Origin of the sequence: Aeromonas sp. PI_26 (assembly GCF_027854445.1) — a bacterium.
Lineage (GTDB): Bacteria > Pseudomonadota > Gammaproteobacteria > Enterobacterales > Aeromonadaceae > Aeromonas > Aeromonas veronii.
Genome location: NZ_JAJNOE010000012.1, coordinates 1 through 55,726, shown reverse-complemented (window position 1 = coordinate 55,726; position 55,726 = coordinate 1). Strand labels below are relative to the sequence as shown.

At 57.7% G+C, this 55,726-nt stretch carries 57 protein-coding genes (1 of these 57 cut by a window edge); 32 read left to right on the top strand and 25 right to left on the bottom strand.

Translation table 11 applies throughout. The features are described from left to right. Both pyrG and eno read left to right on the top strand, forming a co-directional pair. Positions 1–750: the 3' end of a glutamine hydrolyzing CTP synthase gene (pyrG, locus tag LRL22_RS13655; protein ID WP_005335584.1), read on the top strand. It extends 888 nt beyond the left edge of the window; 750 of the gene's 1,638 nt are visible here — the last part of the coding sequence; the start codon falls outside the window, past its left edge; it ends in the stop codon at positions 748–750. Positions 751–839: 89 nt separating this feature from the next. Next, positions 840–2,141, top strand: a complete 1,302-nt coding sequence (eno, locus tag LRL22_RS13650; protein WP_005335583.1) for a phosphopyruvate hydratase — start codon at positions 840–842, stop codon at positions 2,139–2,141. A 124-nt stretch (positions 2,142–2,265) separates the two neighbouring features. On the opposite strand, the gene LRL22_RS13645 is transcribed toward eno, so the two are convergent. The 4 genes from LRL22_RS13645 to LRL22_RS13630 form a co-directional block, all read right to left on the bottom strand. Beyond that, the gene (locus LRL22_RS13645) at positions 2,266–2,751 is read right to left on the bottom strand and encodes a GNAT family N-acetyltransferase (RefSeq protein ID WP_216956269.1); all 486 of its coding nucleotides are present in this window, start codon (positions 2,749–2,751) and stop codon (positions 2,266–2,268) included. Positions 2,752–2,941: 190 nt separating this feature from the next. Then, entirely contained in the window at positions 2,942–3,697 is a 756-nt protein-coding gene (locus LRL22_RS13640) for a DUF3800 domain-containing protein (protein WP_216956266.1), read from the bottom strand. Between the two features lie 142 nt (positions 3,698–3,839). Next, the gene (locus LRL22_RS13635) at positions 3,840–4,601 is read right to left on the bottom strand and encodes a hypothetical protein (RefSeq protein ID WP_216956264.1); all 762 of its coding nucleotides are present in this window, start codon (positions 4,599–4,601) and stop codon (positions 3,840–3,842) included. 111 nt (positions 4,602–4,712) lie between these two features. Continuing rightward, complete coding sequence (locus LRL22_RS13630) at positions 4,713–5,198, bottom strand: hypothetical protein (protein WP_216956262.1); 486 nt, start codon at positions 5,196–5,198, stop codon at positions 4,713–4,715. 726 nt (positions 5,199–5,924) lie between these two features. On the opposite strand from LRL22_RS13630, the gene LRL22_RS13625 reads away from it, so the two are divergent. Beyond that, positions 5,925–7,100, top strand: a complete 1,176-nt coding sequence (locus LRL22_RS13625; protein ID WP_216956260.1) for a retropepsin-like aspartic protease — start codon at positions 5,925–5,927, stop codon at positions 7,098–7,100. 38 nt (positions 7,101–7,138) lie between these two features. Here the strand turns inward: LRL22_RS13625 and LRL22_RS13620 are convergent, their stop codons facing one another. Then, a complete protein-coding gene (locus LRL22_RS13620; RefSeq protein WP_270905589.1) occupies positions 7,139–7,735 on the bottom strand; it encodes an MliC family protein in 597 nt (198 codons plus the stop codon). A gap of 293 nt (positions 7,736–8,028) precedes the next feature. On the opposite strand from LRL22_RS13620, the gene LRL22_RS13615 reads away from it, so the two are divergent. Then, on the top strand, positions 8,029–8,409 hold the full coding sequence (locus tag LRL22_RS13615; protein WP_005335561.1) for a hypothetical protein: 381 nt from the start codon (positions 8,029–8,031) through the stop codon (positions 8,407–8,409). A gap of 131 nt (positions 8,410–8,540) precedes the next feature. Here the strand turns inward: LRL22_RS13615 and LRL22_RS13610 are convergent, their stop codons facing one another. The 7 genes from LRL22_RS13610 to LRL22_RS13580 all read right to left on the bottom strand — a co-directional run bounded on the left by LRL22_RS13610 (position 8,541) and on the right by LRL22_RS13580 (position 15,283). Next, positions 8,541–8,906 (bottom strand): DUF2061 domain-containing protein, encoded by a 366-nt coding sequence (locus LRL22_RS13610; protein ID WP_042084552.1) that lies wholly within the window; start codon positions 8,904–8,906, stop codon positions 8,541–8,543. Positions 8,907–9,177: 271 nt separating this feature from the next. Beyond that, positions 9,178–9,705: a hypothetical protein gene (locus LRL22_RS13605; protein ID WP_139406649.1), complete on the bottom strand. Its 528-nt coding sequence runs from the start codon at positions 9,703–9,705 to the stop codon at positions 9,178–9,180. 46 nt (positions 9,706–9,751) lie between these two features. Further along, the gene (locus tag LRL22_RS13600) at positions 9,752–10,183 is read right to left on the bottom strand and encodes a hypothetical protein (RefSeq protein WP_139406647.1); all 432 of its coding nucleotides are present in this window, start codon (positions 10,181–10,183) and stop codon (positions 9,752–9,754) included. Between the two features lie 76 nt (positions 10,184–10,259). After that, the gene (locus LRL22_RS13595; RefSeq protein WP_270905588.1) at positions 10,260–11,360 is read right to left on the bottom strand and encodes a YecA family protein; all 1,101 of its coding nucleotides are present in this window, start codon (positions 11,358–11,360) and stop codon (positions 10,260–10,262) included. Positions 11,361–12,070: 710 nt separating this feature from the next. Continuing rightward, positions 12,071–12,925, bottom strand: a complete 855-nt coding sequence (locus tag LRL22_RS13590) for a 23S rRNA (adenine(2030)-N(6))-methyltransferase RlmJ (RefSeq protein ID WP_139428650.1) — start codon at positions 12,923–12,925, stop codon at positions 12,071–12,073. Further along, positions 12,919–13,380, bottom strand: coding sequence for a DUF2390 domain-containing protein (locus tag LRL22_RS13585; RefSeq protein WP_005343337.1), 462 nt, complete (start codon positions 13,378–13,380; stop codon positions 12,919–12,921). The genes LRL22_RS13590 and LRL22_RS13585 overlap by 7 nt, the downstream gene beginning before the upstream one ends. Continuing rightward, on the bottom strand, positions 13,373–15,283 hold the full coding sequence (locus tag LRL22_RS13580) for an ABC transporter ATP-binding protein (RefSeq protein WP_270905587.1): 1,911 nt from the start codon (positions 15,281–15,283) through the stop codon (positions 13,373–13,375). The genes LRL22_RS13585 and LRL22_RS13580 overlap by 8 nt, the downstream gene beginning before the upstream one ends. A gap of 154 nt (positions 15,284–15,437) precedes the next feature. Here LRL22_RS13580 and LRL22_RS13575 point away from each other — a divergent pair, with 154 nt between their 5' ends. Continuing rightward, the gene (locus LRL22_RS13575; RefSeq protein WP_040068349.1) at positions 15,438–15,851 is read left to right on the top strand and encodes a CBS domain-containing protein; all 414 of its coding nucleotides are present in this window, start codon (positions 15,438–15,440) and stop codon (positions 15,849–15,851) included. 115 nt (positions 15,852–15,966) lie between these two features. On the opposite strand, the gene LRL22_RS13570 is transcribed toward LRL22_RS13575, so the two are convergent. The 3 genes from LRL22_RS13570 to LRL22_RS13560 form a co-directional block, all read right to left on the bottom strand. Continuing rightward, positions 15,967–17,628 carry a hypothetical protein gene (locus LRL22_RS13570; RefSeq protein WP_270905586.1) on the bottom strand — a complete coding sequence of 554 codons (1,662 nt, stop codon included), beginning with the start codon at positions 17,626–17,628 and terminating at the stop codon, positions 15,967–15,969. 168 nt (positions 17,629–17,796) lie between these two features. Beyond that, positions 17,797–18,264: a hypothetical protein gene (locus LRL22_RS13565; protein WP_139406641.1), complete on the bottom strand. Its 468-nt coding sequence runs from the start codon at positions 18,262–18,264 to the stop codon at positions 17,797–17,799. Positions 18,265–18,318: 54 nt separating this feature from the next. After that, a complete protein-coding gene (locus LRL22_RS13560) occupies positions 18,319–19,695 on the bottom strand; it encodes an aminotransferase-like domain-containing protein (RefSeq protein WP_270905585.1) in 1,377 nt (458 codons plus the stop codon). A gap of 116 nt (positions 19,696–19,811) precedes the next feature. Here LRL22_RS13560 and LRL22_RS13555 point away from each other — a divergent pair, with 116 nt between their 5' ends. The 8 genes from LRL22_RS13555 to LRL22_RS13520 all read left to right on the top strand — a co-directional run bounded on the left by LRL22_RS13555 (position 19,812) and on the right by LRL22_RS13520 (position 27,947). Beyond that, the gene (locus LRL22_RS13555; protein WP_040068356.1) at positions 19,812–20,408 is read left to right on the top strand and encodes a LysE family translocator; all 597 of its coding nucleotides are present in this window, start codon (positions 19,812–19,814) and stop codon (positions 20,406–20,408) included. Positions 20,409–20,533: 125 nt separating this feature from the next. Further along, the gene (locus LRL22_RS13550) at positions 20,534–21,124 is read left to right on the top strand and encodes a LysE family translocator (protein ID WP_005335534.1); all 591 of its coding nucleotides are present in this window, start codon (positions 20,534–20,536) and stop codon (positions 21,122–21,124) included. A gap of 126 nt (positions 21,125–21,250) precedes the next feature. Beyond that, positions 21,251–21,949 carry an aspartate/glutamate racemase family protein gene (locus tag LRL22_RS13545; protein ID WP_270905584.1) on the top strand — a complete coding sequence of 233 codons (699 nt, stop codon included), beginning with the start codon at positions 21,251–21,253 and terminating at the stop codon, positions 21,947–21,949. A 130-nt stretch (positions 21,950–22,079) separates the two neighbouring features. Then, positions 22,080–23,186 (top strand): 1-acyl-sn-glycerol-3-phosphate acyltransferase, encoded by a 1,107-nt coding sequence (locus tag LRL22_RS13540; protein ID WP_216979439.1) that lies wholly within the window; start codon positions 22,080–22,082, stop codon positions 23,184–23,186. A 317-nt stretch (positions 23,187–23,503) separates the two neighbouring features. Then, complete coding sequence (locus tag LRL22_RS13535; RefSeq protein WP_270905583.1) at positions 23,504–23,974, top strand: YhcH/YjgK/YiaL family protein; 471 nt, start codon at positions 23,504–23,506, stop codon at positions 23,972–23,974. 275 nt (positions 23,975–24,249) lie between these two features. Then, a complete protein-coding gene (locus LRL22_RS13530; protein ID WP_005354534.1) occupies positions 24,250–25,449 on the top strand; it encodes an acetate kinase in 1,200 nt (399 codons plus the stop codon). Positions 25,450–25,592: 143 nt separating this feature from the next. Further along, on the top strand, positions 25,593–26,834 hold the full coding sequence (locus LRL22_RS13525) for a mechanosensitive ion channel family protein (RefSeq protein ID WP_270905582.1): 1,242 nt from the start codon (positions 25,593–25,595) through the stop codon (positions 26,832–26,834). 186 nt (positions 26,835–27,020) lie between these two features. Beyond that, the gene (locus LRL22_RS13520) at positions 27,021–27,947 is read left to right on the top strand and encodes a L,D-transpeptidase family protein (RefSeq protein WP_270905581.1); all 927 of its coding nucleotides are present in this window, start codon (positions 27,021–27,023) and stop codon (positions 27,945–27,947) included. Between the two features lie 69 nt (positions 27,948–28,016). On the opposite strand, the gene LRL22_RS13515 is transcribed toward LRL22_RS13520, so the two are convergent. Next, positions 28,017–28,910, bottom strand: a complete 894-nt coding sequence (locus LRL22_RS13515) for a VirK/YbjX family protein (protein WP_270905580.1) — start codon at positions 28,908–28,910, stop codon at positions 28,017–28,019. Positions 28,911–29,232: 322 nt separating this feature from the next. On the opposite strand from LRL22_RS13515, the gene putP reads away from it, so the two are divergent. The 10 genes from putP (at position 29,233) to rpoS (ending at position 37,693) form a co-directional block, all read left to right on the top strand. Continuing rightward, the gene (putP, locus tag LRL22_RS13510; protein WP_270905579.1) at positions 29,233–30,750 is read left to right on the top strand and encodes a sodium/proline symporter PutP; all 1,518 of its coding nucleotides are present in this window, start codon (positions 29,233–29,235) and stop codon (positions 30,748–30,750) included. A gap of 208 nt (positions 30,751–30,958) precedes the next feature. After that, a complete protein-coding gene (ftsB, locus tag LRL22_RS13505; protein ID WP_005335520.1) occupies positions 30,959–31,276 on the top strand; it encodes a cell division protein FtsB in 318 nt (105 codons plus the stop codon). Next, entirely contained in the window at positions 31,269–31,961 is a 693-nt protein-coding gene (ispD, locus tag LRL22_RS13500) for a 2-C-methyl-D-erythritol 4-phosphate cytidylyltransferase (RefSeq protein WP_270905578.1), read from the top strand. The genes ftsB and ispD overlap by 8 nt, the downstream gene beginning before the upstream one ends. A gap of 146 nt (positions 31,962–32,107) precedes the next feature. Beyond that, the gene (gene ispF, locus LRL22_RS13495) at positions 32,108–32,584 is read left to right on the top strand and encodes a 2-C-methyl-D-erythritol 2,4-cyclodiphosphate synthase (protein ID WP_270905577.1); all 477 of its coding nucleotides are present in this window, start codon (positions 32,108–32,110) and stop codon (positions 32,582–32,584) included. After that, on the top strand, positions 32,584–33,642 hold the full coding sequence (truD, locus tag LRL22_RS13490) for a tRNA pseudouridine(13) synthase TruD (protein WP_270905576.1): 1,059 nt from the start codon (positions 32,584–32,586) through the stop codon (positions 33,640–33,642). The genes ispF and truD overlap by 1 nt, the downstream gene beginning before the upstream one ends. Then, entirely contained in the window at positions 33,623–34,384 is a 762-nt protein-coding gene (surE, locus tag LRL22_RS13485) for a 5'/3'-nucleotidase SurE (RefSeq protein WP_201934041.1), read from the top strand. The genes truD and surE overlap by 20 nt, the downstream gene beginning before the upstream one ends. Before the next feature lie 7 nt (positions 34,385–34,391). Further along, a complete protein-coding gene (locus LRL22_RS13480) occupies positions 34,392–35,009 on the top strand; it encodes a protein-L-isoaspartate(D-aspartate) O-methyltransferase (RefSeq protein ID WP_005335507.1) in 618 nt (205 codons plus the stop codon). Beyond that, complete coding sequence (locus LRL22_RS13475; RefSeq protein ID WP_216979432.1) at positions 35,006–35,587, top strand: YqaA family protein; 582 nt, start codon at positions 35,006–35,008, stop codon at positions 35,585–35,587. The genes LRL22_RS13480 and LRL22_RS13475 overlap by 4 nt, the downstream gene beginning before the upstream one ends. Positions 35,588–35,596: 9 nt before the next feature. Next, on the top strand, positions 35,597–36,664 hold the full coding sequence (locus tag LRL22_RS13470) for a LysM peptidoglycan-binding domain-containing protein (protein ID WP_005343369.1): 1,068 nt from the start codon (positions 35,597–35,599) through the stop codon (positions 36,662–36,664). A gap of 45 nt (positions 36,665–36,709) precedes the next feature. After that, positions 36,710–37,693: an RNA polymerase sigma factor RpoS gene (rpoS, locus tag LRL22_RS13465; protein WP_005335504.1), complete on the top strand. Its 984-nt coding sequence runs from the start codon at positions 36,710–36,712 to the stop codon at positions 37,691–37,693. Positions 37,694–37,790: 97 nt separating this feature from the next. On the opposite strand, the gene LRL22_RS13460 is transcribed toward rpoS, so the two are convergent. Beyond that, positions 37,791–38,828, bottom strand: coding sequence for an alkene reductase (locus LRL22_RS13460; protein WP_270905575.1), 1,038 nt, complete (start codon positions 38,826–38,828; stop codon positions 37,791–37,793). 199 nt (positions 38,829–39,027) lie between these two features. Between LRL22_RS13460 and LRL22_RS13455 the strand changes: the two genes are divergently transcribed. Next, positions 39,028–39,594, top strand: coding sequence for a TetR/AcrR family transcriptional regulator (locus LRL22_RS13455; protein WP_270905574.1), 567 nt, complete (start codon positions 39,028–39,030; stop codon positions 39,592–39,594). Between the two features lie 58 nt (positions 39,595–39,652). Here the strand turns inward: LRL22_RS13455 and LRL22_RS13450 are convergent, their stop codons facing one another. Continuing rightward, positions 39,653–40,606, bottom strand: a complete 954-nt coding sequence (locus LRL22_RS13450; RefSeq protein WP_270905573.1) for a LysR family transcriptional regulator — start codon at positions 40,604–40,606, stop codon at positions 39,653–39,655. Positions 40,607–40,762: 156 nt separating this feature from the next. Here LRL22_RS13450 and aguA point away from each other — a divergent pair, with 156 nt between their 5' ends. Both aguA and LRL22_RS13440 read left to right on the top strand, forming a co-directional pair. Next, positions 40,763–41,860, top strand: a complete 1,098-nt coding sequence (gene aguA / locus LRL22_RS13445; protein ID WP_270905572.1) for an agmatine deiminase — start codon at positions 40,763–40,765, stop codon at positions 41,858–41,860. Positions 41,861–42,116: 256 nt separating this feature from the next. Further along, the gene (locus LRL22_RS13440; RefSeq protein WP_270905571.1) at positions 42,117–43,820 is read left to right on the top strand and encodes an amidase; all 1,704 of its coding nucleotides are present in this window, start codon (positions 42,117–42,119) and stop codon (positions 43,818–43,820) included. 97 nt (positions 43,821–43,917) lie between these two features. Here the strand turns inward: LRL22_RS13440 and LRL22_RS13435 are convergent, their stop codons facing one another. Genes LRL22_RS13435 through LRL22_RS13425 form a run of 3 tightly spaced genes read right to left on the bottom strand, consistent with a single transcriptional unit; the run spans position 43,918 to position 45,166 of the window. Beyond that, entirely contained in the window at positions 43,918–44,364 is a 447-nt protein-coding gene (locus LRL22_RS13435) for a hypothetical protein (protein WP_139474427.1), read from the bottom strand. Further along, a complete protein-coding gene (locus LRL22_RS13430) occupies positions 44,361–44,678 on the bottom strand; it encodes a DUF4325 domain-containing protein (protein ID WP_139474426.1) in 318 nt (105 codons plus the stop codon). The genes LRL22_RS13435 and LRL22_RS13430 overlap by 4 nt, the downstream gene beginning before the upstream one ends. After that, positions 44,675–45,166: an ATP-binding protein gene (locus LRL22_RS13425; protein ID WP_139474425.1), complete on the bottom strand. Its 492-nt coding sequence runs from the start codon at positions 45,164–45,166 to the stop codon at positions 44,675–44,677. Before LRL22_RS13425 ends, LRL22_RS13430 begins: the two co-directional genes overlap by 4 nt. 549 nt (positions 45,167–45,715) lie before the next feature. Between LRL22_RS13425 and cphA the strand changes: the two genes are divergently transcribed. Together cphA and LRL22_RS13415 are read left to right on the top strand one after the other, a co-directional pair. Beyond that, complete coding sequence (gene cphA / locus LRL22_RS13420; RefSeq protein ID WP_270905570.1) at positions 45,716–46,480, top strand: CphA family subclass B2 metallo-beta-lactamase; 765 nt, start codon at positions 45,716–45,718, stop codon at positions 46,478–46,480. 227 nt (positions 46,481–46,707) lie between these two features. After that, on the top strand, positions 46,708–47,979 hold the full coding sequence (locus tag LRL22_RS13415; protein WP_270905569.1) for a hypothetical protein: 1,272 nt from the start codon (positions 46,708–46,710) through the stop codon (positions 47,977–47,979). An 84-nt stretch (positions 47,980–48,063) separates the two neighbouring features. On the opposite strand, the gene LRL22_RS13410 is transcribed toward LRL22_RS13415, so the two are convergent. The 3 genes from LRL22_RS13410 to LRL22_RS13400 form a co-directional block, all read right to left on the bottom strand. Continuing rightward, positions 48,064–49,311: a DEAD/DEAH box helicase gene (locus tag LRL22_RS13410; protein WP_270905568.1), complete on the bottom strand. Its 1,248-nt coding sequence runs from the start codon at positions 49,309–49,311 to the stop codon at positions 48,064–48,066. Between the two features lie 97 nt (positions 49,312–49,408). Beyond that, positions 49,409–50,908: a GGDEF domain-containing protein gene (locus LRL22_RS13405; RefSeq protein ID WP_270905567.1), complete on the bottom strand. Its 1,500-nt coding sequence runs from the start codon at positions 50,906–50,908 to the stop codon at positions 49,409–49,411. A 126-nt stretch (positions 50,909–51,034) separates the two neighbouring features. Next, the gene (locus LRL22_RS13400; RefSeq protein WP_216950211.1) at positions 51,035–51,499 is read right to left on the bottom strand and encodes a hypothetical protein; all 465 of its coding nucleotides are present in this window, start codon (positions 51,497–51,499) and stop codon (positions 51,035–51,037) included. 198 nt (positions 51,500–51,697) lie between these two features. On the opposite strand from LRL22_RS13400, the gene LRL22_RS13395 reads away from it, so the two are divergent. After that, entirely contained in the window at positions 51,698–52,606 is a 909-nt protein-coding gene (locus LRL22_RS13395) for an SAM hydrolase/SAM-dependent halogenase family protein (protein WP_270905566.1), read from the top strand. Positions 52,607–52,687: 81 nt separating this feature from the next. Here the strand turns inward: LRL22_RS13395 and LRL22_RS13390 are convergent, their stop codons facing one another. Beyond that, positions 52,688–53,248, bottom strand: a complete 561-nt coding sequence (locus LRL22_RS13390; RefSeq protein WP_005335471.1) for a gamma carbonic anhydrase family protein — start codon at positions 53,246–53,248, stop codon at positions 52,688–52,690. A gap of 197 nt (positions 53,249–53,445) precedes the next feature. Between LRL22_RS13390 and LRL22_RS13385 the strand changes: the two genes are divergently transcribed. The 3 genes from LRL22_RS13385 to LRL22_RS13375 all read left to right on the top strand — a co-directional run bounded on the left by LRL22_RS13385 (position 53,446) and on the right by LRL22_RS13375 (position 55,481). Continuing rightward, a complete protein-coding gene (locus tag LRL22_RS13385; protein ID WP_270905565.1) occupies positions 53,446–54,087 on the top strand; it encodes a ribonuclease T2 family protein in 642 nt (213 codons plus the stop codon). 72 nt (positions 54,088–54,159) lie between these two features. Further along, positions 54,160–54,438: a helix-hairpin-helix domain-containing protein gene (locus tag LRL22_RS13380; RefSeq protein ID WP_270905564.1), complete on the top strand. Its 279-nt coding sequence runs from the start codon at positions 54,160–54,162 to the stop codon at positions 54,436–54,438. Further along, a complete protein-coding gene (locus tag LRL22_RS13375; protein ID WP_270905563.1) occupies positions 54,435–55,481 on the top strand; it encodes an NAD(P)H-dependent flavin oxidoreductase in 1,047 nt (348 codons plus the stop codon). Before LRL22_RS13380 ends, LRL22_RS13375 begins: the two co-directional genes overlap by 4 nt. Positions 55,482–55,726: the final 245 nt, after the last annotated feature.

Sequence of the window (55,726 nt, the reverse complement as noted above, 5' to 3'; positions counted from 1 at the left end):
AAGTACGTCTCCCTGCCGGACGCCTACAAGTCCGTCAACGAGGCGCTCAAGCACGGTGGTCTCAAGACCCGTCACTCCGTCAACATCAAGTACATCGACTCTCAGGATATCGAGACTCGTGGCGCCGAGCTGCTGGAAGGTCTGGACGCGATCCTGGTGCCGGGTGGCTTCGGTGAGCGCGGTGTGGAAGGCAAGATTCTGGCTGCCCAGTATGCCCGCGAGAACAAGATCCCCTACCTGGGTATCTGCCTCGGCATGCAGGTTGCCATGATCGAATTCGCTCGCAACGTGGCGGGCATGGAAGGGGCTCACTCCTCCGAATTCAAGAAAGATTGCGCGTATCCGGTCGTCGGCCTCATCACCGAGTGGGTGGATGAAGAAGGTAACGTCGAGACCCGTACCGAGAAGTCTGATCTGGGCGGTACCATGCGTCTGGGTTCCCAGCTCTGCCACCTGGTCGAAGATTCCAAGGTGCGTCAGATGTACGGTAGCCCGACCATTTACGAGCGTCACCGCCACCGTTACGAAGTAAACAACAAGCTGCTGCCGCAGATTGAAGCGGCAGGTCTGAAAGTGACCGGTCTCTCCGCCGACAAGAAGTTGGTGGAAATCATCGAGATCCCGGATCACCCCTGGTTCGTGGCTGCGCAGTTCCACCCGGAGTTCACCTCTACTCCTCGTGATGGCCACGCTCTGTTCGCCGGTTTTGTGAAGGCGGCAGGCGAGTATCAGAAGCGTAATTTGAAGTAATTGAAAATAAATGCGGTTGGGGCACTGTGCCACAGCCGCTTTTTTTGGCATATTTTTGTTGTTTTTTTACGAAACCTGAGGAAATACACATGTCCAAGATCGTTAAAGTGATCGGTCGTGAAATCATCGACTCCCGTGGTAACCCGACCGTTGAGGCCGAAGTTCACCTGGAAGGTGGTTTTGTTGGTATGGCAGCCGCTCCGTCTGGCGCGTCCACCGGTTCCCGCGAAGCGCTGGAACTGCGTGACGGCGACAAGAGCCGTTTCCTGGGTAAAGGCGTGCTGAAAGCCATCGAAGCCGTAAACGGCCCGATCGCTCAAGCTCTGCTGGGTAAAGATGCCAAGGACCAGGCCACCGTTGACCAGATCATGATCGACCTCGACGGTACCGAGAACAAATCCAAGTTCGGCGCCAACGCCATCCTGGCTGTTTCCCTGGCTAACGCCAAAGCTGCCGCTGCTGCCAAAGGCATGCCGCTGTACGCCCACATCGCCGAGCTGAACGGCACCCCGGGTGTTTACTCCATGCCGCTGCCGATGATGAACATCATCAACGGTGGTGAGCACGCCGACAACAACGTCGACATCCAGGAGTTCATGATCCAGCCGGTTGGCGCCAAGACCCTGAAAGAAGCCGTTCGCATGGGCGCAGAAGTGTTCCACAACCTGGCCAAAGTGCTGAAGTCCAAGGGCTACAACACTGCAGTTGGTGACGAAGGTGGTTTCGCTCCGAACCTGAAATCCAACGCCGAAGCGCTGGAAGTTATCGCTGAAGCCGTTGCCGCTGCCGGTTACAAACTGGGCACCGACATCACCCTGGCTATGGACTGCGCTGCTTCCGAGTTCTACGACGCAGAGAAGAAAGAGTACAACCTGAAAGGCGAAGGTCGTGTCTTCACCTCCAACGGTTTCTCCGACTTCCTGGCTGACCTGACCACCAAGTTCCCGATCGTCTCCATCGAAGATGGCCTGGACGAATCTGACTGGGAAGGTTTCGCCTACCAGACTGCTGAACTGGGCAAGAAAATCCAGATCGTGGGTGACGACCTGTTCGTAACCAACACCAAGATCCTGAAGCGCGGTATCGACAACGGCATCGCTAACTCCATCCTGATCAAGTTCAACCAGATCGGTTCCCTGACCGAAACTCTGGCTGCCATCAAGATGGCCAAAGACGCTGGCTACACTGCCGTCATCTCCCACCGCTCCGGTGAGACCGAAGACGCGACCATCGCCGACCTGGCTGTTGGTACCGCTGCTGGCCAGATCAAGACCGGTTCCATGAGCCGTTCTGACCGTGTTGCCAAGTACAACCAGCTGATCCGTATCGAAGAAGCTCTGGGTGCCAAAGCTCCTTTCCGCGGTCTGAAAGAAGTTAAAAACCAGGCTTAATTTGCTGGTTTGCCAGCTTCGACTGGAATGAAAAAAACCGGAACCCCTGGGTTCCGGTTTTTTTATGCCTGAGCCTTGCCACAACGCCCTGAGAGGCGAGGGGGTTATGCCTCTTGTCTCGGGGTCAGACAAAGGGGAGCATGCGCTGATGGCGCCCTGCATGCGCCTTGAAACCCAGCTTTTCAAACAGGGCGATAGAGCGGACGTTATCTGCATCGATATCTGCGGTGAGGCAGGTGACCCCCAGTGTGGTGGCGTGGGTGAACAGCAACCCCAGCGCTTCCGACATAAACCCTCTGCGCCAATAGGCCGCATTGAGCAGGCAGCCCACCTCGCAGCTGTGGCCCGCCTCGCTGAAACTGTGCAGGCCGCAAGTGCCGATCACCTTATTGCCCTCCCGTTCGACAATCGCCCACTCCAGCGACTCACCGGTTTGCTCCAGCCGTACCACGCTCATCATCATCTGCGTCACCATGGCGGGGGAGGTAAAGCAGGGATCAGAGGCAAACTCCATGGTCAGCGGATTGCCATAAATCTCGAACAGATCGGCGGCATCCTGCGGGCCAATGGTACGCAGCACAATCCGTCTGCCGGTTAAGTCAGGCTTCATTTATCTCCTTGGGGAGTGTTACGCCAGCAAATATACAGATGAATAAAGAGACCGTATAAAAGTCGGTCTTTAAAGGCAACTGGTGCTATCACGAAATATTGTTATCGCGAACGTTCGATTACGCTTCGCTAATCGAACCTACGGGCTGTATGACCTCTATATTTTAATGCATCTAAAATTTGGTGGGTTATTATTCGACAGGTGAAACATATAAATTCATTATGATTTCTTTTGTGCCTGGAACAGATCTATTTTCACTAGGGAAGTGCCAAATATTGAAATCCTTGTTAGGAAAAGTATCGTAATGTAATTTGTCCCAACCCAACATCTCTGCCATTTTTACAAATGCAGCTTCCTTTGCTTGTGAAAAGGTCAAGCTAGGATTTAGAAACTTCATGTATCCAGAATTAACTGCCCCAGTTAAGATATCAACCACCTGTAGTCCACAATGCATCTTTGAATCATGCATTTCCACACTTTGAATAGTATGGTTAGAACCTATTTGAGACAGCATATTATTAGCAACAATACCTATAACCTCGTCGTGCTTTTTATATTTGTCACATTTTTGGTCAATCAATACAGTTAGTTCAGAACCAACGAGTTTTGCTGTATTCTTAAGTAAGTATGTATACGTTTGGTAAAAAGCTCGTTCACGGTCTATTTGCCAGTTATTATAAATGGCTTTTTCAACGATGATAGAATGAAAACAACATGAACTACGCAAAACCATCGAAAGTATATCAACACAAATATTTGCTTGCCCGGAGCTATTCTTGATTTTTGACCACTTAAGTTCACCGACAATGCCTCGCTTGGTTTTGAGGTTTAGTACATAGTCATTGAACTCGCTAATTTTATCTTTAGGAACACACAACAGACCGATGGAATAACAGCGATCACTACCTGTGGTGCCACTTTCATCTCCAAATACTAAAAAGTCCATCGAACCTCCTTAGATATATAACGCTCAATTAAGGTGCAAAGTACGCTACCACGACACTCAATTTTAACGCTGTAATCACCAAACTAGACCCAAACCCAAAATACCAAGCGTGCTGAATCACTCTTAAATTGTTTGTTGTAGCTCATTTTTCACGGCCTAGATACACTGCTAGTGACATGAGAACAAGGACTAAAGTAGTGAATACCTGTACAAATGCATAAACTTCATTTCCGGTTGGAGGATCAGTTACAAGTATTCCAACATTAGTCAACGAACCAACTGATAAAGTGTCGAAAACTGAACTTAACCAACTACCTGTAAATGGCTTATTTGTTAGATACATCGCTGCAGATAAAAAGTAAATTTCAAAATAGCTGGTTACCGCTAATTGGACTCTTTCATACTTGGTTAGAAATGTATTTCGCTTTTGAATAGATCTTTCCGGTTTACGGATCACATCATGGAAAAATGCTATTGAGATTTCACTACACCTTGAGAAGAAGCGAACATAAGACAACCAAAACAGAATGCTAAAAACATACGTATTATTAATTGCCATTAACATAATTATATAGCAAAAAATTGAGGCGTATATGTTTACCTTGTTCCATATCTTTACGTAAATCGTTTGATAATAATTCGCTAAAAACTTACGGCTGCCATAGCCTGAGAGTGACTTAAATATCGAGGCCGTATAGTAATCTGGTGAATAAATTCTTCCTAAGTTACCAACTATTCCTTTCCATAGTTCATTCAAAGGGATGTTCATGTAATAACTAAGGTGAGCCCAACGTATAATAAACAATACTGTTAGGTAGCTAAAATAAGCGACAAAAAACAACTTTAATTCATAAATATGGGGCACTATCCAAGACCCAATCGCTTCAAAATAACCACTTGCCACTTAAATCTTTCTCCAATTTCTGACTGTGAGCTATAACGTGAAGGTGACCGGCGCCGCGCGGCTTCATCGCGCAGCGTCCAGCGACCAAAGGGGTCGAGGTCGACCGCCGGGTTAGAGCAACTTTGGCAAACCATTGCGGCTACGGTATTCCCGGATTGCTTGGAAGATGAGGGACAGAAGGCGCACAGCCCTATAAGAAACCAATACGTTGAAGAGTCCGAGAATTGGAGTTAATACCTTCCAAATAAAGAACTTCCGGTCAATGTCTATCAAGTTACCCGACTGCTCAGGGGCTGTGGCAAGTAGCACTGGCGCAGAAAAATACATGATCGAACAAAGGGTAAACAGAATAATCGCCACTACTGCACGAAAAAGCGCTATCTGAAAATACATGTGATCTGTGAGGAGCGCCTCAATCACCATGTTTCGCTCGGCTTCCCTTTTGGCACGCCAAGACTGTAGGCTTGAAAAAGTATTGCTTAGCCACTTTTCGATTCGCTCTTTTAGGAAGCCGGCGATGACACTGGCAATGATGGCAATAAAAAATGCTGAAAACCACCAGCTCGGATCTTTAAGGTTGTTGGCGATAGCATCCATAAGTGTGTTGGCTCTAACAGTGATTAGATGGAAGGCGGCACTAATCCGTTAGCAGAGCATTCCATATAACCCCGTAACATTTTCACTGCTGCCAAGTAAGAATCATTATAAAATCAAAACATTACCAGCTTATTTTTTGTACCTAACGTATTTGATTGACTCCCTCTATTTTACGCCGTTGTTAATACTGTATAAAAAACAGCTCTCAGAGCCGTCTTGGAAAGTGTCGCCACAGTATGCCTGCGTGAACAGCCCAGAAATAAGCATAAGGCCGTTGCCATGTTGGGTGGGTCATTGTGGGCAAGGTTCGCTTATCCATTCCATCCGCCATGGCTACCGCCCCTGAATTTCAGCCTCCAGTCTGCTGCGGTTCACCAAGGGGATGGGGTTGGCATGGCTCATGGGAGACTCCGACGAGGCAAGTGTTGCCAAATGGCAATATTAACCATGGCGCTGTGGAGAGAAAGCTCAATATTGAGATTTTCTGTGCAAGATCAATAAATTAATCAAATGTCGCCTACGATTGATGACGCGCCGAGATAGCGTGAACAACCATTCTTGAACTATCTCCATAGAGTATTCATGGTCATATCCGGCTTGAACCAGCATAAAACTCTTTGTTATTGTCCGCCCCCCCCCCGTTGAAATAGCTTATTTATCTATAAATCAACAAGATAGCATTATGCGGTGGCGTAGCGGGGGCATCTGCTATCGGGAAGGAGAGTTATGAAGTCGCAGTTCAAAGTGGCGCTGGCCATGTTGGCCCTGTTCGTCGTCCAAGGCTGCACAGCCCCGGATTCATCCACCAAGCGCCATGCACCCGGCTCGGTGCTGACCGTGCATTACGAAAGTGCCCCCCTGATCCCCGTCACCATCGCAGGTGAGCAGTACCAGTTTTTGCTGGATACCGGGGCCAGTATCACCTTTATCGATCGTCGTCTGGCCAGCCGCTTCAAGGCGCTGACCTTAAGCGAGTTGCCCAGGGCCTATCAGGCTGATTTTGCCAGTGTAAGCAGCGTTTCGAGTCAACTGGGCAGCGAGCAGCTTGGCTTTGTTGAGCCGCAGCCCTTCTCGCTGGGGTCGGTCACCATTGATGACAGCGATCTGTGGGCAACCGTTGATTTCGATCTTTTCTCCCAGTCTCTCGGCAGCCGTATCGATGGCATCCTCGGGATCGACACCATCCGCCGTTTCAACTGGGTGTTTGATCGCGACAGGCATCAACTCACTGCTTCGCTGACGGCACCCTCGGCAGCCACGTTCGAGCGTTGCATCGGCTATGAAGATAGCTACAACCGCTCCCCGGCCGTGTATCTGACCCACGGCGAGAGCAGCGTGCGCATGTATCTGGATACCGGGGCCGATCAGAGCTATGCCGATCATGCCTTTATCGACTTTATGGCCAGTCAGAAGGCGATCTCTGGCGAAGATGCGATGCCACGCAAAGGGGTGGATGCCAGCGGTATGGTGGAGGGGCGTGAACATATCCTCACCGGCCTGCACTTTGATGAGCGCCAGCTCGGTGAGCTGCGCGTGTCGGAAAACAGCAATGAGCAGTATGGTCTGGGGCTGGATTTTGTTAACCGCTTCAATCGCTTTGCGATCATGCCCGGGCGGATGATGCTCTGCTACGACGCCGACAGCCTGGCGCGCAAATTGCCGCCAGTCCTGCGCAATATCGGGGTGCGTTTTGATGGCGAGCATCTGCAGGTCTACTACAGCGACGAACGGGATCTTGCCCCCTATGGTCTGGCCAACGGCGACATTCTGGAGCAGATCAACGGGGTGGCTTATCGCCCCCTCGAGATCGACAAGGTGCGTGAACTGCTCAGCACCAGCAAGCCGGGGTCGCTCAAGTTGCGGGTTGTGCGGGAAGGAAAACCGCTGGATATCGCCATCTAGTCAAGGTGGGGCGGCAAGACGAGCCGCCCCTATGAGCCTCAGCCCTTGGTCGGATTTTCCATGCAGGTGAGGGTTGGCTGGCCGTAACGCTCCAGCGTGGCTTCGTCCCCTTTGGTTAAGAAGGTGAGGTTTTGCCCTTCATAACGGGCGCCGCTGGCGCTGGGGGCTTCATAGGCGAGCACTTGTTGCTGTTTGTCGCCCTCGCTCAGGTTGATCACCGCGGCGGGCAGCTTGGCATCGTTATTGAAGTAGGTAGAGAGCATGACGCTCTTGCCGCACTTGTAGTTGACCGGTGCCGGCACCATCAGCTGGCCGCCGCTGATCTGCAGTTCGGTGATCCGCAGCAGGTAGTTATCCTCCACACACTGGCGCAGATCCTGCCCCTTCCAGCAGTCGTTGCGACCCTTGATCCAGCCGCGCTGCATGGCGCGTTCGGTCTTGAGCTGTTCGGGAGAGAGCGCCGCAATCGCCTTGGGGTAGAGGGCCGCCAGTTCGTTATCAAGGGCGGCCAGTCCGGCATCCTTGCAGATCAGGGTTTCGACCGACCCGGAGGCTTTGGTGCAGTCAAAGGAGGGAGTTGTGGCGCTGGCCAGCAGAGGGGCAAACAGCAGGGTGGCAAACAAGGTCTTGTTCATCGATAGGTTCCAGCAATGAGGAGGGCATATCTGCCTACTACAGCACACTCTACAGGGCAATGCAGCAGGGGAGCCGAGCGCATTTTGCTCTGCAGCATATGCTGGCGACCGGTTTTGCCGCGCTACTCCAGTGGGGAAGGGAACGGTTGCTGGATGCGGCCAACTTGTTTGAAAACTGGTCAGGAGTGGTCGCTATTTTGAGCATTCAGACAGGCCTGCAGCATTGTACTTTCACTCCTGTTCGAGAGGCGTGCTAGATTTGCGGCCTTTTCTTAATAACAAGAAGGTTAGCTATGTTCAGGTTGATGACGGGGGCCTTGCTGGCCATCATGCTGTCCGGTTGTGCGGCCATGTTTAACGGCACAAGTCAGCAGGTTTCCATTCGCAGTCAGGATCCCGATGCGGAGATCTACGTCAACGATATGCTGCTGGGCCACGGCAATGTGATCACCTCGTTCAAGAAGAAAGAGAATTACACCATCACGGTCAAGCGTGCGGATTGCTACTCGGTGACCGTGCCGGTTTCCAAGTCGTTCGATGCCACCACTCTGCTCGGGATCTTTGTCGATTTCGGCGTGGTCTCCATTCTGGTGGTCGATGGGGTCGGCACCGGCGCCTGGCAGAAGTTTGATCAGAATGCCTTTATCGTTGACCCCATCTGCAAGAAAGCCTGATCGTTATTGATGGGGCATCGGGTGATGCATCCAGATACAGATCTTTGCTGATGTGAAAAACCCGACACTCCTGGCCGGAATGTCGGGTTTTTTGTGGCCGCGATAAAGGGGGAGGCGGGTTGCCCGGTTGATCAGGCCAGCGCCAGTTGCTGACTGCGGGCGCGCCACAGCCGCTCGTGGAAGAAGAACACCACGGTGTTGATGGCCGGTTCGATCATCGCCATCACGCCGCCGGTGAGCAGCTCGCCGCTCAGCAGGAAGGCCACACCGAAGGCCACCGAGAAGTGGACCACCGCGAAGCTGCTGGTCTTGGCCTGCAGGCTGTGATTTGGCTTGAGCTTGTGCCAGCCAAGGTCATGAAAGTAGAAGGCGACCGTGTTGACGGCGGGCTCGATCAGGGCGATCAGGCTGGCGGTCAGCAGCTCACCGGTCAGCAGGTAAGCCACGGTAAAGGCGACACCGAAGTGCAGGATGGCAAAGCTGATGGTCTTTTTCATGATGGCGGCTCCCTCTGTTGATGATGAGAGTATCTGCCGAAATGAGATTAAATGAAAACTATTCTCATCTATTGCCGGGATAGAGAGAGCCTATCAACGGGCGAGTGGCCGGTGTGGTTCAGCGGTTGCCAATCGCAGCCAAGGCGATAAAGTACAGGTTCTTCACACTTGCCCATGAACAAGAAGACCTTGGACACCCATCCTTTGGGTTCTGGCTATGCTGCGCCTTGCTCAGAAAGGTGGGTGTCCCAGATTTGTGCCCGTTACTTTGTTACGGCCAATCGGGAACGTTTTTGTAAAGAGAGCTGGTGCCAAGCAGCCGCTTGGTACTGCTCACATCAGCCTCAACATAATTGGCAAAATTATTCATTGAATAGTCAGCAAGCTCTTGTGCACTTATCTGTAAACTCATGTCACTCGGTTCAACGACTTGCAGCCACGCTGTCCTGCCAGCCTCTACAGCGATAACGGCATAAAGATTGACCTGATCAGATCGGCAGACTAGCGCGACGCCATCGATAATCTGCGGTTTATTGCCGGTATTCAGGCAGTGGTCGAAGAAGTCAGCATAGATGCCCACAACACCAGGCAATTTGACCGTTAATTTTTCCTGGATAGCATAGGAGGAGCGGAAAAACTTACCTCTCGGAAAATCAAATGTGTCATCAACCGAAACCATGAGAACGCTGAATTTGTCATGTGCGAACTCAATTCCCGATGCAGGTGTGTTCTGGGAAGGGGTGGATTGGCAACCAGCTATCAAAAATGCACTGGCAACTACAGGTATCAGGTTCTTCATTTTTTCCTCGATTTCAGTACTTCATGCACATTTCAACGCATTTCGGTCATGAGGCTATTTGCTCTACTTTAACCGTACCTTTCATTCTTGATGCCACTTCGGTTGCTTGCTCATGGTCGAATCCTCGGGCCTCATGAATTTCTGATGATGCGCGAGGTTTGCCATCTTTACTCAGACTCGTAATGTAAAGTGGCCCCGTGGGAAGTCCGTGGTCTTCGATTTTAACGATCCAGCTCCCTGGAGGGGCCTTCATGGGAGGTGGAATTTGCTCATGCTCCAAATTGCCATTTTCATTACGATTGATTGCAACAGCAATAGCATATCCTGCGCCTCTACGTTTGGCTGATGCCCACGCTTTTGCAGCAGTTTCATAGATTATCGCAGCTGCTGGATCCCATAGATAATTACTCGGAGATGCGGTTACCAAGTAACCAGCCTCTATCTCGCTGTAAACTGCATAGCCTATTCGTTCTGACATCCTATTTTTCCTTTTCTGTTGATGCCTAACTTTGACTTAAATGGCGGCACGCAGTGCCGTCCAGTTTCAAGTTTTGTTATACAAAACCTCGCACAACTTCAATTACATTGCATTCAACAAAGTTGTAATGGTTATTAGATATTGGTTTGTAGTTATGTAGCGGTTGATTTATTTCTTCAAGGAATTTTTTGTCATTGTTGTCTAATGCATCCCACCAAGAAGGTTTCATGTATATATTTTCAAAGTGGCTGAACACATAGTTAATTATTTCATTTTTTAGTTGATGGTAATTCAAGGATAGTAATGTGCTCATGAATTCAATGCATGTTTTTCGGCTGTTCTTTAACCAAGATAAAATTACAATACTTTGTGTGTCATCATTAATTATAGATACACTCATATTGTCAAGAATGTTTTGGCTATCTAATCTCTGTAATGTTTTGCCTTGAAAATCTGTTGTTGGATAATGTGAACCACTACACTGAAATGGAAGGAGTCCATCGAACTTTATTAAACAATATTCAATTTGGTCATGATTTTTTTGAGATAATGCGTCATCAAACATTTTTTTGTGATGTTCAGAATCCCTAACACCAAGATTCAAACTATTATTATGTTCTTTTAGTAGTGATTGAAAAATCATTTGTTCAAATGAGTCATAGCCTGCATCACCATGTTCTAGTAGTGAGCTACTATCGCTATGGGCTATTTTGTTAAAGTGTTCTCTACTAATGGTTCTGTAAGTTAATAAAAATATTTGTTCAGATGTTGCTGTAAATGGTTGGTCTTCGAAAGCTGTAAATAGGGTTTTATCATGATATGCACAAAATCCTGTGAATGTTGAGGCTTTGTTGATACCAATTAGTTCATGCTTAAGAGAACCATTACTTTCGTGAATTTTCTTTATAGAAACTTTATGCCCATAGACGTGACCATTTTCAGATATTGCTTTTAGTGAAGCACCTTTAGAAACTGTGTGTGCATTTATTATCTTACCATCACAATCATTTCTCATATTATCTGGGCAAGAACAATATCTTTTATTGAATGATTTACGAAATTGCTCATCAATTTCCCACATTTCAGGTCGTTTTTCATTAATTCTATGTAGATGGCACTTTTTGAATTTTTTACCAGATCCACACCAGCACAGCTCATTTCTTCCTAATTTTCTCATAAATTCCTTTTTGTATAACAGTGATTAGATGGAAGGCGGCACTAATCCGTTAGCAGAGCATTCCATATAACTCCGTAACATTTTCACTACCGCCAAGTAAAAACAACCATTAAATCATAATGTTACCCGTTTGCTTCTTATGCTGAGCGTATTCGCTTGACTTCCTCTTTTTGCGCCACCGTTACTACAGTATGAAAAATCAGTGCTCAGCACACTCTTGGCAAGCGCCGCCAAAGCACGCCTGCGTGAGCGGGTCAGAAATCAGCATAAGGCTGTCACCATGTTGACTGGGCAGTCGTGGGCAACGTTCGCTTATCCATTCCATCCGGCATGGCTACCGCCCCTGAATTACAGCCTCCAGTCTGCTGCGTTTAACCAACTGGATGGGGTTGGCATGGCTCATGGGGTGACTCCTACGAGGCTTTGTTGCCAATCGGGTATATTAGCGGCGGGTAGACGGAGGGAAAGGACCAGATGGCCGATTTCTGATCTGGATCGGCTAATTAGTCAATAACGACTGATCTGGTGCGCAGATGGGGCGGGTGCTGCCATTGGTGAGGAAAACAGTTAGTGGGTAAAAGCGCTGGCAGGTAAAAAACAAGAAGCCCCTGAACGGGGCTTCTCTTTGCTGGCCATGCCGTCACTGTGAACGGTTTGGGTGAGCGACTTGCTGGCGCGTTGACCGGGCGCCAGAGCGGGCTGGTGCAGGTTTACTCTTCGACCTTGTTCAGCCACTCCACCTTGTACTGGGCGCCTGCGCCCTGCGCCAGCTTGGCACAGAGCGGTTTCAGGAAGGCTTCAATCTGCTCGTCCAGCATCCAGGGCGGGCTGATGATCAGCATGCCTGAGCCGTTCATGCCCCAGTCGGCAGTCTGACCGGCCACTTCCAGCTCGGCCACCAGGACGTTGCCGAAGTTCTCTCGCTTGATGGCGCGCAGCATGTCGCGGGATTTGTCTGCCTCTTGCCCGAGGATCGGATACCAGAGGGCGTAGATGCCGGTCGCCCAGCGCTTTTGCGCCTTTTTCAGGGTATCGACCACGGCGAAATAATCTTCTTTGAGCTCATAGGGCGGGTCGATCAGCACCAGCCCGCGGCGCGGGGTGGGCGGCAGCAGGGCGATCAGCCCCTCGAAGCCGTCACGGTGGTGTACGGCGACGCGAGGGTCATAACCCATGTTGGCGCGCAGATCTTCGACCTCGTTGTTGTGCAGCTCCATCAGCGCCAGCTTGTCCTGCTCGCGGGTGAGGCGACGGGAGAGCTCCGGCGAGCCGGGGTAGTAGTGCAGCTGGCCATCGCTGTTCATCTCTTCGATGACGCCGAGATAGGGAGCCATGGCAGACCACTGGGCCCGCTCGTCCCACAGGCGGCCGATGCCGTCGGCATACTCCGCCTTCTTCTGGGACCAGTCGCCGCGAAGGTCGTAGAGACCGCCACCGGCATGGGTGTCCAGCACGATGAAGGGTTTCTCCTTCTTCTTGAGGGACTCGATGATCAGGGCCTGAACGGCGTGTTTCAGCACGTCGGCATGGTTGCCGGCGTGAAAGGCGTGGCGGTAGCTCAGCATATTAGATCTCTGAGGGGGCCCTGCTGGGCACCCAGTAACGATAGATAGTTCAACAAATTGCGGCTGTTGCCGCGAAACAGGGAGAGGCTGCGCAGGGTCTGCAACAGGACGCCCTGTTGCAGCCGCTCCAGCTCCAGCTCGTGGGCCAGCATCGACTGATACTGCTGCTCGTCGAGTCGCGTCTTGGCGCTCTGGCGCAGGGCGCGCCACGGGGTCAGCACCGCCTCGGTCTGCACCAGCGCCGGTTGCAGGTCGGTCAGATCGACCACGATGCCGAGTTGATCGAGCCGGTGCAGCAGCAGCGCCAGATTGACGTTGCCCCCCTGTTCCTGCACGGTGAGCCAATCCTGGCTGCGCTCACCATAGACCTTGCCGCTCCAGTGCCAGAAGCCGATCGGCGTCGGCAATTCGTGGACCGCGACCCGCTCGCTGGCCATCAGCTGTTCGTCACGCAAAGAAGGCTTGCTCCATGGTTTCCAGCTCTTCGGAGAGGCTCATCCACTCCAGCTCCACCTCTTCCAGCTCCTCCTTGAGGGGGCCCTGGGATTTGAGCAGTTCGGAGAGTTTGGTTTTAGCACTCTCTTCGTAGATGGCGGGGTCGGCCAGTTGGCTCTCGATGTCGCCAAGCTTGCCTTGCAGCTTCTCCATGCTCGCTTCGAGCTTTTCCAGCTTCTGGCGCAGGGGACGTGTTGCTTGCCGGAACTCCGCCTCGCGCCGCTTCTGATCCTTGCGCGCCACTGCCGAGTTGGCAGAGACGGGGCCATCGGCCGGTTTGGCGTTGGCCTCTTTCTCCTGCTCGCCGAGCCACTTGTGGTAGTCGTCCAGATCGCCGTCGAACGGCTCGACCCGGCCACCGTGCACCAGATAGAAGTCATCTGTGGTGGTACGCAGCAGGTGACGGTCGTGGGAGACCACCACCATGGCCCCTTCGAAGCCTTGCAGCGCCATGGTGAGGGCGTGGCGCATCTCCAGATCCAGGTGGTTGGTCGGTTCATCCAGCAGCAGGAGGTTGGGCTTTTGCCAGGTGATCAGCGCCAGCACCAGCCGCGCTTTTTCGCCACCGGAGAAGGGGGCCACCTTGTCGAGCGCCTTGTCACCGTGAAAACCGAAGCTGCCCAAATAGTTGCGCAGCTCCTGCTCGGTCTTGTCCGGCGCGAGGCGGGCCAGATGATCGAGCGGGGAATCATCGAGACGCAGGGTCTCCAGCTGATGCTGGGCGAAGTAGCCGATGCTCACCCCCGCGCTCACTTCGAGCTTGCCGGAGAGCGGCGGGTTGGAGCCCGACAGCATCTTGATAAAGGTGGATTTACCGGCGCCGTTGCGACCGAGCAGACCGATGCGCGAACCCGGTACCAGATTGAGTTTGATCTTCTCCAGGATCACCTTGTCGCCGTAACCGGCACTGAGGTTCTCCATGGCGATGAGCGGGGTCGGCAGGGCAGACGGCTCGCGAAACTCGAAGCTGAATTCGGAGTCGGCGTGGGCGGGCAGGATCTTCTCCATCCGCTCCATGGCTTTCAGGCGGCTCTGGGCCTGACGGGCCTTGGAGGCCTTGTAGCGGAAGCGGTCCACATATGCCTGCATGTGGGACATCTCCCGCTGCTGCTTCTCGTACATCGACTGCTGCTGGGCCAGCTGTTCGGCGCGCTGCAGTTCGAAGTCGGAGTAGCCGCCGGTGTATTCGTTGAGCTTGCCGTTCTCGATATGGATGATGCGACTGATCACCGAATCGAGGAAATCGCGGTCGTGGGAGATGAGCACCAGCGTGCCCTGATAGCCCTTGAGCCACTTCTCCAGCCAGATCACCGCATCGAGATCCAGGTGGTTGGTCGGTTCATCCAGCAGCAGCAGATCGGAGCGGCAGAGCAGCGCCTGGGCGAGGTTCAGGCGCATGCGCCAGCCACCGGAGAAACTGCGCACCGGCGAGCTCAGCTGCTCGTCGCTGAAACCGAGGCCGTGCAGCAGTTCGGCGGCGCGGGCGCGAATGCTGTAGGCGCCTATGGTATCGAGGCGACCGTGCAGCTCGGCCACCAGCAGCCCATTGTCATCCTGCTCGGCTTGCACCAGCTGAGCTTCCAGCGAGCGGAACTCCTTGTCGCCGTCGATCACGTACTCGAGCGCGGAGCAGTCGAGCGCCGGAGTCTCCTGCGCCACGCCTGCAATCTGCCAGCCAGCGGGCAGGCTGAAGGTGCCGCTGTCGATGGCCAGCTCGCCCCGTACCAGTGCAAAAAAGGTGGACTTGCCACAGCCGTTTTTACCCACCAGACCCACTTTGTGGCCGGGGTGAATGGTGGCGGAGGCGTTGTCCAGCAGCTTGCGGCCGCCGCGGATCAGTTCGATTTGACTGGCAACTATCATGGGTGGGATCTGCTTGCTCAAAATGGAGGAGAAAAACTGGCGCGGATCTTACGTGAAATGACGCTGATTTGCACTGTAGCGAAGGGCTGGCCACTGGCTGGCGCTGCAAAAACATGCCATAACAGAGAAACCAGTTTGGTTACGGGAGGTTAGCATGCATATCAGGGATATTATGACGACCCGGGTCGCCACCGTTTCAATGGATGATCGACTCCGAGTCATCAGGGATATCTTCGAGCAGGCACACTTTCGCCACCTGCTGGTGCTGGAAGAGGAGGAGCTGGTGGGGGTCATCTCGGATCGGGATCTGTTCCGCGCCATCAGCCCCTATCTCGACTCCGAAGCCGAGATGAGCCGCGATACCGAAACCCTCAACAAGCGGGCCCACCAGATCATGAGTCGTCAGCTCGTCACCATCGCTCCCCATCTCACCGTGCGCGACGGCGTCAAGCTGATGCTGGAGAAGGGGGTCTCCTGCCTGCCGGTGCTGGAGAATGGCGCTCTGGTCGGCATCATCAGCTGGAAAGATTTTCTCAAGGCGGCGCTGGAGAGTGACGCGCTGGTTTGAGCCCAACGCTCATCGCCATCAGCTGACATAGAACAAATAGAGAGAGGGGAGCCAAGGCTCCCCTCTCTCTATGTTGGCTTTGCCGAAAATGCCGGTTTGCACGCCGCCAGCATCATCATGGCTCGGGCTGCCCTGCGACAAGACAGGAGGGGCCGCAGCCGGAGAGGTGCGGCTGCAGATGGGTGCGGATCTCCTGCAGGGTGCGCTGGTACTGCTGGGCATGTTGATCGAGAAACGCGGGACTGTGCTTGAGGCGTCGCTCCAGGGTATCGACCAGCAGTGCCACCCTGGGAGCGGCCATACCCGCAGGCCAGCAGTGTTGCAGCAGCTCCAGCAGTTGCCAGGCATCGCCCGGCAAGGCGGGGAACTCCTCCAGCAGCTGCAAGCCCGCTTGCAGGGCTGTCTGATACTGGCTGGCCTGCATCGCCTTGTGGCGTAGCTGGCGCAGTTCGCTCAGCCGTTGTTCTCTCGCCGTCAGGCGCTGGCCCAGCTCGGCCACCAGATGGTGGAACAGCTGGCGGGTGAGCGGGTGGGGCGCCACCCTGACGCGGTATTGGGTCAGCTGGGTCAGGTAGCGCTGGGCGTGGTGGGGCAAACCGCAGAACTGGCTGACCGCAAAGCCGAGCAGCAGGGTGAGGTGGTTGTCGCTCCCCTCATCCGGCTGGTGGTGGGCAATCAGGATCAGCGCCTCGTCGAAGCGGTAATCCAGCCCCAGCATCAACGCCTGCAGCAGCTCATATTCGTGGGGTTGCAGGTGGACGGTGCGCTTGAGGTGCTCCCACTCCTGTTGCAGGGAGCGGGTCCGGTTGCTGGAGGGGGCGTGCCACAGCACCGCCAGACTGGCATTGAGCATGAAGCTGTCGATGGCGAGCCGGACGCGCTGTTCGCCGAAGTGGCGCAGGGTCAGGCTGTTGGCCTGCTCCAGTACCTTCTCCTCATCTTGCAGCACCAGCCCGAGCAACATCGCCAGCTGATGCCAGCGCGGCTGATGGGGGCGGATCAGCTGCAGCTCTCCCATGGTCTCCCACGCCGCCAGCCAGTGATGCTGGTGCAGCTGGCTGGCGAGTTGCAGCTCCAGCCGGGTGGCCATCGAGACGCTGGCTTGATGGCGCTGCAAGTCGGTCCGGGCGCTCTGCAATTTGCCGAGCCCCAGCATGGCGTAGAAGAGCCCGGCCCTTGGCCAGCTCGCCTGATATTCGTTGGCACAGAGGGCATAATGCTGGGCGGCGGTGATTCGTTCGGTCGATTGCAGCAGCAGGTAGCCCTTGAGCCGATCCAGCCAGGGGGTCAGCGAGCGATTCTCCCGTTGAAACAGCAAGTCTTCACAGAGGGCGGTAGCCAATTGCCACTCCCGCAGCAGAATGGGGGCGGCCAGCGTGCGGGTCAGGCTGCTTAACTTCACCAGCTGGTCGAGCACCGCGGTGAGCTGCTGGGTCATGAAGGGGAGGGGCAGATAGAGGGAGAAGTAGAGATCCGAGGGGAGAAACTCCTGCTCGCTCTGATCAGCATCGAGCAGCAGCAATACGCAACCGGGTTGCAGCAGGCCGAGATAGTGCGCTTCGTGCAGCAGCCGCGCTCCGTCAAGATCTTGCTGCTTGTCCTGCTGACAGATGATGGCGTCGAAGGCGTGCTGTTGCAGCAGGGCCAGCAGGCCACTGCGCTCGTGGTTTGGATGGCTGTGGTAGTGGATCCGGTCGGCGGGCACCCCCTGTTCGGTCAGTTCCCGGGTGATGGCGCTACGGAGCAGGGGATCCTCTTCGAGCAGCAGTATCGTCATGCAGGTACTTCCTGTGAGCAAACCATTAGGTTGATTATGGTAGACCCAAGAGGAACATAGGCACAGCACTCGCTGAGTGAAAAGCTGACAGTAGCCAGCAGGGTGCTGGAGGGCGCACTATGGGCTGTTATTTCAATCGGTTATGTAATCGCTCAGGCCCGCGACCAGCTATTGCCGAGGGCGGATCTGTGCCCCGAAGGGGCAGTCGCTCTGGCGGATCAGCCGCGACCCCTTGCCCTGTTCCCCCAGCCAGCTCAATTCCAGTTTGCCGAGGCGGCCCAGATGACGCAGCTCGAACTCGTAGCGCTGACAGAGGTTGTCCTGGGGCAGGTTCGCCATCCCCGCAGGCAGGCGATATTGATAGCGCAGGAGTGGCCCATCCTCCAGCTTGCTGGCCACCGGCACCAGCCCCTCTGGGGTGGGCTGCGGCGCCCCGAGTGCGCGGCGCAAACTGAGCGGCGCATCGATCGCCTTTTGATAGTGCAGGCCGTTCATCGCCGCCAGCTCCTCTTCCAGTCGTTGCAACTCTCCTTCCAGTCCATTGAGCGCGGCCCCCAGCTGCTGGTGGGTCGTTGACGAGGCGCAGCCACCCAGCAACAGGGTGGCAAGCAGCAGGGCGGCTCTGATGGGGGGCACGGCATCTCCTTGGCTATGACGATGAAGCGTGAAGGTCAGGTCGGTTGGCCCTGACTATAGCAGGGGATTGCTGGGGGGCGTCCCCTGCAGCAGTTGGGCCAGACGGGCCAGCCCCTCGCCGACCCGGGCGTCGGTGGCGGGTTGGCTCAGGCTCAGGCGCACCCCCTGCGGAGCGGCAAACTGGCCGGCGGCGAAGTGTTCCCCGCTCGCCACGCCAACGTCAAGGGCATCGGCGGCGGCAGCAAACTGCTGGCTGCGCCAGGGCTCTGGCAGCGGCAGCCAGGCGTGCATGCTGCCCGGCTGCCAGCGGGCGGCAGGCAGCAGGTGGCGCAGCAGTTCGCCACGGCGTTTGAGGATCTCCCGCTGCTGCTCGACCAGCGGCATGATCTGGCGCTGACTGATCATTTTGCAGGCGAGCTCGATCAGCAGCGGGCTCACCATCCAGCTCGACAGCCGCATGGTCTGGGCGAAGGCGCTGCGCAGGGCCGGGGGCGTCAGCACGAAGCCCACCCGCAGGCCGCCGCAGGCGATCTTGGCCAGACTGCCCAGATAGATGACCCGCTCCGGCGCCAGATTGACCAGAGGGATCACAGGTTGCTGGGGCAGCAGACCGTTGACGTCATCCTCGATGATCAGCAGATCGTGGCGACGGGCGATGGCGACGATGGCCTCCCGCCGCGCCAGACTCATGATGGCGGTGGTGGGGTTTTGCAGGGTCGGCGTGAGGTAGAGCAGCTTGGCCCGGCGGGTACGGCAGGCGGCGTCCAGCGCTTCGGGCTGCAGCCCCTCCTCGTCCATCGCCAGTCCCACCACCTGATTCTTCAGCTGGCGAGCGTTGCCCAGCATGCCGGGGTAGCTCAGCCCCTCGCACAGGATGGTCTCCCCCACGCAGCCGGTCGCCAGCAGCGCCAGCATGATGCCGTGCTGGGCGCCGTGGCTGAACAGCAGGCGATCCTCACTGCAGGCCACCCCTTGCTCCGCCAGCCAGTCGACGAACTGCTGGCGCTGATCCGGTCGTCCCGCCTCCTTGTCGTAGCCGAGCAGGGCGTTGAGATCCCCGTCCGCCACTTCCCCCAGCATGGGGCGAATGATGGCCGCCCGATCCAGCTGCACCGGCAGGTTCTGCCACAGCTCGATGCGGTGCCCCTCCTCCTGGCGGATCACCCACTCATTGGCGGGATCCGTGTTCGCTCCCTTGACCCAGGTGCCGTGTCCCACCCGGGCGGCCAGCAGGCCGCGCCGCTCCGCCTCGCTGTAGGCGCGGGTGACGGTGCCGACGGTGACACCCAGACGATCCGCCAGGGATCGGTGGGTAGGCAATCGGGTCTGCGGTGGCAGCTCGCCATTCACGATCCCCTGTTCGATCGCTTTGACCAGCTTGAGGTAGAGGGGGCCATCGAAGGCCGCAAGGTCGGGCGTCCAGATTGTCATGGTGACAATAAATCCATTGATCAAAAATTGTTGTCAATATAGCGTGAATTTCAACCTGATAACAACCAAATAGCACACATTGTATCGATACAATGTGATGAGTAAGGAGTCACAATATGACGATGGAGTGGTATGTCACCCTGTTCGGTTTTGCCGTACTCACCTGCGGTACGCCGGGGCCCAACAACCTGATGCTGACGGCCTCCGGCGCCAACTTCGGGGTGCGCCGCACCCTGCCACATCTGCTCGGGGTGGGGCTGGGGCAGCCGGTGCTGCAACTGGTGCTGGCGCTGGGGCTCTATCCGCTGTTCGAGCGCTGGCCCTTGCTGCGCCTCGGTTTGCAGATCTTCGGCAGCCTCTATCTGCTGTGGCTGGCCTGGCGTATCGCGGTGGCCGGGGCGCCCGGGGATCCGGCCCGGAGGGCCCGTCCGCTAACCATGCTGGAGGGGCTGGGCTTTCAGTTCCTCAATCCCAAGGCGTGGATGATGGGGATCTCCGCCATCAGTCTGTTCAGCCTGCCCGGCGCCAGTTACTGGTCGAGTCAGCTGGCGGTGATGGTCATGTTTGCGCTGGTGGCCCTGCCGGTCTGCTTTGTCTGGGTACTGTTCGGCCATCAGCTGAGCAACTGGATCAGCTCGGATCGGGGCTGGCGGCGGCTCAACGGTTCTCTCGGTCTGCTGACGGCGCTCTGTGTAGTGATGCTCTGGTATTGAGCCATGCTGCGCTGATGGGGGAGGTGGCCTGGAAAGAGGCATTTCTGACTTGTCGCCAAGGGGTTGGCTCTGCATATTAGAAGGCTTTCCCCATAACGGGGGCGTTGCATCGACAAGAGGTTGAGATGGATCTGAACTGGTTACTGCCCCTGGCGGGGTTTGCCCTGGTTACCTGCGGCACGCCGGGGCCCAACAATATGTTGCTCACCAGCGCCGGGGCGGCGCAGGGGTTTCGCCGCACGATTCCCCTGCTGGTGGGGGTGGTCGGGGGGATCAATCTGATGATCCTCGCTACCGCGCTGGGGCTTGGCGTGGTGTTCGAGAAGGTGCCGCTGCTGCACGACGGCCTCAAGCTTATCGGCTCGGCCTATCTGCTCTGGCTGGCGTGGAAGGTGGCGACCGCCAGCGGCCCGGCCGAGGGCAACCGTCCGCTCATTCCCGCTCATCAGGGGGCCATGCTGCAACTGCTCAACCCCAAGGCATGGATGATGGCGCTCTCCGCCATCAGCGGTTTCACTCTGGCGGGGGAGGCTTACTGGCCCTCTGCGCTCTGGGTGTTGGTGATCTTCTTTATTACCGGCCTCTACACCGGGGCGTTCTGGGTGCTTTTTGGTGCCCAGGTGCGGCAAATCATCCGCACTGCTCGGGGCTGGCGGCGTTTCAACCTCGGCATGGGGCTGGCTACGGCCGCCTGTGTCGGGATGATCTGGATTTAGCCCGGGGTTGACCCGGGCCTTTACCGGCTGTCTTGTTGGCCCTGCGGGGCCTTTTTTATCTCGTCCGCGTGACCTTGCCTGCAAGGTGGCGTGGTTCTGCCCTCCCTTGGGATGAAAGGAGTTCATATGAAATGTATCGGTCTGCTGGGTGGCATGAGCTGGGAGTCCACCGTCAGTTACTATCAGGCGCTCAACCGCGGGGTGCGAGCACAGCTCGGCGGTTTGCACTCGGCGCGAGTGCTATTGAGCAGTGTGGATTTTGCCGAGATAGAGCGGCTGCAGCATGTTGGTGACTGGCCCGCCACCGCTCGCCTGTTGGTGGCCGAAGCTCAGGCTATCCAGGCCGGCGGCGCCGATTTCTTGCTGATCGGCACCAACACCATGCACAAGGTCGCCCCCGAGATTGAGGCCGCCATCGATATCCCGCTGCTCCATATCGCCGATGCCACCGCGGCCAAATTGCGGGCTGACGGGATCACCCGAGTCGGCCTGCTCGGCACCCGCTTCACCATGGAGCAGGATTTCTACAAGGGGCGTTTGCAGGCGCGCTTCGGGTTGACTGTGCTGGTACCCGATGAGGCAGGGCGGGAGCGGGTACACAGGATCATCTATGACGAGCTCTGTCTGGGCAAGATCCGCGAATCGTCGCGGGCCGAGTATCTGGCCATCATCGAGGCGCTGGCGGATGCTGGTGCCGAGGCGGTGATCCTCGGTTGCACCGAGATTGCCCTGCTGGTGGGCGATGCCCAGGCGGCGGTGCCGCTCTACGACACCACTGCCATCCATGCCGAGGCCGCCGTGGCACTGGCGCTCTGCTCCGATTAATTAACTGGTCAGATCTCACTATTCATGCTTGTCTCATACCCCTTGCCATAAAAGCGTGTAAAATTGCGCCCTGAATTTTCCCCGGCCAACAAGGGTTGGCTGCGGTTTCCTAGCATGCAAGGCTGACATTGTGACTGAAGTAGATAGATTCGCGGATATTCGCCCCTACCGCGATGAAGAAGTGCCGGCAGCCATCGAACGGCTGATCCAGGATGATGAATTTATCGGCGCCATCGCCAAGTATCGTTTCGGTTCCCTGATGAGCTGGCTGGGTTGGGCCATCCGCCCGATGATCCGCCTGTTCCTGCGCCGTAAATGGTCAAAAGTGACCACGGTGCATCAGGTCCAGATGGGGGTGACCCGCTATATGTCCCGCATGATCGCCACCTCCACCAAGGGGGTGACCTTCTCCGGGCTCGAACATCTGAAGAAGGAGCAGGGCTACCTGTTTGTCTCCAACCACAGAGACATCGCCATGGACCCGGCGTTCGTCAACTGGGGGTTGCACACCCACGGTTTCGATACCGTGCGCATCGCCATCGGTGACAACCTGCTGCGCAAACCCTGCGCCACCGAGCTGATGAAGCTCAACAAGAGCTTTATCGTCAAACGCTCCGCCAAGGGGCCGCGGGAGATGATGAAGGCGCTCGGCGAGCTGTCTGCCTATATAGGTCAGTCGGTCCACGAGGGGCACTCTATCTGGATCGCCCAGAAAGAGGGGCGGGCCAAGGATGGGGATGACAAGACTGATCCGGCCATCCTCAAGATGTTTTATGTCGACGGCAAGAAGCAGAAGATCGACTTTGTCGACTACATGCGTAGCCTCAATATCGTGCCGGTCAGCATCAGCTACGAGCTGGACCCCACCGACAAGGCGAAGGCGCGCGAGCTCTACGAGAAATCGGTCAACGGCAGCTACGAGAAGGGCGAGTTCGAAGATATCGAGAGCATTGTCGCCGGTATCGTCGGCATGAAGGGGCGGGTACATGTCTCTTTCGGCGCCCCCATTACCGAGGGCTTCAGCGATCCGGACGAACTGGCCGCGCTGATCGATAAGGCTATATGGAGCAGTTACCGCCTCTTCCCCAGCAACTATCTGGCAGCAGATGTGGCTGGCAAGGCCAATACCATCGAACAGGCTGCTTTCCTGACTCGTCAGTCAGAAGTGCCACAAGAGCACAAGGCTATCTGGCGTGCCATGTACGCCAAACCGGTGGAAAACGCCGAAAAGGCTTGAATGAAGCCGGTTGTTAAACGGTTTTGCGAAAAAAACGGGAGCTGATGCTCCCGTTTTTGCGTCTGGTCAAAGTCGCTGGCAAAAGGGTGGTGAATAATATGGTTTCAGCTGGTACGATCACCGTGAAAATGGAGTCCATACTCTTGGCAATCACTGGATGAGTGTGTAACAGTGCTCCAATATGCTGAATATGAACGTTAGCTCTAATCCCTCTGCACGGATCGCCGGGGGTATTATCGAAGGACCTGTAACAGGTCCTTTTTCATTGGGCGGAAAAGATGCCGCATAGATATATCTAACAGGAAGATACTCGCACCATGATCACCGGTAGCCTGAACACTTTGCAGCGGACACCGCTGCCTGCCCCGCTGGATCGCATCATGGTCGAGGTGGTCAAAAGTGTTACCCGCTGGCGCGATGCGCCCCTTGGCAAGAGCGAGATCGACGGTCTCAAGCTGTTCTGTCTGGTGAGCGAGGAGATGACCGAGCCCGCCACGGATCGTCGTGGTGAGTTTCACCGCGACTATCTCGATATTCAGCTGCTGCTGGATGGCGAAGAGTGGATAGGTGTCGGGCCCCATGAGTATGCGGATGAAGGTGCTGACCATCCCCATCCCGACCTCTGGTTTGTCGATGACGAGCAGACCAGCTATCTGGCGCTGCAACCTGGCGATTTCGCCATCTTCTGGCCGGGCGAGCTGCACCGCCCGCTCTGTACCTTCAACCAGCCCGCCAAGGTGAAGAAGCTGGTGGTCAAGGTACACAAGGATCTGCTGGCTATCGCCTGAGCATTCCCATTGAGGCGAGCCCTGCGCAGCTGATGCGTTGAGACTCGCAAGCATTGAAACCAGTGATACGCACCACAAGTTGCGATCACTCTTTCAAGAGCAAGAATTGAAACCAGTGATACGCACCACAAGTTGCGATGACTCTTTCAAGAGCAAGAATTGAAAAATTGGACGCACCCTCCTGCGACCATAAGCCCCCGGCAGGGGAATCCCATCCTCTTTTTGGATGACACGACACTGTCGGCGTAAAGCCGAAGCACAGGAAGATGTAGAAAATGAGCAAGTTGGTATTGATCCTTAACTGCGGTAGCTCTTCCCTGAAATTTGCCGTAATGGACGCCGAAACAGGTGAGGACATGCTGTCCGGCCTGGCCGAATGCTTCAATCTGGATGATGCACGTATCAAATGGAAACTCCACGGGGTCAAGGGCGAAGCCATGCTGGGCGCGGGTGCCGCGCACCAGGAGGCCCTCGACCATATCGTGGGTCATATCCTGCCGCAGGATCCGACTCTTGCCGAGCAACTGGTGGCCATCGGTCACCGCATCGTACATGGTGGCGAGCAGTTCTCCCGCTCCGTGCGCATTGATGACGGCGTGATCGCCGGTATCGAAGCCGCCATTCCGTTCGCCCCGCTGCACAACCCGGCCCACCTCATCGGTATTCGCGCCGCGCTGAAAGTGTTCCCGCAGCTGTCCGAGAAGAACGTGGCCGTGTTCGACACCGCCTTCCACCAGACTCTGCCGCAAGAGGCCTACCTCTATGCGCTGCCGCACAAGCTCTACCGCGAACACGGCATCCGTCGTTACGGTGCCCACGGTACTTCTCACCGTTACATCGCGGAAGAAGCCGCGAAAGAGCTGGGTAAGCCGTTGAATGAACTGAACATCATCAACTGCCACCTGGGTAACGGTGCCTCTGTCTGCGCCATCAAGAACGGCGAATCTGTTGACACCTCCATGGGTCTGACTCCGCTGGAAGGTCTGGCGATGGGTACCCGCTCCGGTGATATCGATCCGGCCGTGGTCTTCTTCATGCACGACCAGCTCGGTTACAGCGTGGAGCAGATCAACCACACCCTGACCCGTGAGTCCGGTCTGCTGGGGATGACCGAAGCGAGCAGCGACTGCCGCTACGTCACCACCAACTACGCCACCGACGCCGGTGCCAAGCGTGCGCTGGATGTCTTCACCTACCGTGTGGCCAAGTATGTCGGCGCCTACGCTGCTGCGATGGACGGTCGTCTGGACGCCGTGGTCTTCACCGGCGGTATCGGTGAGAACGCCGCCATGGTGCGCGAGATGGTGCTGAACCGTCTGGCCCTGTTTGGCTTCAAGGTGGACAAAGAGGCGAACAACGCTGCCGTACTGGGTGGCGAAGGTCGTATCACCACCGCCGACAGCCGTTGCGCCATGGTGATCCCGACCAACGAGGAGCTGGTCATCGCTCGCGATGCCCTGAGCCTGGTCTGCTAAGTCAACCTCGCTTTGAAACAACGCCCGGCCTGTGCCGGGCGTTGTCATTTCTGGCGTACGCCGATTTGACATGGGGGAGGGGAGCGGTACCCTGACCACCACTGTTTTTGCAGCCAGCGGGCTGCCCGGTTCGGGAGAGAGCAATGAAAGAGGCGTTTTTTAACTGGTTGTCTGGCCTTGGGGTGGAAGTGACCAACCTGATGGCGCTGGTGATCGCGCTGGGTTTTATCGTCATCACCTCGTTGCTGCTGCACATGGCGCTGCACCGGGTGTTGCTGGTCCGGCTGGTGGGGATCCTCGGCAAGGCCAAGCAGGTGTGGCTGCCGCCCCAGCTGCAACAGCGCCTCTTCAACCGGCTCGCTTTCGTGTTGCAGGGGGCCGTGCTGCTCGGTCAGGCGGAGATATGGTTGCCTCGTCAATCGGATAGCCTCAAGCTTATCGAGATGGTGGCCCAGCTCTGGATTTTGCTGTTCCTGCTGCTGGCCTTCTTCGCCCTGCTCGACTGCCTGTTGTCGGTGAGCCGTTACACCCGCCTTGGTCGGGATTTGCCCCTGCGCGGCATCTTCCAGGGGGCCAAGCTGGTAGGCAGCATTCTGGTGGGCATCCTGATGATCGCCCTGCTGCTCGGCAAGTCGCCGCTGTTCCTGTTCAGCGGTCTGGGTGCCATGACCGCAGTGCTGATGCTGGTATTCAAGGACCCCATCCTCGGGCTGGTGGCGGGGATCCAGCTCTCCGCCAACCGGATGCTGAGCGTCGGTGACTGGCTGCAGATGGACAAGTACGGCGCCGATGGCGAGGTGACCGACATCGGCCTCACCACGGTCAAGGTGTCGAACTGGGACAAGACCATCACCACCATTCCCACCTATGCCCTGATCTCCGACTCTTTCAAGAACTGGCAGGGGATGACCGAGTCGGGTGGCCGCCGTATCAAGCGCAGCGTCAATATCGACATGACCAGCGTGCGTTTTCTGACGGCCGAGGAGCAGTTGCAGCTCAAGCAGGCGCAACTGCTGGCTCCCTATCTCAGTCGCAAGGAGCAGGAGCTGAGTGCCTACAATCAGCAGCTGAGCGATGCCCTGAGCTGCCCTATCAACGGTCGTCACCTCACCAACCTCGGCACCCTGCGCGCCTATCTGGATGCCTATCTGCGTGCTCACCCCGGCATTCGCAAGGACATGACCCTGATGGTGCGCCAGCTGGCGCCCACGTCAGACGGTTTGCCGCTGGAAATTTACTGTTTTACCGCGACCACCGCATGGGCTGATTACGAAGGGATCCAAGCCGATATTTTCGACCATATCTTCGCTATCATTGAGCAATTTCATCTGCGGTTGCATCAATCTCCCACAGGTTATGATATGCGCCTCTGGCAACGGGGATAAACAGGGGGAGAGGGCGAGTCGAGGGCGTTGGATAATCCGCATATTAATCATCGACCCGTCACCACTTGTCAGTTGATATTTGGTCAGCAGAGGAGAAAAATGGCGGCCTTCTCTTCGCGCCCCTGATCTTCTGCTGATCAGCCGTCAGCTCAGAGATGTCAATTCAGTCATTATCATGGGAAAGTTATGAAGCTCCTTCGCAATAGTGTGGCAACACTCTGCTACAGCCTGCTGCTGACCGCTGCGCCGGTTTTCGCTGTTGAATATGCTCTGCCTGCGGCCAACAGCCGTCTGGTGGGGGAAAATCTGGAATATGTGGTTCCGGCCGAAGAGAATGGCCAGCCGCTGGAGGCCATTGCGGCCAAATTCCAGCTGGGGCTGACCAACATGATAGAGGCCAACCCCGATGCGGATCCCCTGTTGGTACAGACCGGCGAGAAGCTGGTGATCCCCCAGCAACTCATCCTGCCGGATGCCCCTCGTGAAGGCATTGTGCTGAACGTGGCCGAGATGCGCCTCTACTACTACCCGAAAGGCAAGAAGGTGGTAGAAGTGTTGCCCATCGGCATCGGCCAGCTCGGCACCGACACCCCGGAAAACTGGGTGACCAGCGTGCAGCGCAAGAAAGCGGGCCCGACCTGGACCCCGACTGCCAAGATGCATGCCGAATATGCCGCCCGTGGCGAGAGCCTGCCAGCGGTATGGCCGGCCGGCCCGGACAACCCCATGGGGCTGTTTGCACTCTATATCGGCAAGATGTACGCCATCCACGGCACCAATGCCAACTTCGGTATCGGTCTGCGGGTGAGTCACGGCTGTGTGCGGCTGCGTAACGACGATATCGAGTACCTGTTCAAGCAGGTGCCGGTCGGTACCCGCGTCCAGTTCGTTAACCAGCCGATCAAGGCCTCTCTCGAGCCCAACGGCGTTCGTTATCTGGAAGTGCACCAGCCGCTGTCGCGTAGCGAAGAGGAGTTCAACTCCAAGCTACCGGCACCGCTGCCGATGACTCCGGCGGTGACCCGCTTCATTGCCCACGCCGACAGCGACTCCCAACTGGTGAAGCAGGCGCTGGAGCAGCGCAACGGTATGCCGATGGCGATCAACCGCTAAGGGCAAATCCCCGTCATGACAAAGGGCGAACAGCAAGCTGTTCGCCCTTTTTGTTTCTGCTGCGTTGACTCAGCGTCGCAGCAGATTTGCCTGCAGCTCGCTGCCGAGCTGATCGAGCAGCTGATAGCGCGCCTTGTAGCTGGCCCGCTTGCGGGAGGGGATCTCCTCCAGTGTCTTGCGGGGCACCTCCAGCGGCAGGCTCATCCAGAGTTCATCCTGCACGCAGCCCTGATGCTCCTGCCACAAACCGTCGAGATCGAACTTGACCCGATCGGCAGTGCGCTTGCTGCTCTGATAGACGTGGCTTTGGGTGCGTATCCCGAGCAGGCTCTTGCACGCCAGCCCCCGGGCCAGCTCGGCGGCCATATAGACCAGCAGGGACATGGGGCGCAGCCCGCCGCACGCCTTGGTGACCTGCTTGATCTCCTCACTCTGCCCCTTGCCGCCCTGCAGCGAACAGATCTCGAGGGTCGGGTTCGGCGCGGGGCGCAGATTGAGGGCCATGTAATAGAGGGCCGCGTCACCCAGCTTGAGGGTCAGGCTCATCTCCCCCTCTTTGCCCATATGGGTTTGGTAATCGAGTTGCAGGGTCAGCGGTGCCATCAGCTTGTCGCTCTGCCACTGGGCCAGCAGCAGGCCGCGGCCGCTGTAGATCGCCAGTTGTTGTGCCTTGGGCAGCTGGCGAGCCAGCTGCTGGTAGTGGCCGCTGATAAGCCCCGCGCGCAGGCGCTTGCGGAGCCCCTTGTGGCGATAGGGGTGGATCGGCTTTTCCAGAATATCGGGGAAGCGGCTGATCGCTTGCGCCAGCAGCGGTTGCTCCTGCTGTTGGCGGTAGAGGGCGCGGGCGCCGGGATTGAGCCAGAGACGCCCCACATACTTGGCCCGTCTGATTAGATGACTCGACTCCTCCACCGGATGCAGACGGCGGGCGAGGGTGCGCAGGTGTGATAAATGAGAAGACATGAGCGTGACCCCTGTTCGCTGGATTGAGGGCGGCGAGTGTAGGAGGGATGGGGCGGGATGTAAAAAATGGATAGTAACAAAATGTGAAAACATAACGCTCAATAGTTGCTGGCACGGCGATATGGACGCCACTGTCACGACAGGAAATCTGGCGCCATCTTCTTGATGTAGAAGATGATTTGATGCAATAAGGTTTTTATTGTGTTTTGTGTTTGTTAAAAATGGTTGAGCTGGCGCAAACGGCTGATTAAGCTAGGCCGGTTTTTTTAGGGATAAACCCGTCATCAGAGCGGGTAACACATGACACAAAACGGAGTTTTGCATGACAGCTAGCACACCCATGTTAATCACCTTCCTGGTGTATATCCTCGGAATGGTGCTGATCGGCTTTATCGCCTATCGTGCCACCCGCAATTTTGATGACTACATTCTGGGCGGCCGCCGGATGGGGAGCTGGGTTACGGCTCTCTCTGCCGGCGCCTCCGACATGAGCGGCTGGTTGCTGATGGGCTTGCCCGGCGCCGTCTTCGTCAGCGGCATCTCCGAGAGCTGGATCGCCATCGGTCTGGTGATCGGTGCCTACCTCAACTGGCGCTGGGTAGCGGGCCGCTTGCGGGTCCATACCGAGAAGAACCGCAATGCCCTGACCCTGCCGGACTACTTTACCTACCGCTTTGAAGATCACAGCAAGGTGCTGCGCATCCTCTCGGCGCTGGTGATCCTGCTGTTCTTCACTATCTATTGTGCTTCCGGCGTGGTGGCCGGTGCCCGTCTGTTCGAGAGCACCTTTGGCATGGATTACAACACCGCCCTCTGGGTCGGTGCCGCTGCCACCATCACCTACACCTTCTTCGGCGGCTTCCTCGCCGTGAGCTGGACCGATACGGTGCAGGCAACCCTGATGATCTTCGCCCTGATCCTGACCCCTGTCTTCGTTATCATCGCCGTCGGCGGGGTGGACAGCGCCATGATCGAGGTGGCCGCCAAGAGCGCTACCAACCTCGACATGTTCAAGAATCTGGATGTGATCGCCATTGTCTCGCTGATGGCCTGGGGCCTTGGTTACTTCGGTCAGCCCCACATTCTGGCCCGTTTCATGGCGGCGGATTCCCACCACTCCATGGCCAATGCCCGCCGTATCAGCATGACCTGGATGGTGTTCTGCCTCGCTGGTGCGGTGGCCATCGGCTTCTTCGGCCTGGCCTACTTTGCCCGCTTCCCGGAAGTGGCGGCTGGGGTAACCGGCAACCCGGAGCGGGTCTTTATCGAGCTTTCCAAGATCCTGTTCAACCCCTGGATCGCCGGTGTGCTGCTCTCCGCCATTCTGGCGGCGGTGATGAGCACTCTAAGCTGCCAGCTGCTGGTCTGCTCCAGCGCCATTACCGAGGATCTCTACAAGCCCTTCCTGCGCAAGAACGCCTCCCAGCGTGAGCTGGTGTGGGTGGGTCGCCTGATGGTGCTGCTGATCGCCGTGATTGCCATCGCCGTCGCCATGAATCCGGAAAACCGGGTGCTGGGGCTGGTGAGCTACGCCTGGGCCGGTTTCGGTGCCGCCTTTGGTCCCGTGGTGCTGCTATCGGTGCTGTGGCCGCGAATGACCCGCAACGGTGCGCTGGCGGGCATGCTGGTCGGTGCCATCACCGTCATCGTCTGGAAGCAGTTCGGCTGGCTGGGGCTGTATGAGATCATCCCGGGCTTCCTGTTCGCACTGCTGGCCATCGTAGTGGGCAGTCTGCTGGGCGAAGCGCCCTCTAAAGCGATGCTGGAGCGTTTCCGTGATGCCGAGGAGGAGTACCACACCCCGGCCGAGAGCGCGGGAGAGCCGGTCGTGGTGAACTGATCCCTATTACCGCTTTCTGATTGAGAGCCCCGCCCCCGGACAAGGAGCGCCCTGGTTGGCCATCCTTGCACCGGTTTGGCGGGGCTTTGTGCTATCTGATTCACTCTTGGGCACTTTTTTATGTTCGGCCGGTGGCTCCCGGGTGCTCGCTTTCTTTTGTCTTGGCACCGAATATGGGACACTAGGCCGCCTGAAGGAGACCTAGTGCATGCGGCTATTCACCCTGATCCTGATCCTCCTGCTGGGGGGACTGCAATATGACCTCTGGCTGGGGAAGAACGGGCTATCCGATTATCAGAACCTGTCGGAGGCCATCTCGCAGCAACAGCGGGACAACCAGACTCTCAAGGATCGTAACGACCTCATTTACCGCGAGATAGATGATCTCACCTCTGGCCTCGAGGCCATCGAGGAGTTGTCGCGCAACGATCTGGGTTACATCAAGCAGGGGGAGACCTTCTACCGGATCATCCCCAAAGAGAAAGACAAAGAGACAGCGCCGGACGATGAGCCCTACGATGACTGATGCCAGCCGGGTATCCGGCCTGACGGCGATCGTCCCTGCCGCCGGTATCGGCAGCCGAATGGGGGCCGATTGCCCCAAGCAGTACCTGCAACTGGCGGGTAAAACCATTCTCGAACATACCCTGGAGCGGCTGCTCTCCCACCCGGCCATCGCCCAGGTGATCGTGGCGCTGGCGCCCCATGACCGCTGGTTCGAGGACCTGCCCGTGGCGGCCGACCCGCGCATTGTGCGGGTAGAGGGAGGCGCCGAGCGCGCCTTTTCCGTCCTCAATGGTCTCCATGTGGCGCAAGGGGAGTGGGTGCTGGTGCACGATGCGGCCCGTCCCTGTCTGACTCACGGCGATCTCGATGCGCTGATTGCCGCGGCCATGAACTGCGACGGTGCCATTCTCGGCAGTCGGGTACGCGATACCATGAAACGCTCCGATGGGGAGGGCAATATCATCGCCACCGTCGAGCGCGAGCAGCTCTGGCATGCCCTGACGCCGCAGATGTTCCCGACCCGAGCCCTGAAGCGGGCGCTGGAAGAGGGGCTACTGCTGGGCGCCACCATCACCGACGAGGCCTCCGCCATGGAGCGGGCAGGATTTGCGGTGCGGATGGTGGAGGGGCGCGCCGACAATATCAAAGTGACCCGGCCGGAAGACTTGTCGCTGGCGGGGCTGTTTTTAAGCCAGCAGGCATAAGCCCCTCAGTCAGAACAGACCGTTCAGAGCAGAGTGTCTCGAACAAACAGGCCCGAACAAGGAGTTAGCATGATCCGGATTGGACATGGTGTGGACGTACACAAAATTGATGGGGTTGGTTTCAGCATGTTGGGAGGTTGCCGCTGATGATGCGCATTGGTCATGGTTTTGATGTTCATAAATTTGGTGGTGTTGGCCCCTGCATGCTGGGTGGCGTGCCGGTTCCCTACGAGCAGGGGCTGGTTGCCCATTCTGACGGCGATGTGGTGCTGCACGCGGTGAGCGATGCCCTGCTGGGCGCCATTGGTGCCGGTGACATCGGTCGCCACTTCCCCGATACCGCTGCCGAGTTCAAGGGGATCGACAGCCGCATCCTGCTGCGGGATGTGTTTGCCAGGGTACATAAGGCGGGTTATGCCATCGGCAACCTGGATGTGACCATCATCGCCCAAGCGCCCAAAATGGCCCCCCATATCGACGCCATGTGCGCCGTGCTGGCCGCCGATCTGCAATGTGATTTGAACCGGGTGAACGTCAAGGCGACCACCACCGAAAAATTGGGTTTTACGGGGCGCAAGGAAGGGATCGCCACCGAAGCCGTCGTCCTGTTGGTGAAACAATAATGCTGGAAAAACTTGCCTATCTGCACGGGGCGCCCACCGCCCGCGGTATCCTCAAGGCCGAGGCCGCCGATTTTGTGGTGAATGAGGATCTCGGCTTCGAGCCTTGTGGCGAGGGTGAACACATCTTCGTCCGGGTGCGCAAAACTGGCGAGAACACCGCCTGGGTGGCGGGTCTGCTGGCCGATGCGGCCGGGGTCAACCGCAATGCGGTGACCTGGGCTGGCCTGAAGGATCGCCACGCGGTAACCGAGCAGTGGTTCGGCATTCATCTGCCAGGCAAGGCCGAGCCGGACTTGTCGGTTATCGAGAGCGACAGCATCCAGATCCTGCAAGCCAGGCGTCACAACCGCAAATTGCGGGTAGGCTACCTCAAGGGCAACCATTTCACCCTGCGTCTCACCGGTCTGGAACAGGCCGACGGGCTGGAAGCGCGCCTGCAGGCCATCGCCACTCAGGGCGTGCCCAATTATTATGGTGAGCAGCGTTTTGGTCGCGATGGCAACAACCTGGAAGCGGCCAAGGCAATGTTTGCCGGCAAGCGGATCAAGGATCGCAACAAGCGTTCCCTCTACCTCTCTGCCGCCCGCAGCATGCTGTTCAACGCCATTGTCAGCGCCCGTATCGAGCAGGGGCTGGCTCATCAGCTGCTGGCCGGTGATTGCGTGATGCTCAAGGGCAGCCACTCCATCTTCAGCGAAGAGAGCGTGACCCCCGAGCTGGAAGCGCGTCTTGCCTCCGGCGATGTGCAGCTCACCGCGCCCCAGTGGGGCCGTGGCCGTCTGGCCAGTCAGGGCGCCGCTGCCGAGTTCGAACAGGCTGTGTTGGCTCCCTATAGCGATTGGTGTGACGGGCTGGAGAAGGCCGGGCTGGATCAGGACAGGCGCCCGCTGCTGCTCAAGCCGGAGCAGATGAGCTGGCAGCTGGACGGCGAGGCGCTGACCCTCTCCTTCTTCCTGCCGGCGGGCGCGTTTGCCACCAGCGTGGTGCGCGAGTTAATGCAGGCCGAAGAGGCTGATCACGGTTTCAGGAATCAGACCGATGCGAATTCTGGTCAGTAATGATGATGGTGTGCATGCCGAGGGCATTCGTGCCCTCAGCGAGGCGCTGCGCGCCTGTGGCGAGGTCATTGTGGTGGCTCCGGATCGCAACCGCAGCGGCGCGAGTCACTCCCTGACGCTGGAAGTACCGCTGCGGGTTACCCGCATTGCAGAAAACGGCTTTAATGGGTGCGAGAGCTATGCGGTGAAAGGCACGCCGACCGACTGCGTGCATCTGGCAGTCAACGAGCTGGTACGCCCGGAGCCGGACATGGTAGTGGCCGGCATCAATCACGGCGCCAACCTGGGAGATGATGTCATCTATTCGGGGACGGTCGCCGCGGCCACCGAGGGGCGCCATCTTGGTTACCCCTCCATCGCCATCTCGTTGGTGGGCAAGACCCACTTCGCCACGGCGGCCCACTATGCGGCCCTGCTGGTGAAGGGGCTGATGAAACACCCCCTGCCTGCCGATCAGATCCTCAACGTCAACGTGCCGGACTTGCCCCTCGAACAGATCAAGGGGATCAAGACCACCCGCCTTGGCAATCGCCACCGGGCGGAGTCGGTGATCCGTACCGAGGATCCCCGTGGCCAGCCCATCTACTGGATTGGCCCTCCCGGCAGCCAGCAGGATGCCGGTGAAGGTACCGATTTTGCCGCCATCGAGCAGGGCTATGTCTCGATTACCCCTCTGACCATCGACATGACTGCCTATGACAGTCTCGCCGGTCTGGGGGCCTGGTTAGATCTGCAGGGATGAGGGTGGTGTGATAGTACAGCGCCTGTTAAATCAGCTCATTGCACAGGATATTCGCGATTTTCGCGTGCTGGCGACCATCGCGAAAGTGCCGCGCCAGCTGTTCGTGGACGAGGCCATGGCACACAAGGCGTGGGACAACACCGCCCTGCCCATTGGCCACGGCCAGACCATTTCGCAGCCCTATATGGTGGCGCGAATGACCGAGTTGCTGATGCAAAACAATCCGGCCCATGTGCTGGAGATTGGCACTGGCTCGGGTTACCAGACGGCGATCCTCGCCCATCTGGTGGAGCATGTGTATACCGTTGAGCGGATCAAGTCGCTGCAGTTCCAGGCCCGGCGCCGGCTGCGCCAGCTCGATCTGCACAATGTCTCGGCCAAGCACGGCAACGGCTGGTTGGGGTGGCCTAACAAGGGGCCTTATGACGCCATTCTGGTGACGGCCGCGGCGAGCGAGATCCCGACGGCACTGACCGATCAACTGGCCGAAGGGGGGCGACTGGTGTTGCCTGTCGGTGACAGTCAGCAGACCCTGCAGCTGATTGAACGATCCGGCTCCCAGCTGACCAGCCGAATTCTGGAGCCGGTACGTTTTGTTCCCCTGATTGACGGAGATGTTGAGTGAAGTTGTTTTCCCGTTTGTATGTACTGGTGATGCAGTGGGCCCGCCACAAGCATGCTCCCTGGTATCTCTCCATCACCGCCTTTATCGAATCGGTATTCTGGCCGATCCCGGTGGATGTGATGCTGGCGCCGATGGCGCTCGCCAAGCCGCACAAGGCGTGGCACTACGCTACGCTGGCTACCGTATTCTCGGTGCTGGGTGCGCTGTTTGGCTATGCCCTTGGCTATGCCTTGTGGGATCCAGTGGTGCTGCCACTGGTGGAGTCTGTTGGCTATCAGGGAAAGATCGAGATCGCCCGCCACTGGTTTGAGCAGTGGGGGATCTGGGTCATTTTCATTGCCAGCTTCACCCCGATCCCCTACAAGGTGTTTACCGTGACGGCTGGGTTGTTGCAAATGGCTCTGTTGCCTTTCATCATCACCTCCCTCATCGGTCGTGGCATGCGCTTTTTCCTGGTTGCTGGCCTGATGCGTTGGGGGGGCGAGAAGATGGAACGCAAACTGATGCACTATGTAGATGTGCTCGGTTGGCTCTGTATTGGTCTGGCCGTGGTGGCCTATTTCTGGTTTAGTCGTTAAGGATCCATTATGCGTTCGCGTATTTGGCAGGGAAGCAGTGTCGTGGTGTTGTCCTGGCTGCTGCTTGCCTGCTCCTCCAGTAAAACTGCAGCTCCGGTGGATGGGGTCGGTGATGATCAGTTCGTCTCGACCATTCCGGCTCGCCAGAGTGGTGCCCAGGTCAGCGCCCCTATTCAGGGCGGCAGCTATGTGGTGAAGAAGGGGGATACTCTCTACTCCATCGCTTTTAACTCCGGTAATGATGTGCCCTCACTGGCCAGCCTCAACAATATCAGCCCGCCCTACAACATCTATCCGGGGCAGCGGCTGCGCCTCGATGGCTCCAGTGCCAGTGTTGGCAGCAGCCGCAGTACGGGGACCTATCAGGTACGTCGCGGCGATACCCTGAGCAGCATCGGTCGCCAGTTTGGCATGAGTGCGCAGGCGCTGGCCCAGAGCAATAACCTGAGCGCCCCTTATGCGCTGCAACCGGGTCAGGTGCTCAATGTACAGTCCGGTGGCAACACAACCCAGATGGTGGCTGTGACTCGTCCGACAACCGTGACGCCGGTGGCCGTGAGCCGTCCGAGCAGCGGTCCGCGTCCGTTGGCCGAGCCTAGCGGATCTGGTCAGACCACGCCGTTCATCTCTCAGAAATCCGTTGCTCCGGCAGCACCGAAGGAATACGCTCAGGTCAAAGAACAAAAAACAAACAACTCCCAGTCGAGACTTGCTTGGCACTGGCCCGCAAAAGGTCGGATTGTCGAGGGGTTCTCTGTTGCAGAACAGGGTAACAAGGGGATCGACATAGCCGGCCAGAAGGGGCAACCCGTCTACGCCGCCAGCAGCGGTAAAGTGGTATACGCTGGCAGTGCTTTAAGGGGGTATGGCAAGCTGATTATCCTCAAGCATGATGATGACTATCTCTCCGCTTACGCACACAACGACGAGTTGCGGGTGAAGGAAGGGGACAGCGTCAAGGGGGGCTCGGTCATTGCCAACATGGGTAGCACGGACGCGCCGGATGTGCGATTGCATTTCGAGATCCGGTACAGAGGCAAGTCGATCAATCCGATGAGCTATTTGCCAAAGCGTTAACCCCAGAGAGACCGTCTTACTCTGGTAACGTCAGGGAGACACACCATGAGCCAAGAACAACTGGTAATGCAGGATGCAGAGTTAGAGTTTGACGCTGAACCCGAATCTCATGAAGTAGAAGAGTTGCAGGAGGTAGCCGCCGAGGCGGACGAGACTATCTCCGATGAGTTGCTGGCACCGGAACTGAACAAGGTGATGGATGCCACGCAACTCTATCTGGGGGAGATAGGTTTCTCCCCGCTGCTCACTGCCGAAGAGGAAGTCTACTACGCCCGTCGTGCCTTGCGAGGTGATAAAGCCGCCCGCAAGCGCATGATCGAGTCCAACCTGCGACTGGTGGTGAAAATCGCCCGCCGTTACAACAACCGTGGCCTGGTGCTGCTGGATCTTATCGAAGAGGGCAACCTCGGTCTTATCCGCGCGGTCGAGAAGTTTGACCCCGAGCGCGGCTTCCGTTTCTCTACCTATGCTACCTGGTGGATCCGCCAGACCATAGAGCGGGCCATCATGAACCAGACCCGTACCATCCGTCTGCCCATTCATGTGGTCAAAGAGTTAAACGTTTACCTGCGCACCGCGCGCGAACTCTCTCACCGTCTCGATCATGAACCGACCGCCGAGGATATCGCCTTCGCGCTGGATCGTTCGGTGGATGATGTGAACCGCATGCTCAAGCTCAACGAGAAGATCACCTCGGTGGACACCCCCATTGGTGGCGATCGCGACAAAGCGCTGCTGGATGTGCTCTCCGACGAGCGCGGCATGGGGCCGGAGCTGGAGTCACAGGAAGATGATATGCGCAGCAGCATTGTCCACTGGCTTGAGGAGCTCAACCCCAAGCAGCGGGAAGTGCTGGCCCGTCGTTTCGGTCTGCTGGGCTACGAGCCCGCTACCCTCGAGGATGTGGGGGCCGAGATTGGCCTGACCCGCGAGCGGGTACGCCAGATCCAGGTGGAGGGGCTGCGCCGTCTGCGGGAGATCCTGCTGAGCCAGGGGCTCTCCATTGAGGCTCTCTTCCGCACCAATTAAGTCCGCAGCAACGGAATACGGCATCAGCCAGATAGCACGAGGGGAGCAACTGCTCCCCTCGTTTTTTATTGCCTGTCGTCTGGCGATGGCTTCGTGGTTATACCAGCTCAGCCAGCATGGTGTCGGCGTAGGGCACCAGTGCTTCGCCATTTTTCACTTTGGCGAGATAGTCCGGGTTGGCGATAAGCGGACGACCGATAGCCACCAGATCGAAGCGGTTGGCCTCAATGGCCGCAGCGGCGCGCTCGGCGTCGTAGTTGCCCACCCCGACCAGATTTCCTTTGTAGTGGGCGCGCAGATAGTCGGAGGCGCGGCCACCCAGATAATCGAAGGTGAGGTTGTCATCGAAGATGCCGAGGTGGATATAGGCCAGCGGGCGATCGTTGAGCTTGCCCAGCAGGTAGTCGAACACGGCGCGATCTTCCGGGCTGCCCGCCAGATGGACATAGGCACCCGGGGAGAGGCGAATACCAACCCGATCACCGCCGATGCGGGTGCTGATGGCATCGACCACTTCCAGCGCGAAGCGGCTCATCTTTTCCGGGCTGCCACCGTAGTTGTCGGTGCGCAGGTTGGTGGAGTGATGCAGGAACTGGTCGATCAGGTAGCCATTGGCACCGTGGATCTCCACCCCGTCAAAGCCCGCCTCGATGGCGTTGGCAGCGGCTTGGGCGTAATCCAGCACCAGCTGGGCGATTTCCGCCTCGGTCAGGGCGCGCGGCACCTGATAGGTGAGCTCGCGCATGCGGGGCACAGTGCCCTCGTGCGCCACGGCTGAGGGGGCCAACACTTCAGCCTGATGGAAGAAGGGGTGGGAGAGGCGACCTACGTGCCACAGCTGGGCGAAGATCTTGCCGCCCTTGGCGTGCACGGCGCTGGTCACTTTCTTCCAGCCATCGATCTGCGCCTGGGTGAAGAGGCCCGGGGTATTGGGGTAACCCTGCGCGTCGGGGCGGATGATGACGGCCTCGGAAACAATCAGGCCGATGTCGGCGCGGCGGCCGTAATAGGCAGCCATCTGCTCGGTCGGCACCAGACCTGGGCCTGCCATGCAGCGGGTGAGCGGGGCCATCATGAAACGGTTGGCCAGGGTCAGAGTGTCATTGAGTCGATACGGCTGAAACAGGGTATTCATGATAGGTTGTCCTGAACGGGTTATTCTTGAACGTGCATTCAAGACGTTTTTTGCGTCGGGCGCAAGCTTTTTTTGAATGCGCGTTCAAGAAGGTTGGCCCGAGCGGGCGGCTGGGGTAAACTTGCCGCCCTTTCCAGTCACTCTTTATCGGCGGGCCCTGTTGCTCCTTGCCGGTGAACCATTTCCCACGGGAGGAACCATGCGCATAGCCGAGTTTGATCGGGACGAGGTACTGCGAAATGCCATGGAAGCGTTTCGCGCCAAGGGATATGCCAAGACCACCATGCAGGAGCTGGTGGCCGCCACCGGCCTGCACCCGGGCAGCATTTACGGCGCCTTTGGCAACAAGCGCGGCCTGCTGCTGGCGGCGGTGGATCACTATGTCGAGGGTAAACGCACCCAGCGCCGCTCCCTGCTCGACAACCCGAGCCCGCTGGCGGGCCTTGCTGCCTATCTCGACCGGATTGTGGGGGAGGCGCTCTGCGGCTCCTGTCTGGTGACCCGCACCATGATGGAGCTGAGCGAGCAAGATGAGGAGCTGACCCAGCGGGTCAAGGGTATCTATGGCGAGCTGGAGCAGGATCTGGCCGAGTTGCTGACACAGGCGCAGGCCAAGGGCGAGCTGGCCCCGGATAGCAATATCCACACCCTCACTGCCCTGCTGCTGATCAACCTGCAAGGGCTTATCACCTTCGCCCAGTGCCGCCCCGATCGCCCCCTGCTCGACGATGTAGTCGCCCAGCTGATGCGGGCCCTGCGGGCGTAACGCGATACCGCAGAAACAACAGTGGCTCCCTCGGGAGCCACTGTTGTTTGCGGGAGGGTTACCTCGGCCCCACCAGCTCTTTCATCAAATCTTTCAGCCATACCAGCGCCGGTTGCTGCGCATGCACGGGATGCCAGACGCAGTTGAGGTGGTAATCCGGCACGTCTTCGGGCAGCGGCAGGCTTTTCAGCGGCCAGTGGGTGGCAAGCAGCTCAGCCACCATGCTGGGCAGCACCAAGAGGTGATCGCTCTGGCTGACGATGGCGGCGGCGGACATATAGCTCTGGCTGTTGACCGAGATGGTGCGGCTAAAGCCCTGACTCTTCAGATAGCGGTCGAGGCTCGCCTCCGAGGTGCCCAGCGGCGAGTGGAACACATGGGGCATGGCGATGAGCTGCTGCAAGGTGATGCGCTCCATCCACTGGGAGGGGTCATCCTCGGCACCGGCGGGGGCCGATTTGGCAATGGGCAGATCGGCGCGCACCAGTCCGGCCAGCGGTTCGGTGAGCCAGGTCTCCTTGCCCAGATACCCCGGCACCTGCATGTACTCGTCAAACCCCAGCACCAGATCGATCTCACCGCTTGCCAGCTCGGCTTCGGGCAGGGTGTCGCGCAGGATGCGGATCTCGATGGTGACCCCCGGCGCTAGCCGTCTGAGCTGCTGAATAAGCGGCGGGATCAGCACGCACTCCACGTAATCTGTGGTGCAGAGCACGAAGCGCCGCTTCGACTGGCTCGGCTCGAACTCTTCTTCCTCGGTGAGCTGCTGCTCCAGCAGCCGCAGCGCCTGCTGCACCCCGAGGTGCAGCCGCTGGGCGCGCGGGGTCGGCAGCATCCCCTGCGGGGTGCGCACCAAAAGCGGGTCGCCGAGAAAGGTGCGCAGCCGGTTAAGCGAATGGCTCATGGCGGGCTGGCTGATAAAGAGCGCTTCGGCGGCGCGGGTGACGCTGCCCTGCGTCATCAGGGCGTCAAACGCGAGCAGCAGATTGAGGTCGAGCTGGTGCAGTTTCATGGGGGGGATTATTCGCCGTGTTTATGGGACAATCCATCCTATTCATTTGATGGATGGGGGCGCAACGTCTTACTCTGCGACCCACTGTTATTTTTCCGGGTTCCCGCGCCGCATCGGGCGTAAACGGGGGCCTCAATCCATGCAAGGAGCCTTGCGATGAGCATCAAGACCATTAACTCCACGCCGGCCGCCGACGGCTTCACCATGCCCGCCGAGTGGGCGCACCAGCAAGCCGTCTGGATGATCTGGCCGTTTCGCCCGGACAACTGGCGCGTAGCCGGTCGCTTCGCGCAAGAGACCTTCGCCAAGGTGGCCGATGCCATCGGTGGCGCCACCCCGGTCTTTATGGGGGTACCGGCCCAGTTTATGGAGCAGGCCCGCGCCATCATGCCCGCTCACGTCACTCTGGTCGAGATGAACAGCGATGACTGCTGGGCTCGCGATACCGGCCCCACCATCGTCACCAACGCGGCCGGCGAGTGCCGTGGGGTAGATTGGGGCTTCAACGCCTGGGGCGGTCACAAGGGCGGTCTCTACTACCCGTGGAATCAGGATGAAGAGGTTGCTGCCCAGATGCTGACCCAACACGAGATGGCTCGCTACGATGCGCCGCTGATTCTGGAAGGGGGCTCCATCCACGTCGATGGCGAAGGCACCTGCCTGACCACCGCCGAGTGTCTGCTCAACGAAAACCGCAACCCGCACCTGACCAAAGAGCAGATCGAAGCTCACCTGCGCGACTATCTGGGCGTCACCAGCTTTATCTGGCTGGACGAAGGCGTCTATATGGATGAAACCGACGGCCACATCGACAACATGTGCTGCTTCGTGCGTCCGGGTGAAGTGGCGCTGCACTGGACTGACGATCAGAACGATCCCCAGTACGCCCGCTCCGTGGCCGCCCTCAAGGTGCTGGAAGCGGCGGTCGATGCCAAGGGTCGCAAGCTGAAAGTGTGGAAGCTGCCCCAGCCGGGCCCGCTGTTCTGCACCGAAGATGAGTCTGCCGGTGTCGAGAGCGGTACCGGTGTGCCGCGCGAGGCAGAAGGCCGTCTGGCTGGTTCCTATGTGAACTTCCTTATCACCAACGATCGCATCGTCTATCCGCTGCTGGATGCCGCCACCGATGGCGAAGCCCAGCGCATTCTGGAGGAGATCTTCCCGGATCATACTGTGGTCGGCGTGCCGGCCCGCGAGATCCTGCTGGGCGGTGGCAATATTCACTGCATTACCCAGCAGATCCCTTCCGGCAAATAAGAACCGGATGACGATCCTGCTGCGAAGCCGTGATCAAGGCTCATGTGCTGCTCGGAATCCTCATGTATTCACATACACTCCGGTTCCTGCGCTGCTCTTCACCTTGCTGACGGCCTCTCGCGACGGGTCGTAAACCGGTTCCAGCTGGTATTCAAAACCCCACGCCGTGGGGTTTTATCTCTTGATGGTGTGATGGTCGCAGGCGCTGATGCGGCGAACATCATGACAAACAGTCACCCTTTTACAGGAGATCCCCATGATCGAAGTGACCGAGGTTTCCATTGCCGAGCTGCGTGCCGCGCTCGAATCAGGCCGCACCACAGCGGTCGAACTGGTCAAGGCCTATCTGGCCCGGATCGAGGCTTACAACGGCCCCGAGACAGCCACCAAACTCAACGCCGTGGTGGTCGCCAATCCCGATGCGCTGAAAGAGGCCGAGGCTTCCGATGCCCGCCGTGCCCGTGGCGAGACCCTGAGCCCGCTCGACGGCATCCCCTACACCGCCAAAGACAGCTATCTGGTCAAGGGGCTGACTGCCGCCTCCGGCAGCCCGGCCTTCAAGGATCTGGTGGCCCAGCGCGATGCCTTTACCGTGGAGCGCCTGCGCGCCGCCGGTGCCATCTGCCTTGGCAAAACCAATATGCCGCCGATGGCCAATGGCGGCATGCAGCGCGGCGTCTATGGCCGTGCCGAGAGCCCCTACAACGCAGACTACCTGACCGCGCCGTTTGCCTCCGGCTCCTCCAACGGGGCCGGTACTGCCACCGCCGCCAGCTTTTCTGCCTTTGGTCTGGCCGAAGAGACCTGGTCGAGCGGCCGTGGCCCGGCTTCCAACAACGGTCTGTGTGCCTACACCCCGTCCCGTGGCGTGATTTCGGTGCGGGGAAACTGGCCGCTGACCCCGACCATGGATGTGGTGGTGCCTTATGCCCGCACCATGAATGACCTCTTGGAAGTGCTCGACGTAGTGGTCGCCGACGATGCCGATACCCGTGGCGATCTCTGGCGCATGCAGCCCTGGGTGCAGCTGCCCAAGGCCTCTGAAGTGCGTCCTGCTTCCTATCTGGATCTGGCTGCCAAGCCCGATGCCCTCAAGGGCAAGCGCCTCGGCGTACCGCGCATGTTTATCAACAAGGATGAACTGGCCGGCACCAGCGAAAACCCCGGCATCGGCGGCCCGACCGGTCAGCGCATCCATACCCGCGAGACCGTGATTGCCCTGTGGGAGCAGGCCCGTCAGGCGCTGGAAGCTGCTGGCGCCGAAGTCATCGAAGTGGACTTCCCGCTGGTCTCCAACTGCGAAGGGGACCGACCCGGCGCGCCGACTGTGTTCAATCGCGGCATCGTGAGCCCGGAGTTTCTCAACGACGAGCTGTGGGAGCTCTCCGGCTGGGCGTTCGACGACTTCCTGCGCGCCAATGGCGATCCCAAGCTCAACAAGCTGGCCGATGTCGATGGGCCAAAGATCTTCCCCCACGATCCGGGCACCCTGCCGAACCGCGAGGGCGATCTGGCGGCGGGCATGGACGAGTACGTCAATATGGCCAAGCGCGGCCTGAAATCGTGGGACGAGATCGCCACAGTGCCGGATGGCCTGCGCGGTCTGGAGAAGACCCGCAAGCTGGATCTGGAAGACTGGATGGACGGGCTCAAGCTCGACGCCGTGCTGTTCCCCACCGTCGCGGACGTCGCCCCGGCTGATGCGGATGTGAATCCGGCCTCTGCCGATATCGCCTGGAGCAACGGCATCTGGGTTGCCAACGGCAACCTCGCCATCCGCCACCTCGGCGTGCCGACCGTCACCGTCCCCATGGGCATCATGGCCGATATCGGTATGCCGGTGGGGCTGACCTTCGCCGGTCGCGCCTATGACGACAACAACCTGCTGCGCTTTGCCTCGGCCTTCGAGTCCACCGGCAGCAAGCGGATGGTACCGCCGCGGACGCCGCCGTTGGGGTGATTGCTGGCTGGGGTTATTGGTTATAGCGAGAATAAAACCACCTTCACGTATAGGGTGGTTTTATTTATAGTGTTGTATTTTATATATTGTTATATGCTTAATAATTTTGATGTCGTATTTTGAATATCTCGCCTTTTAATTTTTCAGCTAAGTTTAATATGGCTGCAACCTTATGGGCCTCATCGTCTGATACATCATTGAAGTTTCCACCTGTACATTCATCATTTAATTCATGTAGTAGTTGCATTATGTCACTGGATTCAAATCCTGAATAATCATCGTCCATAGATTTTAAGAACGTTGCTAAGCGAGATTGCAATCCTACTATGTAATGAGGATTGGATTTTAGTTCATCACTTGATTTAAGTTTTGACCAATGGCGACAAGCACATTCCGCGTAGTCATCTATCATTTTACAAACAATTTCTATTCTTTTAGAAAAATCAGATGAATAAACAGTGTATTTTGTTCTCCAGTAAGTGATCAGTGCACCAATGATAGCGCCAATTAGTATTTTTATAATTACAGAGTCATGTTCTGTCATTTTTTTGCAGCATCTCTAATGTATGTAAGCGCGCTGTTTCTATTAAACTCACAATCTGAAACTATATTTAATCTATTCAAAATCTCTTCAGTGGTCATATTGGAATGTCGAACTAAACCACCAAATATTTCTTCTAAAGATGAGGCTGGAAGTCCATATCTCATAGAGATATCCAAGGTTACTAAATCATGTGTTAATAAGCTTGGTAACAACACATCATCACGAAATGCCTCTGCAGATTTTTCACTTTCTGTACGAAAACGACCAAATAGGCATTTGGTGTAGTCTTGTAAAAAAATAGTGTCTTGGCTCATGATGTGGTCTCAGCGGATATGGCTATCGTTGCCTTTACTCCGGGTAGATATTTACTTGTTTTCGTGACGTCTTTTTTTTCTTGGTCTAGGTGATAGCATATGGAGTCACTATTTAGCTCAAAAGAAAAAAGCTCGCCACGTTTTACGTCATTGAAGATTGACCATAATCCAAGACCTCTGTTATTAATTCTGCCTTCTACTGCAAACTCAATTGAGTTCTTTTCATCAAAGGTATATTTTTCACCTTTATCGCTTAAACTCTTCTGCACTCCCCTACCATCATCACTAACACAGATCGTTATCAGATTGTTGTTTTTTGTTATTTTCAATTCCCAATTAACTATATCAACTGTGTTTGGTTTTGATGCATGGGTATAAACATTTGAGATTAACTCCATAATATGAGGAATAACAATGCTTATGTTATTTTTGAATAAATTTAGACTGACGATTGATTCGATTGTTTTTTCAGCGGAAAATATTTCCATGGTATTAGACTTATATAGGAAATTTATAGTCATTAGCTACTTTCCCAAACAATATACATATGCAGCATTGTCATACTCTTTCAGGTCTATTGTCTAGTAGATTTAACACCTGAAAAGGGAGATTCTTTCGCACGTTGGGACGATTGTTGATGCGAGGCTAGAAGGGGGGTGATTCTAATAGTTCTGCATATTCGGACGATCGCGAAAGGGAGGTTGCCGAGAGGTCGCTGGCATTCAAGGTTGCTTGAACGTTTTTCCATCACCATGTTCGCGGTAAACGGACGATTACGCTGCGCTAATCGTCCCTACATCAAGGCGGTGATTGCGCGTTTTGAGCCTTACCTCTCTCCATTTTTCGCACTGCCAACTGCCATTTTTGCCGTGGCTCGTCGCCGATTCCCCCTGATTTTTCTGAATTTTCCCAGACTTCACCTTCTCTTCACACAACCTCATTTTCCCCTCACAAATCCCCCGTATCTTCTGCCCACTGCTTAAAAGGCCCGGCTTGCCACAGGGGTGGCGAGGGGGCGGTTGGTTCGAGGGAGCAAGATGATGAAAGGTTGGATGAAGTGCACATTGGCCGGGGCCGTGGTGCTGATGGCGAGTTTCTGGGGGGGCAGCGTGCGGGCGGCTGGGATCGAGCTCAAGCAGGTGAGCGGCCCGGTCTACGTGGTGGAGGACAACTACTACATCAAAGAGAACTCCATGGTCTATTTCGGGGCCAAGGGGGTGACTGTGGTGGGGGCGACCTGGACACCGGATACCGCCCGCGAGCTGCATAAGCTGATCAAACGGGTCAGCAGCAAGCCGGTACTGGAGGTGATCAACACCAACTACCACACCGATCGGGCGGGCGGTAACGCCTACTGGAAGTCCATCGGGGCCAAGGTGGTGGCGACGCGCCAGACCCGGGATCTGATGAAGAGCGACTGGGCCGAGATTGTCGCCTTTACCCGCAAGGGGCTGCCGGAGTATCCGGATCTGCCGCTGGTGCTGCCCAACGTGGTGCACGATGGCGACTTCACGCTGCAAGAGGGCAAGCTGCGCGCCTTCTATGCGGGCCCGGCCCACACGCCGGACGGCATCTTTGTCTACTTCCCCGATGAGCAGGTGCTCTATGGCAACTGCATCCTCAAGGAGAAGCTGGGCAACCTGAGCTTTGCCAATGTGAAGGCCTATCCGCAGACCATCGAGCGGCTCAAAGCGATGAAGCTACCGATCAAGACGGTGATTGGCGGTCATGACTCGCCGCTGCACGGCCCCGAGTTGATTGATCACTACGAGGCGCTTATCAAGGCGGTGCCGCAGTCATAGCCGCTGCGTGGCAGAGAGCCTGCAAGCCTTGCCATTGCTGCAATCAGCAGCCATAACGGCGCACCACAAAACGCCCGCTTTCAGGAAATAAGCGGGGGTTTTGCTGTTGCGGCTTTTCTGCGGCCACTTATTGCGGGCGTTGGCACTGCGAGATTAGGCTGTTCAAGGGGGGTGGGCTTTCATAACATGGCGTTTAGTCATTCCCCGGAAAACCATAAATTTTCGTTATGCAATATGCCTCTCTCGCGCGCCTCAAGCAGGCCTTTATCACCGGGATGTGGGCCTCGCTGGTCAGCATCGTTATCGGCTTCGCCTTCAAGGTGTGGCTGGCGCAGTGGGTCGCCAAGGGGGAGCTGGCGCTGTTTAACAGCGTGGTGGATTTGATCTCCCTATCCTTTATCCTGATGACAGGTTTTCGCTCCTCCATGGTGGTGAGCTACTCCCAGACCAAAAACGATCGGGACATTATCAATATCTTCCGCTACTTCCTCATCGGCATCGTGCTGCTCACCTGGGGGGCGGTGATCCCCTATATCAAGCACGGGCTCCATATCCGGGTGGAGTATCTGCAACTGGTGGGGGTCATCTTCGGGCTGGGGCTCAAGGTCTACTTCACCAATCTGGTGGCCATGTACCGGATGTATCAGCTCTCCAACCGGGTCACCTGGCTGGAGCCGCTGGCCAACGGTCTGCTGTTTATGGCCTGTTACTTCGGGCTGGGGATGGATGCGCTCCCTTCGCTCTTCTACGGGCTGACCTTCTCGTCGCTCGCCATCGCCGGTTATATGTATGTTTCGCGCCGCCGGGCCATCGCCACCAGGCCGCTCGCCAAGGTGGCGCTCGGCCCAGAGATGGTGAGCTATGTGAAAAAGAGCTTCACCGCTTCGCTGGAGGCGGGGGCCAGCATCCTGATGATTTACATCACTGTGCTGCTCACCATCCGCCACTTCAGCATCGACGAGCTGGGGGATTTTCAGGTGGTGGTGCGCCCCATATTCACCTATATGACCACCTTGTTTGTCTTCCCCATTTACCGCTTTGTGCTGCCTGAGCTGGCGGTCAATCTGCGCAACGGCGATCACCGCCAGATAAGGCTGATCCGGCGCTGGATCTTCCGTCTCTCCGCTATCGTCAGCCTGATCTTCTTTGGCTTGATGCTGCTGGCGGGCAAGCCGCTGGTGTTGCTGTTCTTCCCCGCCGACTACGTGGGGGCGGTGCCTGTGCTGTTCCACTTCTCGATCTTCTTTATCTTTATGATGCTCAACGGCTATCAGCTCGCCTATATCAAGGCTCACGGTCACTTTACCCAGAGTTTGTTGATCCGGTTGGCGGGCATAGTGGCGCTGGTCGCCGCCTACTATCTGGTGGCCGAATTCACTGCCAATGTGGTGGCGATTATCGTGGCGCTGGGGCTCGGTTATATGGTGATGTTTATCCTCTCGACCCTGGCGGAGCGGCAGATCTTGCGATCCCTGCCACTGGTGCTGGCGACCCGTTAGGGGGTTACTCGCCAAGAGCTGGCCCCTGTCAGATAACAAAAAAACGCCCGTGCGGGCGTTTTTTATTGGCGGCGCAGGAGAGGTTTAACGCTTGCCCTTGCCACCCTTGTTGCCAGCGAGGGCCTGCTTTCTGGCGCGCTGCTTCTGGGCCGCCTTGCTATTGCGGCGCGGCTCGGGTTCGAAGCGGGTGAGATCCGGCTCAAAGCCCGGAAACCACTGCTGGGGCAAGCGGGTGTCGAGTACCGCTTCCACCTTCTCCAGCAGCGGCGCATCTTCCGGGCTGAACAGGGTAATGGCGAGCCCTTTGTTGCCGGCGCGGCCGGTGCGACCGATACGATGGACGTAATCCTCCGCCACAAACGGGAATTCGAGGTTAATCACGTAGTTGAGATCCGTGATATCGAGGCCGCGGGCCGCCACGTCGGTGGCGACCAGCGCCTGCAAGGTGCCAGCACGAAACTCCAGCAGCACTTTTTCCCTCGCGCTTTGCGACAGATCGCCGTGGAAGGCGAGGGAATTGATGCCCGCTTTGCCAAGCTGCTGGGCCAGCTTGTCAGCACCTTGGCGGGTGCGGCTGAAGATCAGCGCTGGTGCCCACCCTTTCACTTTCAGCATGTGTTCGACCAGCGCCAGCTTGCGATCGCTATCCACCGTGTAGACCCGCTGTTCCACCTCGGCCGCCGTGGTGTTGCGCGGTGCCACCTCAATCAGCTCGGGGTCACGCAGCAGCACCTTGCAGAGGGCAAACAGGTTGTCATCGCAGGTGGCGGAGAAGAGCAGGGTCTGGCGATCCGCCGGGATCTGTTTCAGCAGCGCCTTGATCTCGTCCATAAAGCCCATGTCGAGCATGCGATCCGCCTCGTCAAACACCAGATGGCGCAGCTCCGCCAGACTCAGCGCCCCCTGCCGCAGATGGTCGAGCAGGCGGCCCGGGGTGGCGATCAGGATATCCACCCCGGCCTGAAGCGCCTCCACCTGCGCCGCGATACTTACCCCGCCGTAGACCAGCGTGCTGGTGAGACCGGTACCCTGGCCGTAGCGCGCGACACTCTCGGCAACCTGCACCGCCAGCTCGCGGGTCGGCACCAGCACCAGCGTGCGGATCGGGCGGGGCTTTGCTTGCGGCTGTTGTAGCAACTGCTCCAGCAGCGGCAGCACAAAGGCGGCGGTTTTGCCGGTGCCGGTCTGGGCGCCTGCCATCAGATCCCGCCCCGCCAGAATGACCGGGATGGCGCGGGCCTGAATGGGGGTGGGGGCGGCATAGCCGAGTTCGGTCAGGGTCTGCTGCAGACGGGGGGAGAGGGCCAGTTCGGCAAAGGAGGCTGTGGACATAGGGGCACCAGTCGGAGTTATCGCGGCCTGCGGCCACGATGCAATGAGTGATCGTGGCCGCGATGGTAACAGAAGCAGGGGGAGCGGCAGAAGGCGGCTATGCCTCTGCGTCGTCCGGCAACGGGCGGATCAGCCGGGTCCTTTTGCCCTCGTAGCAGGCGATGTTGTGCTTGCCGTGCTGTTTGACGTGGTAGAGCAGCTCATCGGCCAGATGCACCGCCTCGGTGACGGTGAGGTAGTCGCGAATGCGGATCACCCCAGCGGAGAAGGTGATGGGGGTGGGCAGCTCGGGGATACCCAATGGGCGATCCAGCAGGCGGCCAGCGGAGTGGATCATCATCTCGTCATCCTCCATCCCCTTGAACAGTACGATAAACTCCTCGCCGCCCCAACGGATGGCGCTGTCCACCTTGCGGATATTGCTTCTGAGGTGGCGGGCAAAGGCGACCAGAGCCAGATCCCCGATGCTATGGCCATAGGTGTCGTTGATCGACTTGAAGTTGTCGATATCGAGGATCATCAGGTAGTCGTGCTCATGGAGCAGACTCTGGCAGAGCACATCTCTGCGTGGCAGCCGGGTCAGGTGGTCGGTGTGCGCCAGGGTGCGCAGCCGCAAGTAGATCTGCTTCCAGGCCACCATGCCCAGCAACAGCACGATGAGATAGACCTTGAAGGCCGCACTTTGCAGGGCCAGCTTGACGAAATCAAACCAGCTGTAGGACCACTTCAGATAGAGATCATCCCCCGCCTTGGTGCGCATAAAGGGTTTGCTCAGGCAGAGATGCCTCGGGCGGCAGGGCTCGGCGGCTTCAAACGATATGTTGGTGCGGGTCGGGTTGATGGTATCGAAGGGTCGCAGCACATCGTTAAATGCTTCATCGACGGCGATATCGATACCGAGCAGCCCGTATTTGTAACCGCCGCGTCCCGACTGATGGATGAAGGGGAAGTACATCACTATGGTGTTGCGCATGCTGAAGCTGTCGATCTCGATATCGGAGACAAAGGCTTCATCGGTGCTGCACAAAGGGCGGCCGGGGGCAAAGCTGGCGCAACCGAAGTAGTGATACCAGGCGGGCAGGGTCATCAGATCCACCTTGATCGGCGCCAGTCTGGCGGGCAGCACATTGTTGTCGGCCACCATGCCGATCAGCCGGTAGTCATTCCAGATGGTGTAGATATTGATCACCTCCGGGTAGGAGAGGGCATAGCGGAAGGTGTTGAGGATGTTGGCGGCCGGGTATTGCAGCGGAATATCGGCAAAGCGGCATTTGCTTTTGAGGTCATATCCGTAGAGATAGTCGCTGCCGACGCTATTCGGGGGCGGTGGCTGATCGAGCAGATGGTGTTGTGCCAGATAGCTGGTGATGTTCTCCACCTTGAGGATCTTGGCTCGCTGGTAGAAGACCTCGAACACGTTCTTCTGTCTGGCGGTGATGAGATCCATGTCGTGCTGGATAGTGAGATAGGTGTAGTAGAAGACAGTGCCCAACCCGGTCAGGGCGAGCAGGGCCAATCCGGCCACTTTGACGATGAACTGGCGAGCAAACGCCGGTGGCCAGCGCAAGGCTGGGGGGTTACCTGAAAATAAGGTCATAGGTGTCTGGTTAGAGTACCGATAGGGGCGCGGGCGCCATACGGGCAAAGTATACGCGAATGAAATCCCGACAGGATCCACCGACAAACCTTGCCTGAAGCTGAAGACCTCACCACTTATTTATCCCTACTCCACGATCAGCACGCTCTCGCTGGCCAGATGGTGCAGCCACTCCCTGACGATCAGCAGCACGGCGGCAAAGTGCTCGTCGCGGGGCAGCAAGCTGGCGGCCAGGGGATCCCCTTCCGCCATGGCGGCCAGCTGGCCAAAGGCTTGCTCCACCAGATCCCGGTCGAGCTGGTTGTCCCCCAGCGCTTCGGCCAGTGAGGGTTGGCTGCGCAGGGTCAGCTGCAAGCCGGGCGGGATCTGCGGGGCGATGCGCATCAGCTCATCTTCCACCACCATGATGGCCCGCTCCAGTTCGAGCGGGGTGGGCGGCGCGTGGCGAAACGGTCCGGGCTGGATGGCGTGGGTGCCAAAGGCCAGCGGGTAGTGTGACGGGGCCGTATCTGGCTGGCTCAGCCAGAGCTGACTGCTCTGTTCACCAATCTCCAGCAGCAGGGTCATCATCTCCGGTACGGGTTGTGTCATGGTGCTGAGCCCCTGTATTGTAAACGTTTTCCTGTTCTGCCTTTGATACCCCCGCCGCCGACGTTTGGCGAGCACAATTTCTGCGAGTCGTCCCTCACTTTGTTGCAAACCCCTTGCAAAAAAATCCATTGGTGGCAGTCTGGATGTCTAAATGGCTTTCGCTGTTTCGTTATCCTCAGATGATTCAGGAGTTCAGATATGGATATTCGCACCGCTCCCCGTGCCATCGCGCTCGCTCTCATGCTGGCAAGCGGCATCGCCGCCGCCAACGAAGCGCTGGTGATCCAGACCGATTTCGGCCTCAAAGATGGCGCCGTGTCGGCCATGAAGGGGGTCGCCTTCGGGGTGGACCGCACTCTGCCGCTCTATGACCTGACCCACGAGATCCCGGCTTACAACATCTGGGAAGCCTCCTACCGCCTCTACCAGACCCTGCAGTATTGGCCCAAGGGGACTGTGTTTGTCAGCGTGGTGGATCCCGGTGTCGGCACCGAGCGCAAGTCAGTAGTGCTCAAGACCAGGAGCGGCCACTACATCGTGACCCCGGACAACGGCACCCTGACTCTGGTAGCCGAGCACTTCGGCATCGACACCGTGCGCCAGATCGACGAGAAGACCAACCGCCTCAAGGGCTCCGAGAAGTCCTACACCTTCCACGGTCGCGACGTCTATGCCTACACCGGCGCCCGGCTCGCCTCCGGTGCCATCAGCTACGAGCAGGTGGGCCCGAAACTGCCTGCCGAGGTGGTTAAGATCCCCTATCAGCCTGCAGTAGCCGAGAAAGATGGCACCCTCAAGGGCACCATCCCGATCCTCGATGTGCAGTACGGCAACGTCTGGACCAATATCGACGATGCTCTGCTAACCAAGGCGGGGATCAACAAGGGGGATAACGCCTGCATCAAGATCCGCGAAGGGGATGTGGTCAAATATGACGGCAAGGCACCTTACGTCAGCAGCTTCGGCGATGTGCCGGAAGGTCAGCCGCTGGTCTACCTCAACAGCCTGCTGCAGGTGTCAGTGGCGTTGAACATGGACAGCTTCGCCGCCAAGCATCAGGTGCAATCCGGTGCCAACTGGCATATCAGCCTGAAGAAGTGCTCCTGATCCGCACATATATTAAGTAGCGATAGAAACAGCAACGGGCGCCTCGGCGCCCGTTTTGTTCTCTGGTAATAAAGAAAGGGATCAGAACTCGTTGGAGAGTGCCTTGTACCCTTTGACCAGATCGATATTGGTGTGGGCCACGTCCTCGGAGAACTCGGCGGCATCTACCGAAACCCGCGGAATATGGGTCAGATCGCTCTGCTGGTTGATGCGGGTGGTGGAGGGGACGTAGAACTCCGGCGGCAGATCGCAGCCATCGATCACCGAGTTGTGACGCACCACGGCACCGTCACCGATATGGCAGTTGAACAGCACGCTGTTGAAGCCGATAAAGACCCGGTTTCCCACTTCGCACGGTCCGTGGACGATGGAGCGGTGGGCGATGGAGGTGTACTCGCCGATGGTGACGGCGGCGCCGGATTTGGAGTGGATCACCACGCCATCCTGGATATTGGAGTTGGCGCCGATGACGATGGGTTCCATATCTCCACTCTCATCCACCTCGTCGGCACGGATCACCGCATAGGGGCCGACAAAGACATTCTCTTTGATGATCACCTTGCCGCAGATGATGGCGGTTTTGTCGATATAGGCGGATTCGTCGATGACAGGCAGATGGCCGGAGGGATTCTTGCGGATCATGTTACATCCTGTGGTTGCTTGAAATGATGCGGTGGCGCACCCGGCGCCAGGATGCCAGCTTACGCCTCGTTAGTATCCGGTGAAACCCCGAAGTGGTCTGACCCTTGTCGCAAGCCTTGGCGGGACCACTGTTTCCGCGCGCTGGAATATGGGAGCATTGCAGCCATTCCCGAGTTGGTTGAAATGGAAATATATAGATGAAGAAGATGATTGCCCTGTTGGCGGGTGGTTTGTTGCTCTCCTCGGCCGTGCAGGCCAAAGGGGAGGCGGGGGAGTTTGACTATTACGCCATGGCGCTCTCCTGGTCGCCCGAGCACTGCGCCGTCAAACCGGCGGATCGGGATCAGTGTTCCCGCAAGCTGGGCTTTGTGCTGCATGGTCTTTGGCCCCAGTACGATCGCGGTTACCCCAGCAACTGCACTCGCGAACAGCTCGATCCCGATATAGAGAGCGAGTTTGCCGACCTCTACCCCAGCCGTTTCCTCTATCGCCATGAGTGGGAGAAACATGGCACCTGCTCCGGCCTGAGCCAGCAGGCCTTCCATCAGCTGGCGAGTGATTTGCGCCAGAAGGTGAAGATCCCGGCGGCTTATCAATCCCCGGAAGAGCCGCTGCGCAAAACCAGCTTCCAGCTCAAGGCCGATTTGGCGAGCGCCAACGAGTGGCTGGCACCCGACAATATCACGGTGGCTTGCGCCGATGGTGGCCGCTTCCTGCGGGAGATCTACATCTGCGTCAATAAAGAGGGGACGGATGCGGTCACCTGCTCCGCCGAGATGCAAAAGCGCGAGCGCCGCTCCTGTGGTCAGCCGGACTTCCTGCTGCGCAGCGTGCGTTAAGCCTCCACTCTCTTCATCGGGCCCCTTGCGGGCCTGATGTGTAACCATAGCTATCGGAAAGGAATCTGACAGATGGATGGCAACAACCGGTTTGGCCCGACAGAGCGGGCAATGCTGCTCGGCGTGAAAGGGGTTGGGCCGACCGTTATCGGGCGGCTCGAACAGCTGGGCTATCATACTCTGGCCGGATTGGCCGAGGCCGACACCACCCATATCGTCCAGCTGGTGGCCAGCATGCTGGGCTCGACCTGCTGGCAGAGCAGCCCGCAGGCGCGCAGTGCCATCGACGGCGCTATTGCGCTGGCCCGCGCACATCTGGCGGCGGATGCGACAAACGGGGTGAATGGATGAGCCTCTTTACCGAACTGGGGATGCGTTATCCCATTATTCAGGCGCCGATGGCCGGTGTGCAGGGAAGCGAGCTGGCGCTGGCCGTGACCCGTGCGGGCGGCTTGGGTTCCCTGCCTGCCGCCATGCTCACATCAGCGGAGCTGCGCAGCGAACTGGGACGACTTACCCAAAGCGGCCTTGGGCCATTTAACATCAACTTCTTCTGCCACCTGCAACGGGAACCGGATCCCGTTGCACTGGCCCGCTGGCAGCAGCGCCTTGCTCCCTACTACGCCGAGTTCGGCCTACTTCCCCCAGCGGTCACGACGGTGCCAAGCCGTGCACCTTTCAATGAGGAGCATGCCGCCATGGTGGCTGAGTTCAGACCGGCGGTGGTCAGCTTTCACTTCGGCTTGCCCGCGCCTGAGCTGCTTGTCCAAGTGAAGGCTGCGGGGGCCAAGGTATTTGCCAGCGCCACCACGGTGGCGGAGGCCGTATGGCTCGCTCAACACGGCGCCGATGCTATCATCGCTCAGGGATTGGAGGCGGGCGGTCATCGCGGTCATTTCCTCTCCGATGATCTCGCCTTGCAGCAGAGCACCCTGACCCTGCTGGCACAAATCCTCGCGGTGACCGATCTGCCGGTGATTGCCGCTGGTGGTATCGTCGATGGCAAGGGGATAGCCAACGCGCTGCAAATGGGGGCGAGCGCGGTGCAGATGGGCACTGCCTTTCTCTGTTGCCATGAAGCGACCACCTCGGCGCTGCATCGCACCGCCATCCATTCACCAGAGGGCCAGCAGACGGCACTGACCAATCTGTTCAGTGGCCGTCCGGCGCGGGGGATCGTCAACCGTCTTATGAAAGAGCTGGGCCGGCTCTCGGATCTTGCCCCTCACTTCCCCTATGCCAGTGGCGCACTGGCACCGCTGCGTGCCGCCGCCGAGAAGGCGGGGGACTGTGGCTTCTCTCCGCTCTGGGCTGGCCAGAATGTATCGGGCTGCCGAGATCTTCCCGCTGGCGAGCTGATGGCGTGCTGGGTCAAAGAGGCTGGATTGGGATAAGCACTGCTATATACGCCTCTTTATATAGAAGCGCCCGTTGGTGCAGTGCGTCGGACGCGACGGTGCGGCGATGATGGATGTGTGCCTGTCCCCTTGTTAGGCACTTATCCTGAGACAAAACCCCGCATTTCATCCACTCCTGTGGATAAGTCTGTATAAAGGTTGTGTGTTGATATGAATAACTAATAAATTGCACTTTTTTGCAATTTTATTGCGGTAAAGCCTTGCCAATGTGAGCTGGATCT

Excerpts from the sequence above, each read along its gene's own strand:
- LRL22_RS13435 (WP_139474427.1), bottom strand. The coding sequence starts at position 44,364 with ATGACAGAACATGACTCTGTAATTATAAAAATACTAATTGGCGCTATC.
- LRL22_RS13630 (WP_216956262.1), bottom strand. The coding sequence starts at position 5,198 with ATGGATGCTATCGCCAACAACCTTAAAGATCCGAGCTGGTGGTTTTCA.
- LRL22_RS13560 (WP_270905585.1), bottom strand. The coding sequence starts at position 19,695 with ATGACAATCTGGACGCCCGACCTTGCGGCCTTCGATGGCCCCCTCTAC.
- LRL22_RS13470 (WP_005343369.1), top strand. The coding sequence starts at position 35,597 with ATGCGTTCGCGTATTTGGCAGGGAAGCAGTGTCGTGGTGTTGTCCTGG.
- LRL22_RS13380 (WP_270905564.1), top strand. The coding sequence starts at position 54,160 with ATGGATGGCAACAACCGGTTTGGCCCGACAGAGCGGGCAATGCTGCTC.
- ispF (WP_270905577.1), top strand. The coding sequence starts at position 32,108 with ATGATGCGCATTGGTCATGGTTTTGATGTTCATAAATTTGGTGGTGTT.
- LRL22_RS13600 (WP_139406647.1), bottom strand. The coding sequence starts at position 10,183 with ATGTCAGAACGAATAGGCTATGCAGTTTACAGCGAGATAGAGGCTGGT.
- LRL22_RS13605 (WP_139406649.1), bottom strand. The coding sequence starts at position 9,705 with ATGAAGAACCTGATACCTGTAGTTGCCAGTGCATTTTTGATAGCTGGT.
- LRL22_RS13550 (WP_005335534.1), top strand. The coding sequence starts at position 20,534 with ATGGATCTGAACTGGTTACTGCCCCTGGCGGGGTTTGCCCTGGTTACC.
- LRL22_RS13395 (WP_270905566.1), top strand. The coding sequence starts at position 51,698 with ATGGATATTCGCACCGCTCCCCGTGCCATCGCGCTCGCTCTCATGCTG.
- LRL22_RS13410 (WP_270905568.1), bottom strand. The coding sequence starts at position 49,311 with ATGTCCACAGCCTCCTTTGCCGAACTGGCCCTCTCCCCCCGTCTGCAG.
- LRL22_RS13460 (WP_270905575.1), bottom strand. The coding sequence starts at position 38,828 with ATGAATACCCTGTTTCAGCCGTATCGACTCAATGACACTCTGACCCTG.
- ispD (WP_270905578.1), top strand. The coding sequence starts at position 31,269 with ATGACTGATGCCAGCCGGGTATCCGGCCTGACGGCGATCGTCCCTGCC.
- surE (WP_201934041.1), top strand. The coding sequence starts at position 33,623 with ATGCGAATTCTGGTCAGTAATGATGATGGTGTGCATGCCGAGGGCATT.
- LRL22_RS13545 (WP_270905584.1), top strand. The coding sequence starts at position 21,251 with ATGAAATGTATCGGTCTGCTGGGTGGCATGAGCTGGGAGTCCACCGTC.
- LRL22_RS13390 (WP_005335471.1), bottom strand. The coding sequence starts at position 53,248 with ATGATCCGCAAGAATCCCTCCGGCCATCTGCCTGTCATCGACGAATCC.
- LRL22_RS13525 (WP_270905582.1), top strand. The coding sequence starts at position 25,593 with ATGAAAGAGGCGTTTTTTAACTGGTTGTCTGGCCTTGGGGTGGAAGTG.
- LRL22_RS13580 (WP_270905587.1), bottom strand. The coding sequence starts at position 15,283 with ATGATAGTTGCCAGTCAAATCGAACTGATCCGCGGCGGCCGCAAGCTG.
- aguA (WP_270905572.1), top strand. The coding sequence starts at position 40,763 with ATGAGCATCAAGACCATTAACTCCACGCCGGCCGCCGACGGCTTCACC.
- LRL22_RS13535 (WP_270905583.1), top strand. The coding sequence starts at position 23,504 with ATGATCACCGGTAGCCTGAACACTTTGCAGCGGACACCGCTGCCTGCC.
- LRL22_RS13645 (WP_216956269.1), bottom strand. The coding sequence starts at position 2,751 with ATGAAGCCTGACTTAACCGGCAGACGGATTGTGCTGCGTACCATTGGC.
- LRL22_RS13415 (WP_270905569.1), top strand. The coding sequence starts at position 46,708 with ATGCAATATGCCTCTCTCGCGCGCCTCAAGCAGGCCTTTATCACCGGG.
- LRL22_RS13405 (WP_270905567.1), bottom strand. The coding sequence starts at position 50,908 with ATGACCTTATTTTCAGGTAACCCCCCAGCCTTGCGCTGGCCACCGGCG.
- LRL22_RS13595 (WP_270905588.1), bottom strand. The coding sequence starts at position 11,360 with ATGAGAAAATTAGGAAGAAATGAGCTGTGCTGGTGTGGATCTGGTAAA.
- cphA (WP_270905570.1), top strand. The coding sequence starts at position 45,716 with ATGATGAAAGGTTGGATGAAGTGCACATTGGCCGGGGCCGTGGTGCTG.
- putP (WP_270905579.1), top strand. The coding sequence starts at position 29,233 with ATGACAGCTAGCACACCCATGTTAATCACCTTCCTGGTGTATATCCTC.
- LRL22_RS13575 (WP_040068349.1), top strand. The coding sequence starts at position 15,438 with ATGCATATCAGGGATATTATGACGACCCGGGTCGCCACCGTTTCAATG.
- eno (WP_005335583.1), top strand. The coding sequence starts at position 840 with ATGTCCAAGATCGTTAAAGTGATCGGTCGTGAAATCATCGACTCCCGT.
- LRL22_RS13520 (WP_270905581.1), top strand. The coding sequence starts at position 27,021 with ATGAAGCTCCTTCGCAATAGTGTGGCAACACTCTGCTACAGCCTGCTG.
- rpoS (WP_005335504.1), top strand. The coding sequence starts at position 36,710 with ATGAGCCAAGAACAACTGGTAATGCAGGATGCAGAGTTAGAGTTTGAC.
- LRL22_RS13375 (WP_270905563.1), top strand. The coding sequence starts at position 54,435 with ATGAGCCTCTTTACCGAACTGGGGATGCGTTATCCCATTATTCAGGCG.
- LRL22_RS13615 (WP_005335561.1), top strand. The coding sequence starts at position 8,029 with ATGTTCAGGTTGATGACGGGGGCCTTGCTGGCCATCATGCTGTCCGGT.
- LRL22_RS13430 (WP_139474426.1), bottom strand. The coding sequence starts at position 44,678 with ATGAGCCAAGACACTATTTTTTTACAAGACTACACCAAATGCCTATTT.
- LRL22_RS13590 (WP_139428650.1), bottom strand. The coding sequence starts at position 12,925 with ATGCTGAGCTACCGCCACGCCTTTCACGCCGGCAACCATGCCGACGTG.
- LRL22_RS13555 (WP_040068356.1), top strand. The coding sequence starts at position 19,812 with ATGACGATGGAGTGGTATGTCACCCTGTTCGGTTTTGCCGTACTCACC.
- truD (WP_270905576.1), top strand. The coding sequence starts at position 32,584 with ATGCTGGAAAAACTTGCCTATCTGCACGGGGCGCCCACCGCCCGCGGT.
- LRL22_RS13400 (WP_216950211.1), bottom strand. The coding sequence starts at position 51,499 with ATGACACAACCCGTACCGGAGATGATGACCCTGCTGCTGGAGATTGGT.
- LRL22_RS13530 (WP_005354534.1), top strand. The coding sequence starts at position 24,250 with ATGAGCAAGTTGGTATTGATCCTTAACTGCGGTAGCTCTTCCCTGAAA.
- LRL22_RS13570 (WP_270905586.1), bottom strand. The coding sequence starts at position 17,628 with ATGACGATACTGCTGCTCGAAGAGGATCCCCTGCTCCGTAGCGCCATC.
- LRL22_RS13440 (WP_270905571.1), top strand. The coding sequence starts at position 42,117 with ATGATCGAAGTGACCGAGGTTTCCATTGCCGAGCTGCGTGCCGCGCTC.
- LRL22_RS13610 (WP_042084552.1), bottom strand. The coding sequence starts at position 8,906 with ATGAAAAAGACCATCAGCTTTGCCATCCTGCACTTCGGTGTCGCCTTT.
- LRL22_RS13625 (WP_216956260.1), top strand. The coding sequence starts at position 5,925 with ATGAAGTCGCAGTTCAAAGTGGCGCTGGCCATGTTGGCCCTGTTCGTC.
- LRL22_RS13455 (WP_270905574.1), top strand. The coding sequence starts at position 39,028 with ATGCGCATAGCCGAGTTTGATCGGGACGAGGTACTGCGAAATGCCATG.
- LRL22_RS13620 (WP_270905589.1), bottom strand. The coding sequence starts at position 7,735 with ATGAACAAGACCTTGTTTGCCACCCTGCTGTTTGCCCCTCTGCTGGCC.
- LRL22_RS13385 (WP_270905565.1), top strand. The coding sequence starts at position 53,446 with ATGAAGAAGATGATTGCCCTGTTGGCGGGTGGTTTGTTGCTCTCCTCG.
- ftsB (WP_005335520.1), top strand. The coding sequence starts at position 30,959 with ATGCGGCTATTCACCCTGATCCTGATCCTCCTGCTGGGGGGACTGCAA.
- LRL22_RS13425 (WP_139474425.1), bottom strand. The coding sequence starts at position 45,166 with ATGGAAATATTTTCCGCTGAAAAAACAATCGAATCAATCGTCAGTCTA.
- LRL22_RS13515 (WP_270905580.1), bottom strand. The coding sequence starts at position 28,910 with ATGTCTTCTCATTTATCACACCTGCGCACCCTCGCCCGCCGTCTGCAT.
- LRL22_RS13640 (WP_216956266.1), bottom strand. The coding sequence starts at position 3,697 with ATGGACTTTTTAGTATTTGGAGATGAAAGTGGCACCACAGGTAGTGAT.
- LRL22_RS13450 (WP_270905573.1), bottom strand. The coding sequence starts at position 40,606 with ATGAAACTGCACCAGCTCGACCTCAATCTGCTGCTCGCGTTTGACGCC.